At 69.5% G+C, this 57,671-nt stretch carries 39 protein-coding genes and 2 pseudogenes (1 of these 41 running past the window's edge); 19 read left to right on the forward strand and 22 right to left on the reverse strand.

Annotation, left to right across the window (positions count from 1 at the left end; translation table 11 throughout):
• Positions 1-702: 702 nt before the first annotated feature.
• From MFF07_RS19870 to MFF07_RS19890, 5 genes are all read left to right on the forward strand, one after another.
• Positions 703-14,013, forward strand: a complete 13,311-nt coding sequence (locus MFF07_RS19870; protein ID WP_238232763.1) for an autotransporter-associated beta strand repeat-containing protein — start codon at positions 703-705, stop codon at positions 14,011-14,013.
• Positions 14,014-14,136: 123 nt separating this feature from the next.
• Complete coding sequence (locus tag MFF07_RS19875) at positions 14,137-14,739, forward strand: invasion associated locus B family protein (RefSeq protein ID WP_238232764.1); 603 nt, start codon at positions 14,137-14,139, stop codon at positions 14,737-14,739.
• Between the two features lie 242 nt (positions 14,740-14,981).
• Positions 14,982-18,806: a glycosyltransferase gene (locus MFF07_RS19880; protein WP_147817434.1), complete on the forward strand. Its 3,825-nt coding sequence runs from the start codon at positions 14,982-14,984 to the stop codon at positions 18,804-18,806.
• A gap of 190 nt (positions 18,807-18,996) precedes the next feature.
• Positions 18,997-19,971, forward strand: a complete 975-nt coding sequence (dusA, locus tag MFF07_RS19885; RefSeq protein WP_238232794.1) for a tRNA dihydrouridine(20/20a) synthase DusA — start codon at positions 18,997-18,999, stop codon at positions 19,969-19,971.
• Positions 19,972-20,193: 222 nt separating this feature from the next.
• Positions 20,194-23,367 (forward strand): autotransporter family protein, encoded by a 3,174-nt coding sequence (locus tag MFF07_RS19890; RefSeq protein ID WP_147817436.1) that lies wholly within the window; start codon positions 20,194-20,196, stop codon positions 23,365-23,367.
• 67 nt (positions 23,368-23,434) lie between these two features.
• Here the strand turns inward: MFF07_RS19890 and MFF07_RS19895 are convergent, their stop codons facing one another.
• The 5 genes from MFF07_RS19895 to MFF07_RS19915 all read right to left on the reverse strand — a co-directional run bounded on the left by MFF07_RS19895 (position 23,435) and on the right by MFF07_RS19915 (position 28,307).
• Complete coding sequence (locus tag MFF07_RS19895) at positions 23,435-24,130, reverse strand: retropepsin-like aspartic protease family protein (RefSeq protein ID WP_147817437.1); 696 nt, start codon at positions 24,128-24,130, stop codon at positions 23,435-23,437.
• Complete coding sequence (locus tag MFF07_RS19900; protein ID WP_147817438.1) at positions 24,127-24,339, reverse strand: DUF1289 domain-containing protein; 213 nt, start codon at positions 24,337-24,339, stop codon at positions 24,127-24,129. The genes MFF07_RS19895 and MFF07_RS19900 overlap by 4 nt, the downstream gene beginning before the upstream one ends.
• Before the next feature lie 64 nt (positions 24,340-24,403).
• A complete protein-coding gene (locus tag MFF07_RS19905; RefSeq protein WP_147817439.1) occupies positions 24,404-26,611 on the reverse strand; it encodes a xanthine dehydrogenase family protein molybdopterin-binding subunit in 2,208 nt (735 codons plus the stop codon).
• Between the two features lie 50 nt (positions 26,612-26,661).
• Positions 26,662-27,117, reverse strand: coding sequence for a (2Fe-2S)-binding protein (locus MFF07_RS19910; protein ID WP_147817440.1), 456 nt, complete (start codon positions 27,115-27,117; stop codon positions 26,662-26,664).
• A 239-nt stretch (positions 27,118-27,356) separates the two neighbouring features.
• Entirely contained in the window at positions 27,357-28,307 is a 951-nt protein-coding gene (locus MFF07_RS19915; protein WP_147817441.1) for a restriction endonuclease, read from the reverse strand.
• A gap of 266 nt (positions 28,308-28,573) precedes the next feature.
• Between MFF07_RS19915 and MFF07_RS19920 the strand changes: the two genes are divergently transcribed.
• The gene (locus MFF07_RS19920; RefSeq protein WP_147817442.1) at positions 28,574-30,124 is read left to right on the forward strand and encodes a sensor histidine kinase; all 1,551 of its coding nucleotides are present in this window, start codon (positions 28,574-28,576) and stop codon (positions 30,122-30,124) included.
• Between the two features lie 118 nt (positions 30,125-30,242).
• Positions 30,243-30,623, forward strand: coding sequence for a nuclear transport factor 2 family protein (locus tag MFF07_RS19925; RefSeq protein ID WP_147817443.1), 381 nt, complete (start codon positions 30,243-30,245; stop codon positions 30,621-30,623).
• Positions 30,624-30,752: 129 nt separating this feature from the next.
• Here the strand turns inward: MFF07_RS19925 and MFF07_RS19930 are convergent, their stop codons facing one another.
• The 7 genes and pseudogenes from MFF07_RS19930 to MFF07_RS19960 all read right to left on the reverse strand — a co-directional run bounded on the left by MFF07_RS19930 (position 30,753) and on the right by MFF07_RS19960 (position 36,472).
• Positions 30,753-30,959, reverse strand: a complete 207-nt coding sequence (locus tag MFF07_RS19930) for a CsbD family protein (protein WP_147817444.1) — start codon at positions 30,957-30,959, stop codon at positions 30,753-30,755.
• A 101-nt stretch (positions 30,960-31,060) separates the two neighbouring features.
• Positions 31,061-31,957: a PhnA-like protein gene (locus MFF07_RS19935; protein ID WP_147817445.1), complete on the reverse strand. Its 897-nt coding sequence runs from the start codon at positions 31,955-31,957 to the stop codon at positions 31,061-31,063.
• A gap of 67 nt (positions 31,958-32,024) precedes the next feature.
• On the reverse strand, positions 32,025-32,372 hold the full coding sequence (locus MFF07_RS19940; RefSeq protein ID WP_147817446.1) for a CsbD family protein: 348 nt from the start codon (positions 32,370-32,372) through the stop codon (positions 32,025-32,027).
• 202 nt (positions 32,373-32,574) lie between these two features.
• Positions 32,575-33,757, reverse strand: a pseudogene (locus tag MFF07_RS19945) (PAS domain S-box protein).
• Positions 33,758-33,839: 82 nt separating this feature from the next.
• Positions 33,840-34,567: pseudogene (locus MFF07_RS19950) on the reverse strand (class I SAM-dependent methyltransferase).
• 254 nt (positions 34,568-34,821) lie between these two features.
• The gene (locus MFF07_RS19955; protein ID WP_147817448.1) at positions 34,822-35,598 is read right to left on the reverse strand and encodes an alpha/beta fold hydrolase; all 777 of its coding nucleotides are present in this window, start codon (positions 35,596-35,598) and stop codon (positions 34,822-34,824) included.
• A 196-nt stretch (positions 35,599-35,794) separates the two neighbouring features.
• Positions 35,795-36,472, reverse strand: coding sequence for an HD domain-containing protein (locus MFF07_RS19960; RefSeq protein ID WP_147817449.1), 678 nt, complete (start codon positions 36,470-36,472; stop codon positions 35,795-35,797).
• 117 nt (positions 36,473-36,589) lie between these two features.
• Between MFF07_RS19960 and MFF07_RS19965 the strand changes: the two genes are divergently transcribed.
• Positions 36,590-37,555, forward strand: coding sequence for a GlxA family transcriptional regulator (locus MFF07_RS19965; protein ID WP_147817450.1), 966 nt, complete (start codon positions 36,590-36,592; stop codon positions 37,553-37,555).
• Positions 37,556-37,789: 234 nt separating this feature from the next.
• Here the strand turns inward: MFF07_RS19965 and cobT are convergent, their stop codons facing one another.
• A complete protein-coding gene (gene cobT / locus MFF07_RS19970) occupies positions 37,790-38,815 on the reverse strand; it encodes a nicotinate-nucleotide--dimethylbenzimidazole phosphoribosyltransferase (protein ID WP_147817451.1) in 1,026 nt (341 codons plus the stop codon).
• Positions 38,816-38,962: 147 nt separating this feature from the next.
• On the opposite strand from cobT, the gene MFF07_RS19975 reads away from it, so the two are divergent.
• The gene (locus MFF07_RS19975) at positions 38,963-39,793 is read left to right on the forward strand and encodes an adenosylcobinamide-GDP ribazoletransferase (RefSeq protein ID WP_238232765.1); all 831 of its coding nucleotides are present in this window, start codon (positions 38,963-38,965) and stop codon (positions 39,791-39,793) included.
• Between the two features lie 52 nt (positions 39,794-39,845).
• Here the strand turns inward: MFF07_RS19975 and MFF07_RS19980 are convergent, their stop codons facing one another.
• The gene (locus tag MFF07_RS19980) at positions 39,846-40,076 is read right to left on the reverse strand and encodes a hypothetical protein (RefSeq protein ID WP_147816496.1); all 231 of its coding nucleotides are present in this window, start codon (positions 40,074-40,076) and stop codon (positions 39,846-39,848) included.
• Positions 40,077-40,467: 391 nt separating this feature from the next.
• Between MFF07_RS19980 and MFF07_RS19985 the strand changes: the two genes are divergently transcribed.
• The 3 genes from MFF07_RS19985 to MFF07_RS19995 are packed head-to-tail and all read left to right on the forward strand — an operon-like array spanning position 40,468 to position 42,201.
• On the forward strand, positions 40,468-41,136 hold the full coding sequence (locus MFF07_RS19985) for a uracil-DNA glycosylase family protein (protein WP_147816506.1): 669 nt from the start codon (positions 40,468-40,470) through the stop codon (positions 41,134-41,136).
• Positions 41,137-41,167: 31 nt separating this feature from the next.
• Positions 41,168-41,863, forward strand: a complete 696-nt coding sequence (pyrF, locus tag MFF07_RS19990; RefSeq protein WP_147816494.1) for an orotidine-5'-phosphate decarboxylase — start codon at positions 41,168-41,170, stop codon at positions 41,861-41,863.
• A 17-nt stretch (positions 41,864-41,880) separates the two neighbouring features.
• Positions 41,881-42,201 carry a DUF1330 domain-containing protein gene (locus tag MFF07_RS19995; RefSeq protein WP_147816492.1) on the forward strand — a complete coding sequence of 107 codons (321 nt, stop codon included), beginning with the start codon at positions 41,881-41,883 and terminating at the stop codon, positions 42,199-42,201.
• Here the strand turns inward: MFF07_RS19995 and MFF07_RS20000 are convergent.
• Positions 42,195-42,587: a PilZ domain-containing protein gene (locus tag MFF07_RS20000; protein ID WP_238232766.1), complete on the reverse strand. Its 393-nt coding sequence runs from the start codon at positions 42,585-42,587 to the stop codon at positions 42,195-42,197. The genes MFF07_RS19995 and MFF07_RS20000 overlap by 7 nt on opposite strands.
• Before the next feature lie 144 nt (positions 42,588-42,731).
• Here MFF07_RS20000 and MFF07_RS20005 point away from each other — a divergent pair, with 144 nt between their 5' ends.
• From MFF07_RS20005 to MFF07_RS20015, 3 genes are all read left to right on the forward strand, one after another.
• Positions 42,732-44,495: a serine hydrolase gene (locus tag MFF07_RS20005; protein ID WP_238232767.1), complete on the forward strand. Its 1,764-nt coding sequence runs from the start codon at positions 42,732-42,734 to the stop codon at positions 44,493-44,495.
• A 222-nt stretch (positions 44,496-44,717) separates the two neighbouring features.
• Positions 44,718-46,241 carry an aldehyde dehydrogenase gene (gene adh, locus MFF07_RS20010; RefSeq protein WP_147816488.1) on the forward strand — a complete coding sequence of 508 codons (1,524 nt, stop codon included), beginning with the start codon at positions 44,718-44,720 and terminating at the stop codon, positions 46,239-46,241.
• Between the two features lie 269 nt (positions 46,242-46,510).
• A complete protein-coding gene (locus MFF07_RS20015; protein ID WP_147816484.1) occupies positions 46,511-46,951 on the forward strand; it encodes a DUF779 domain-containing protein in 441 nt (146 codons plus the stop codon).
• 3 nt (positions 46,952-46,954) lie between these two features.
• On the opposite strand, the gene MFF07_RS20020 is transcribed toward MFF07_RS20015, so the two are convergent.
• The 3 genes from MFF07_RS20020 to MFF07_RS20030 all read right to left on the reverse strand — a co-directional run bounded on the left by MFF07_RS20020 (position 46,955) and on the right by MFF07_RS20030 (position 51,767).
• The gene (locus tag MFF07_RS20020; RefSeq protein ID WP_238232768.1) at positions 46,955-50,269 is read right to left on the reverse strand and encodes a hypothetical protein; all 3,315 of its coding nucleotides are present in this window, start codon (positions 50,267-50,269) and stop codon (positions 46,955-46,957) included.
• Between the two features lie 158 nt (positions 50,270-50,427).
• Positions 50,428-50,880 (reverse strand): hypothetical protein, encoded by a 453-nt coding sequence (locus tag MFF07_RS20025; protein WP_238232769.1) that lies wholly within the window; start codon positions 50,878-50,880, stop codon positions 50,428-50,430.
• Between the two features lie 122 nt (positions 50,881-51,002).
• Positions 51,003-51,767 (reverse strand): invasion associated locus B family protein, encoded by a 765-nt coding sequence (locus MFF07_RS20030; protein WP_147816482.1) that lies wholly within the window; start codon positions 51,765-51,767, stop codon positions 51,003-51,005.
• Positions 51,768-52,042: 275 nt separating this feature from the next.
• On the opposite strand from MFF07_RS20030, the gene MFF07_RS20035 reads away from it, so the two are divergent.
• Complete coding sequence (locus MFF07_RS20035) at positions 52,043-52,540, forward strand: glutathione peroxidase (protein WP_147816480.1); 498 nt, start codon at positions 52,043-52,045, stop codon at positions 52,538-52,540.
• Between the two features lie 156 nt (positions 52,541-52,696).
• Positions 52,697-53,044, forward strand: coding sequence for a hypothetical protein (locus tag MFF07_RS20040; protein ID WP_147816478.1), 348 nt, complete (start codon positions 52,697-52,699; stop codon positions 53,042-53,044).
• A 371-nt stretch (positions 53,045-53,415) separates the two neighbouring features.
• Here MFF07_RS20040 and MFF07_RS20045 read toward each other — a convergent pair whose 3' ends face one another.
• From MFF07_RS20045 to fliL, 4 genes are read right to left on the reverse strand one after another with little or no spacing between them, the layout of a single operon-like run.
• Positions 53,416-54,276 carry a MotE family protein gene (locus tag MFF07_RS20045; RefSeq protein ID WP_147816476.1) on the reverse strand — a complete coding sequence of 287 codons (861 nt, stop codon included), beginning with the start codon at positions 54,274-54,276 and terminating at the stop codon, positions 53,416-53,418.
• Entirely contained in the window at positions 54,273-54,761 is a 489-nt protein-coding gene (locus tag MFF07_RS20050; RefSeq protein WP_147816474.1) for a DUF6468 domain-containing protein, read from the reverse strand. The genes MFF07_RS20045 and MFF07_RS20050 overlap by 4 nt, the downstream gene beginning before the upstream one ends.
• Positions 54,762-54,767: 6 nt before the next feature.
• Complete coding sequence (gene fliM, locus MFF07_RS20055) at positions 54,768-55,994, reverse strand: flagellar motor switch protein FliM (protein WP_147816472.1); 1,227 nt, start codon at positions 55,992-55,994, stop codon at positions 54,768-54,770.
• A 37-nt stretch (positions 55,995-56,031) separates the two neighbouring features.
• Entirely contained in the window at positions 56,032-56,589 is a 558-nt protein-coding gene (gene fliL / locus MFF07_RS20060; RefSeq protein WP_147816470.1) for a flagellar basal body-associated protein FliL, read from the reverse strand.
• 273 nt (positions 56,590-56,862) lie between these two features.
• Between fliL and flgF the strand changes: the two genes are divergently transcribed.
• Both flgF and flgG read left to right on the forward strand, forming a co-directional pair.
• On the forward strand, positions 56,863-57,603 hold the full coding sequence (flgF, locus tag MFF07_RS20065) for a flagellar basal-body rod protein FlgF (RefSeq protein WP_147816468.1): 741 nt from the start codon (positions 56,863-56,865) through the stop codon (positions 57,601-57,603).
• A gap of 25 nt (positions 57,604-57,628) precedes the next feature.
• Positions 57,629-57,671 carry the 5' portion of a flagellar basal-body rod protein FlgG gene (gene flgG / locus MFF07_RS20070; protein ID WP_147816466.1) on the forward strand. 749 nt of this gene lie beyond the right edge of the window, so only the first 43 of its 792 coding nucleotides appear in the window; the start codon lies at positions 57,629-57,631; the stop codon falls past the right edge of the window.

The raw sequence follows: 57,671 nt of genomic DNA on the forward strand, positions 1-57,671 counted from the left end.
CCTCCCTCACATACCAGCGCAGCACCACAAGCCCGCAGGCGCACGCCCACGGGCATAAACGCGTTCGAAATACGCCAGGTAAACCGTCGGCGAAGCGAAGCGAACCGCGCCAAGCCCGACACGAACATACGACGCCGGCGCACGACCGAGGTCACAGGCCCCCGAGAGGGGAGGGCCCCGAGGCCACGGCAGGGCCGGGGCCAACACCCGCGCCCGCGCAAGGATGCGAAACGCGGCGAGCCGATTGCGCGTCGGCCCGATCCCAGCGCCCGGACGAACCCGCACGGCGCCCGCGCTCACGCCCCCTCGCGGATCGGCAGAGCGAACCGAGCCCCCGACGAGCCGTGCCGAGCCGCAGACCGCAACCATCCCCTCGCGGCAGCTCTTGCACGCCCAAGCGATCAAGACCGCCAAACCGTCGTCGACGCAGATCGCAAGCAAGGAATCCGGCGTCATTCGAAAGATCGGATCGAAGGGCCTTTGTCTAACAGCAGACGAAATTCAGCATAGGCGTGCGCTGGGTCTGTGTCTCGGAATCCTCACCATAGGGTTTTCAATCCAGCCGTCGGACTCGACCGTAGATTGGGACGCTCAGTCAATGCGCGAGATCCGGCTGTCCTCTATCAGCTACGGATGAGAGCGCGCCGACAATCCCTCAATGGGTGCGGCTGCGCCGTCGAATTTCGCCTCAGGGGGCAGAGTATGTCGAGCGTCAACAGCACGGCCGTGTCGGCGGTCAATCGGATGCGCAGCCTTTGGCTCGCCTCGACGGCCCTGGTCGGGATCCGGCTCCTGCCGCAGCCGGCTCCGAGCGTACTTCACCTCCCGTCGTCGCCCGCGCTGCTGCAGGCGCGGATGGCCCGGCTCCTGGCGCTGGCGATCGAGACGCCGGCCTCGCTGCTGGCGCGGCTGAACCCGCTGCGGTCGCGCAAGGTGCGGCCAGCGGCGCGGGTCGGGCGGCGGAAGTGGCAGCGCGCGGCGCTGGCGGCGGCTGCATCCCTCCTGCTGACGGCGGCCTTGCCCGCCCATGCGCAGACCTGGAACGGCACGACCAGCGACTACAACACCAATGGAAACTGGAACCCTGCCGGTGCGCCCATCGGAGCGGGGCAGTCGGCCACCTTCGCCAACACCGGCTCTGCGACTGTCAACGTATCGGCCCCGATCGCGCCGAACGCCTGGACGTTCAACGCGGATGCCCAGAGCTACGCGATCACCGGTTCGGGCGTGAATTTCGCCGGGACGGGCCTCATCAACAACGATGCGAGCGGGACCATCCGCATCGCCAACGTCATCGGCGGTGTCGGCAGTCTCCAGCAGTTCGGGACCGGAACGCTCGTCCTGACCAGCACCAACACCTACACGGGCGGCACCACAGTCTCGGCCGGGCGCGTGATCGCGCAGAACACCGGCAACGCCCTCGGCTCCAGCGGCACCGTGGCGATCGGCGCCGGCGCCACCGTCGAGCTGAACAACACGGGAACCAACGGGTACACGATAGCGCCGAACACCTTCAACGGGGCCGGCACGATCGAGAAGACCGGAACCGGGGCTATCACCTTCGGGGGCAACGGCGGCAACACCAACATCAGCCTGTCGCAGGGCGGCCTGATCAACGTCCGCGAAGGCACTCTGGGCGGCAGCAGCTCCGGCCAGGGCATCTGGACCAACAACAGGGGCAGCCTGAACGTCGCCGCGGGGGCCAGCGTCAACACCGTCGAAGCAGCGGTCTTCATCGATGCGCTGACCGGGGCCGGGACGTATGCCGGCGGCTTCCAGGGCACGCGAACGACAACCATCGGCGTCGCCGGTGGAATCGGCACCTTCTCCGGGACGCTCGAGGACAACGCCGGCACGGGTGGGTTGGCCATCGTCAAGACCGGTGCCGGCACGCAGACGTTCTCGGGCGCCAACACCTACACCGGCGGCACCAGGATCTCGGGCGGCGCACTGCAGATTGGCGATGGCGGCACCACCGGTTCGATCATCGGCAATGTCGCAAACAACGCCTCGCTGATCTTCGACCGCAACAACGCCTACACCTTCGCGGGCACGATCACTGGCTCCGGTAACCTCACCCAGGCCGGCACAGGCACGCTGACGCTGTCGGGGACCAATACCTATACCGGCGGCACCACCTTCGCGGCCGGCACCATCAATGCCGGCAGCGCGGGGGCGCTCGGCACCACCGGCGCGCTCAACTTCACCGGCGGTGCGCTGCAATACAGTGCAGCCAACGCCGTTGACTATTCCGGCCGACTCTCGACCGCCGCCGGGCAAATCTACCGCATCGACACCAATGGGCGGGATGTCACCTTCGCCAATGCGCTGACCTCGGCGAACGGCAGCCTGAACAAATTTGGCGCCGGCACGCTGACGCTCACCGGCGCCAACACCTACAACGGCACCTCGATCATCTCCGGCGGCACGCTGGCGATCGGCGTCGCCGGTGGGGCCACCGGTACCCTCATTACGTCCGGCACCACCATCGCGCCGACGGCGGGCACCACGCTCACCGTCAACGCCGGCAGCCTCATTCGCAGCACGGGCTCCGTCACGATCAGCAACGCCAATGGCGCGTTCACGATCAACAACGCCGGTACGATCGACAGCACGAGTAGCAACACGATCCAGAACGGCAGCACGACGCTGACTCTGAACAATACCGGCACGGTCTCGTCGACGAACTTCGTGTCGGTGCTGGCTGGTGCGAACTCGCGGATCACCAACAGCGGCACGATCACCGGCGGCAGCAGCACCAGCTTCGGTTACGGCATCGAGGCCAACGGCCTGGGCACGCAGATCACCAACCAGAACGGTGGCATCATCCAGTCGACGGCGACCAACCCGGTCCGCTTCGACAACGGCGGCACGCTCATCAACCAGCTCGGCGGCACGATCCGGCATACCGGTACGACCAACAATAACGCGGGCGCCGGCGTCTATTCCAACGGCAACCTGACGCTGATCAACGGCGGCCGCATTACCACGACGAGCACCGGCGCGAGCGACGGCGTGACCGTGCTGGGTGTCGGGAACATCACCAACACCGGCACGCGCGACGGCAACGGCACCCTCACCGGCGGCCTGATCCAGGCGGCCAACGCCTCCGGCCTCGCTCTAGTCGGGGCGGGCAGCAGCGTCACCAACAGCGGCACGATCCAGGGCGGCACCAGCTCCAACGGCGTCAACCTCAACAACGGCGGCACGATCACCAACCAGGCGGCCGGTCTCATCGCCGGATCAAACGGCGGTATCATCAGCGCCGGCTCCAGCGCCGCGATCATCACCAACGACGGCACGATCCGCGCAACGGCTCAATCCGATGGGATCATGCTCGGGGCTGGCGGGACGATCAACAACGGCAGCGCAACCAACACCGCTGCACTCATCGCGGCCGCATTCGGCAGCGCCATCAACAACACGGGCAGTGCCGCAACGATCGTCAACAACTACGGCCGCATCCAGGGGACGAGCTTCTCAGGCGCCGGGCAGGCGAGCGGCACCGGCGCGTTCACGCTGAACAACCTCGGCACCGCTTCGATCGTCTACGGCACCGGCAACTTCGGGACGTACAACGCCGGCACCGGCACTGGTAGCGGCTTGCTGACCGTCACCAACCAGGGTCTCATCGTTTCCGGCGGTACCACGGACGCGAATGCCGCTGTCTATGCCAACGGTGCGGCCACCATCACCAATAGCGGCAGGATCGGCATCGGCTCGGTAAGCAACACCGGCGTCTACACCGCCACCACGACCGGCGCTTCGAACGCGATGTTGCTCAACGCTGGCGGCGCGGTCCTCAACCAGGCCGGTGGAACGATCCAGGGCGGCGGGGCTCGGGGCATTACCTCGAACGCCGGGCTGACGCTGACCAACCTAGGCACCATCAGCGGGACCAACGACGGCCTCGGCGTCCTGGGCGGGGCTTCGAGCGTGCTGAACGTCGGCACGATCAGCAGCAGCACGAACTCCGGCATCGCGGTGGGCGGCGCTGGGGCGACGCTGAGCGTCACCAATGCCACGCGCGGCACGATCACCGGCGGCTCGGACGCCACTTTCGGCTACGGCCTCGGAGCCAACGGCCGATCGATGACCGTGAACAACTATGGTTCGATCGGCAGCGGGGCACGTGGGCTCACCGCCGTCAACGATGGGACAGTGACCGCGAACCTCTACGCCGGATCGGCGACTGGCTCGATCCTCGGCTCCGGCGGAAACGATACCGTCTCGCTCTACACCGGTGCGGTCAACGCGGCGGCAGTCACGACGCCCTACGCCGATGCGGTGACCGGCGCGCAATCGACGGTCACGCTGCAGAACAGCGGGGCGGTCGCGGCCGCGACGGTCGGCGGTATCAACCTTGGGGGCGGCTCGAACACGCTGAACCTGGGCGGCACCGGCACCTATGACGGCGTGACCGGCACCAACACGACCGGTGCCCGCGGCGCGCTGAACATGTCGACCGTGTCAGGCCTGACGACGCTGAACAAGCAGGATTCCGGCACCTTCGTGCTGACGGGCGGCTACGGCGGCGCGCTCACCACCAACGTGCAGGCCGGTCGCCTGATCGCGCAGAACACCGGCAACGCTTTCGGTACGGGCACCGTGACGATCAGCTCCGGCGCCGTGGTCGAGTTGAACAGCACGGGTGCGAACCGCGTCGGTCTGGCTGCCGGAACGTTCACAGGCGACGGCAGGATCCAGAAGACGGGCACCGGAAACATCGCCCTCGGTGACGCCGGCAACGTGAACATCAGCCTCCTGCAGGGCGGCCTGTTCGACGTGCAGGCCGGAAGCGTCAACGGCAGCTCCAGCGGTCAAGGCATCTGGACGGACAACAAGGGCAGCCTCAACATCGCCTCAGGTGCGACCTTCGACGGCGTCGAAGGCGCCATCGTCGTCGACCGGCTCACCGGCGCCGGGACGCTGCGGGGCGGGTTCAATGGCACGCGGACGACGACGGTCGGCATCGCCAACGGATCCGACACGTTCACCGGCACCATCCAGGATGGGAGCGGTCCGCTCGCCCTGACCAAGGCCGGCACCGGCACGCAGACGCTCGCCGGCACCAGCACCTATACCGGCGCGACCACCATCAACGGCGGCACCCTGCTGGCCGGCGCGAACAACGCCTTCGCGGCGGCCTCGGCCACGACGGTGAACACGGGCGGCACGCTGGACCTCGGCGGCTTCGCCGAGGCGGTCAACGCCGTCGCCCTGGCGGGCGGCACGATCACCAACGGCACGCTCACCGGCGCGATCGCCTCGACGGGCGGCACGGTCAGCACGATCGCCGGAGGCGCCACGCTGGCGACGACCGCCGGCACCACGATCTCCACCGGCAACACCTATACCGGCGCCACAACGGTCGGTACGGCTTCGATCCTGCGCGCGGGGGCGGCCAACGGCTTCTCGGCGGGTTCGGCCTACACCCTGAACGGCACCGGCACGCTCGACCTCGACGGAACCGGCAACGCGGTCGGCTCGCTGGCGAGCGCCGCGACGACATCGGTCGTGACCAGCGGCACGGCCGGCGCGGCGACGCTGACCGCGGGCGGCAACGGCGCCACGACGGCCTTCGCGGGCACGATCCGGAACGGCTCCGGCACGGTCGGCCTGACCAAGGCCGGCGCCGGCGCACTGACGCTGTCGGGCGCCAACACCTATTCGGGCGCCACGACGGTCTCGGCCGGCACGCTGCGGGCGGGCGCGGCCAACGTCATCAGCACCGCGAGCGCCGTCGCCGTGAACGGCGGCACGTTCGACCTGAACAACTTCAACCAGTCGATCGGCGCACTCAGCGGCAGTGCCGGCACCACGGTCTCGCTCGGCTCGGCCACGCTGACCACCCGCACGGGGGGCACGGGCTACGGCGGCGCCATCACCGGCACCGGCAATCTCGTCGTTCAGGGAACTGGCAACCAGTTCTCGCTCGGCGGCACCAATGCCTACACCGGCACGACCACCGTGCGTGACACCGCCTCCGGTTTCGCGATCCTGAGCATGAATGGGTCGATCCTGGGCTCGAACACCGTCAGCGTCGAGAGCGGGTTCAGCACCGCGATCCTCAATGTCGGCAATGGTGCCGGCATCGCAAACACAGCAGCGGTCACACTATCGGGCACGAGAACCCCTGAGCTTCGGCTGCAGCAATCGACCGAGGTCGGTTCGTTGAACAGCACCGCGGCAGGTTCGATCGTAACGTTCGCAGCCGGCACCGTTCTGACGACAGGGCGTAACGGCACCGCCGATACGTTCGCAGGCAACATCGGCCCTGGCGGCAACGGCGCCTTGACCAAGACCGGCACGGGCACGCTGACGCTCAGCGGCGCCAACACCTATACCGGCGCCACCACGGTCTCGGGCGGCACGCTCCAGATCGGCAACGGCGGCCGGATCGGCCAGAACGCGGACGGGACCGTCTTCAGCAACGTCGCCACCGCCGGCGGCACGCTCGCGATCGCCCGGAGTGACGCCTACACCTATGGCGGCCTCGTCACGGGCTCGGGCACACTCGCCCAGACCGGCAACGGCACGACCACGCTGACCGGCATCAACGGCACGGGGGCCCAATTCACCGGCACGGCCAACGTCACCGCGGGCACCCTGGCCGTCAACGGCACCTTCGGCGACACCGCCGGCAACACGGCGATCGTGAACGTCAACACCAACGGTACCTTACACGGTACCGGCACCATCGCCGGCTCGGTCGTCGTCGGCAGCGGCGGCACGGTCTCGGCCGGCAACTCGCCGGGCACGCTGACGGTGGGCGGCAACTACACGCTCGATGCCGGCTCGACCTCGCTGTTCGAGTTCGGCTCGGCGGGCGTCGTCGGCGGAGCGAACAACGACCTGATCAGAGTCGACGGCAACCTGCGGCTCGGCGGTACGCTCAGCCTCGTCTCCGCAACGAACGCCGCCAGCGCTCCGGTCTCCGGCGCCTACCGGCTCTACGATTACGGCGGCACGCTCGCCGGCACGTTCGGCACGGTGACGACGCCGAGCGCCGGGTCCACGGCGCTGGTCTACACCAACATCCCGACGCAGGTGAACGTGCTGCTCACCAACGGCAACCAGTCGGTGCAGTACTTCGACGGCGCCGACACCACCGGCGCCACCGCCGGCGGCCAGGGCGGCACCGGTACCTGGAATACCGCCAACACCAACTGGACCACGCTGCCCGGCGGTCAGGTCAACGATGTCTGGCGCTCGGGCGTCGGCATCTTCGGGGGCACGGTCGGCACCGTGACGGTGGCCGGCACGCAAGACATCCAGGGCCTGCAGTTCACCACGACCGGCTACGCCCTCACCGGCGGATCGCTCAACCTGGGCGGCAACCCCTTCAACGCCGACACCAACAGCTTCATCACCGTCGATGCCAACGTCGCCACGACGATCGGCAGCGCGCTGGTCGGTTCGGCGACGGTCGGGCTGACCAAGCTCGGCGCCGGCACGCTGACGCTCACCGGCAACAGCGGCTACAGCGGCGGCACCATCCTCGCCGCCGGCACGCTGAACGCGGGCGGCGCCAACGCGCTCGGCACCGCCGGCACGCTCGCCTTCACCGGCGGCACGCTGCAATACAGCGCGGCCAACGCCGCCGACTATTCCGGCCGCTTCTCGACGGCCGACGGCCAGGCTTACCGCGTCGACACCAACGGCCGGAACGTCACCTACGCCACCGGCCTAGCCTCGCAGGGCGGCAGCCTCGCCAAGCTCGGCGCCGGCACTCTGACCCTGACCGGCGCGAGCACCTATGCCGGCGCGACGGCGATCGATGCCGGCACGCTGCAGGTCGGCAACGGCGGCGCGACCGGCTCGCTCGCAGCGGCCTCGGCCGTCACCGTCGCAGGCGGCACCACCCTGGCGCTGAACCGCACCGGCACGCTGGCCTTCGGCAACGCCGTCTCGGGCGCCGGTGCGCTCACCGTAAACGGCGCGACCGGCGCCAACGACAGCATCACGCTGTTCGGCGCGCTGCGCCAGACCGGCGGCTTCACCGTCGCGGATGCCTCGAACGTCACGCTGAGCGGCAGCTATTCTGCCGCCCCTTCGGTCTCGCTCGCGGGCGGCGGCACGTTCACCAACCAGGGCTCCGTGAACGCCTCGAGCGACGCGATCCTGACGAGCACGAGCGCCGACACCGCCGTCGTCAACGCGGCGGGCGCGCAGATCGTGGGCGGCTTCAGCGGCGTCATACAGGTCCAGTCCGCCGTCCCGGCGGCGCTCGCCGTCACCAATTCCGGCCTGATCCGCGGCAACGGCTACGATGGCGTGACCCAGCACGGCACGGGTGCGCTCACCGTCACGAATAACGGTACCGGCGTGATCTACGGGCAGAACGGCACGATGTCCGGAAACGGCTACGGCGTCGGCAGCGATGGCGGCGGCGTGCTGACACTCGGCAACGCGTTGGGAGGCACGATCGTCGGCCAGTACGCTGTCGTCGGCTCGAACGTCGGCGACCAGGTTGCCAATGCGGGCACGATCGCTTCCGGCACGCTCAACGAAGACGGGACCATCGCACCGGGCGGCGTCGCAGGCGTCGATCTGCGGCAGGGCGGCACCGTCATCAACCAGACCGGCGGCCTGATCCAGGGAGGCGGCAATGCCCTGCGTTCCGCCGGAGCGCTCGTCCTGCGCAACGCCGGGACGATCGCCTCGCCGAGCAGCGACGGCATCGTGACGTCATCGACGTTCGACATCCGCAACGCCGGCATGATCTCCAGCAGCGTCAATTCGGGCATCGCCGCCGTCAGCGGCAGCGGGACGATCGTCAACGCCACGGGAGGCACCTTCACCGGTGGCTCGAGCGCGCAGTTCGGCTACGGCGTGCAGTTCGCCGGCGGCTCCGGCACCATCGAGAACTATGGAACGCTGAACTCGACCCGCACCACGAATGGCGGCTCCGGCGGCATCTATGCCTACGACCGTAGTGGAACCGATCTGGCCACGGTCACGGCCAACCTCTACGCCGGCTCGACCACCGGCGTCATCGCGCTGAGCGGCGGCGACGACACCGTCGCGCTCTATACCGGCACCGGTACGGCCGGTTCCGGCGTCGTGAACACCGACGGCGTGCGTCTCCAGAACGCCGGCACCCTCGCGGCGGCGGCCTTTGGCACGATCGACCTCGGCGGCGGCACCAACACGCTGACCCTGCGCGGCGCGGGCGACGGCACGGTGGCCAACGGCGCGGCCGGCACGCTCGCCCTCGGCTCCGTCAGCGGAGCCGGAACGTTCAACAAGCTGGATGCCGGCACCTGGACCCTCACCGGCCAGACGGCCGCGCCGCTCGCCGGCATGACCGCCACCATCGACGGCGGCATTCTCGCGATCGACGGCGTCTTCGGCGACACGGCCGGCAACACGGCGGTCGTGAACGTCAACGCCAACGGCACGCTGCACGGCACGGGCACCATCGCCGGCTCGGTCGTCGTCAACGGCGGCACGGTCTCGGCCGGCAACTCGCCGGGCACGCTCACGGTCAACGGCGACTACACGCTCAATGCCGGCGCGACCTCGCTGTTCGAGCTCGGCGCACGGGGCGTCGTCGGCGGCATTAGCAACGACCTGATCGCCGTCGGCGGCAACCTGCAGCTCGGCGGTACGCTCAGCCTCGTCGCTGCGACGAATGCCGCAACCGCCCCGGTCTCGGGCGCCTACCGGATCTACAATTACGACGGCGCGCTCTCCGGCACGTTCGGCACGGTGACGACGCCGACGGCGGGCTCCACGGCGCTGGTCTACACCAACATCCCGACGCAGGTGAACGTGCTGCTCACCAACGGCAACCAGTCGGTGCAGTACTTCGACGGCGCCGACAGCACCGGCGCCACCGCCGGCGGCCAGGGCGGCACCGGCACCTGGAGCGCGGCGGGCACCAACTGGACCACGCTGCCGGCCGGTCAGGTCAACGACGTCTGGCGCTCGGGCGTCGGCATCTTCGGCGGCAGCGCCGGTACGGTGACGGTCGCCGGTGCGCAGAACCTGCAGGGCCTGCAGTTCGTCACCGACGGCTACCGCCTCGGCGGGCCGGGCACGCTCAACCTGGCGGGTGACGTGCTCACGCCGACCCAGAGCTTCGTGAACGTCGACAGCGGCGTCGGCGTCACCATCGCCAACACGCTGACCGCAACCGGCGGCACGATCGGCCTGCGCAAGCTCGGCGACGGCAGCCTGACGCTCACCGGGGCCAGCACCTTTGCCGGCACCACCACGGTCTCGGCTGGCACGCTCGCCATCGCGGCCGGCGGTTCGGTCGCCTCCGCGGTCGTCAACGCGGCGACCTTCACCAACGCGGGCACCGTCGGCGGCGGCCTGACCAACACGGCCGGCACCAGCACCAACACCGGCACCATCAACGGCGGCGCCACGATCCTCGCCGGAACCTTCAACACCAACGCCGCAACGAGTGTCGTCAACGGCACGCTCGCAAACAACGCCACCGTCAACGCCCAGGGCCAGATCAACGGTGCGGTCAGCAACCATGCCGGCGCGAGGCTCAACGTCGTCGGCGGGCTCACCGGTGTCGGCCGCCTGACCAACGACGGCGCCGTCGATCTCGGCGGCAACGGCCTCGGCGTCGGCTCGCTCTCGGGCACGACGGCGGCGGCCAGCATCGTCGGTGGCGGCACGTTGTTGGCTGGATCGGACAACACCTCGTCGAGCTACGCCGGTACCATCCGTGGCGCCACTGCGCTGACCAAGGCCGGCACCGGCACCCTGACGCTCTCGGGCGCCAACAGCCATGCCGGCGCCACCACGGTCTCGGCCGGCACCCTGCAGGCGGGGGCGGTGAACGCCCTCTCGGCAGCCTCCGCCGTGACCGTCGCCAGCACCGGCCGGATGGACCTGAACGGGTTCAACCAGACCGTGGCCTCGCTGGCCGGCGCCGGCAGCGTCACGCTGGGTTCGGCCACCCTCACCACCGGCGGCAGCAACGCCACGACGAGCTATGCCGGTACGATCTCCGGCACGGGCGGTGTGGTGAAGACCGGCAGCGGCGGCTTCACTCTGTCGGGCGCCAACGGCTTCACCGGTTTGACCGCGATCCAGGCTGGCACGCTGACGGTCGCATCCGGGGGCAGCCTCGCCGGATCGGTCAACAACGCGGCGGGCTTCACCAACGCCGGCAGCGTCGCTGGCAGCCTGACCAACAGCGGCAGCGCCACCAACACCGGCACCGTCAGTGGCGGCGTCTCGAACAGCGGCAGCCTCGCCACCTCCGGCGCGATCAACGGTGGCCTGACCAACACCGGCACGGTGACGGCCTCAGCCGGCCGCATCGACGGCGCCATCGCCAACAACGCCGGAACCGTCTCCATCTCCGGCACTGTGGCGAGCAACGGCACCTTCGCCAATGCGGGCGGCGCGACCCTCGCGGTGACCGGCACGGGCGCCTACGGCCTCGGTGGCCTGCTCACCAATGCCGGCAGCCTGACGGTGGCCTCGGGCGGCAGCCTCACGGCGCCGGCCGGGATCGTGAACTCGGGCTCGATCCGGGTGGCGCAGGGCGGCACCATCACCGACGCGCTGGCCAACACCGGCAGCGTGGTCAACGACGGCGCCTACAACGCCGACGTGAGTAACGCGGCGTCGGGCAGCATCTCCAACAGCGCCACCGGAATCTGGACAGGCAACCTCACCGCCAACACCGGCGGCGTGAGCAATGCCGGCCAGTGGCGCGGCGACAGCCGCAACGATGCCGGCGGCAGCGTCGCCAACACCGGCACCTGGACCACGACCACCGGCCCGTTCGCCAATGCCGGGACGCTCGCCACCTCCGGCGTGCTCAACGGCGGCGTCGCCAACACCGGCAGCGTCCAGGCCTCGGGCCAGATCGTCGGCGCGGTCTCGAACGGAATGGGCGCGAGCTTCGCCCTCACCGGCGCTCTCACCGGTGTCACGACATTCGTCAACGACGGCACGCTCAATCTCGGCGGCACGGCCTTCACCGTCGGCTCGCTCTCGGGCACGAACGCTGCGGCGACCCTGCGCAACGGCGCCCTGACCACGAACGGCGACAACAGCTCGACGGCTTACGCCGGCATGATCGCCGACGGGGCGGCGGCGACCTCGCTCACCAAGAACGGCACGGGCAGCCTGACGCTGACCGGCACCAACACCTACACCGGCGGCACCATCGTCAACGCCGGCACGATCGTCGCCGCCGCGGCCGGCCTCGGCAACGGCCCGGTGACCAACAACAGCGACCTGATCGTCGATCAGGCCAACGACGCCACCCTCGGCAGCGCCATCGACGGCACCGGCCGCTTCGTGAAGCGCGGCGCAGGCGCCCTGACCTATACCGGGACCGGCACCCTCTCGGGCGCCACCACGGTCGCGACCGGGCGGCTCAGCGTCAACGGGGGCCTCGCCAACTCCGTCGTCACCGTGGCGAATGCCGCGACGCTCGGCGGTACCGGCACGGTCGGCGGGATCGTGGCGAATGCCGGCAGTGCGGTCGCACCGGGCGCTGCTCCCGGCGCGGTCGGCACCCTGCGTGTCGCGGGCAACGTGCTGTTCGCGGCCCAGTCGCTCTACCAGGTCGACGCCACGGCGGCCGGCCAGTCCGACCGCATCGCCGCCACCGGCACCGCCACGCTCCAGGGCGGCACGGTGCAGGTCACGGCGCAGGCAGGGCTCTACAACCCGACCACGAGCTACACGATCCTCAGCGCGGCCGGCGGCCTCACCGGGCGGTTCGCGGGCGTCACCTCGAACTTCGCCTACCTGACGCCGTTCCTGACCTACGACGCCAACGACGCCTACCTCCGCCTCGCCCGCAACGACCTGCAGTTCGGCACGACGGCGCAGTCGCGCAACCAGGGCAACGTCGCGAATGCGGCGCAGGCGACGGGGGTCGGTGCGCGGCTCTACGACGCCATCGCCGTGCTCTCGGCGCCGCAATCGCGGGTCGCCTTCGACGCGCTGTCCGGCGAGATCCACGCGAGTGCGGTCACGGCGCAGTTCGAGAACGCCTTCCTCGTCCGCGAGGCGGTGCTCGACCGGCTGCGCTGGGGCGATGCCGGCGGCTTCGGCGGCAACAACCTGGGCATCGGCCAGCGCTTCGCGCCGGGCACTACCCTGCCGGGAGCCTACACGGCCGACGTCCCGGGCCGGACTCCGACGCTCGCGGCGATCCCGACCCGTCTCGTCGATCCGAACCCGGTCGCGGTCTGGGGCCAGGGCTTCGGCTCCTTCGGCTCGACGGCCACCGACGGCAACGCCGCCCGGCTCGCCCGCCAGACCAGCGGTTTCGTCCTCGGTGCCGACGCGCGGGTGGAGAATGACTGGCGGGTGGGCGCTGCCGGCGGCTACAGCTTCACCAACCTCGACATCACCGGGCGGCTCTCGTCCGGCACGGTGGAGAGCGGCTACGGTGCGCTCTATGCCGGCGGCCCGCTCGGAGCCCAGAGCCCGCTGCAGCTGCGCCTCGGCGCGACCTATGGCGGCAACAGCCTGACGACGCGCCGCGCTGTCACCTTCGCCGGCTTCTCCGAGAACGCGGGCGCCCGCTACGGCGGCACCACCGCCCAGGGCTTCGCGGAGGTCGGCTACCGTGTCGGGACGGCGGCGAGCTACTTCGAGCCCTTCATCGGCGGCGCCGCGATCCGCCTCGGCCGCGACGGCTTCAGCGAGACCGGCGGCGCTTCGGCGCTGACGGCACAGGGCCGTGACTACGACCTCGCGACCTCGACCGTCGGCCTGCGCGCCGAGGGCCGCCTCTCGGAGGTGTTCGCCACCGACATGCCGATCATGGTCCGGGCGCTCGTCGGCTACCGTCGCGCCTACGGCGACGTGGTGCCCTCGGCGCTCCTCGCCTTCGCGGGCGGCCAGCAATTCGTCTCGGCCGGCATCCCGATCGACCGCGACGCGCTGGTGGCGCAGGCCGGAATCGACTGGCAGATGGCCCCGAGCACGACGCTCGGCGTGAACTATACCGGCCAGGTCGGCCAGCGCGCACAGGACCACGGCGTGAAGGGTAACTTCACCTACCGGTTCTGAGACCGCGGCGACCGACACCACGGCCACGCACGGCAAGCGGAATCCCCGGATCCTGCTTGCCGTGTGTGGCCGTTCGACCCACACCCTTCGCGATCTCACATCCCTGCCGAAAGGCCTGCCGTCATGATCCGTCCCGTCACGATGCCCTGGAAGGCCGGCCTCGGCCTCGCCGCCACGGCCGCGGTCATCGCCGCCCTCCTGTCGGGACCGGTCGCCGGAGAGACGGCCAAGCCGGCCGCTGCGCCGCCGGCCAAGCCCGTCCCGAACGAGCCCGGCGCGACCACGGCGAGCTTCGGCGACTGGGTCCTGCGCTGCCAGCGCGGCGGGTCGGCCGAGAAGCCGGTGCGGGTCTGCGAGGTCGCCCAGTCCATGCAGGTCCAGGGACAGAACCAGCCCATCGCCCAGATCGCCATCGGCCGCGCCGGCGCCGGCGAGCCGCTTCAGATCACGGTGCTGCTGCCCCCGAACGTCGCCTTCCCGAGCAGCGTGCGCCTGCTCTCCGACGAGAAGGACACCGGCGGCTACGAACTGGTCTGGCGCCGCTGCCTTCCCGGCGCCTGCGTCGCCGACGCCGCCGCCAAGGACGACGCCCTCAAGCGCTGGCGCGCCGCGAACGAGCCCGGCCGCATCGTCTTCAAGAATGCCGGCGGACAGGACGTCGCCATTCCCCTGTCCTGGCGCGGCCTGCCCCAGGCCCTCGACGCGCTGGTCAAGGAGCCGGTCTAGAGCATTTTCGAGCGAAGTGGCTTCCGGTTCGCGTGAAGAAAATGCGACCACTCATAGAGATAGAGCAGCTTCCGTGGATCGGAGATCACGAAAACTGCTCTATCGGCTTCCCCCGCCGGCTTCGGGCAGGGGGCCATCCCCGGCTATGCAGGCCGGCCGGGTTCGTCTACGCGATTCCGGCCATGTGATCCGTATCGATCGAACGGGTTGCGGGCGGCCGACGCAGGAGATCGCACATCGGGATGATCGGCAGGCTGCTCCCGTTCGGTGCCGGGCGACGCAGGCGTCGTGAGCGGTTGCGGGCGCGGCGCATCATCGAGTGCTCGGGGCTGTTCGATGCCGCCTGGTATCTGGACCGCCATCCGGACGTCGCCGCCTCGGGGCAGGACCCGCTCGATCATTTCCTGAGATCCGGCGCAGGCGAGGGGCGGCCTGCTGGCCCGGACTTCGACACGCGGCTCTATCTCGCTGCCCATCCCAGCCTCGCCGACGGCCGGGGCAACGCCCTACTGCACTACCTCGAACACGGCGCGAAGGCGGGGCCCTTCGTCGGTCCGGCCCTGCCTGCCTCCGGCCCGCCGGGCGGAGCGGCTCTCGAATCCGTCAGCTTCAGCGTCATCCTGTTCGACGGCCCGCAGGCCGCGCGCGACCGGACCCTGCAGAGCCTGACGCGCCAGGGCGATGCCGTCGTCGAGGTCATCGCCGGGCGCAGCGATACGCAGCTCCTCCCGGTCCGCACGGTGTCGGCCGTGCCGGATGCGGCCTTCCTCGGCGTCGCGCTCGATGCGGCGGCCAACGCCTACGTCGTCCTGCTCGATCCGGGCGACATCGTGCTGGACGGCGCGCTCGCCACGCTCGCTGGTCATCTCGCCCGCGAGGGATCCGACATCGTCTACGGCGACGAGACCTCGGGCGAGGCCGATGCGGCGACGCCGCAATTGAAGCCCGGCTGGTCGCCGGACCTGCTCCGGGCCTACAATTACTTCGGGCGCCTCACGGCCATCCGGCGCGACATCGCGCGCGCGGCCCGCCCCGATCCGTCGGCGGGCGCTGCAGCGGAATGGAGACTCAACCTCGCCGCCGCGGCCCGCGCCGGCCGGATCGACCGGGTGCCCGTCGTTCTTTGCCGGCGAACCGAACCGGACAGATTCGACCGCGTTCGCGCCCTGAGCCATCGCGCCGACTACGAACGCGTTCTTGCAGCGCATCTGGCGGACCGGGCGGACGCACCGCGGATCGCGTCGCGCGGCGACGGCACGTTCCACGCCGCCTGGACGCTGCCGGTCCGTCCGCTCGTCTCCGTCGTGATCGCGCATGCCGCCGCCGCCGACACCCTGCAAAACCGTATCGACAGCCTCCTGCACGGGACCGATTACCCAGACATCGAGATCGTCGTCGTCGGCCACCGATCGGCGGCATCGGAGACCGAAGCGCCCTGCGAACGCCCGGCCGACCGGCCGATCCGGTTCGTCCCCCTCGACGGAAGCCTCACCCCTGCGAGGGCGTGCAACCTCGGCGCCTCGGTCGCGCGAGGGCAGTTCCTTCTCTTCCTCGGCTCGAATCTCACGGTCGTCGCGAGCGGCTGGCTGGACGAACTGGTGCGGCATGGCCTCGGTGCGGGCGTCGGCGTGGTCGGTCCGAAGCTGCTCGCGTCCGACGGCGGGATCCGGGAGGCGGGCATCGGCCTCGGCTTGCGGGAGCTCTGCGCGCCCGTCTTCGAAGGCGCCGCGCCGGGCGAATGGGGCGTCTTCGGCTCGCCCGACATCGAGCGGAATGTCGCCGCGGTGTCGGGGGCCTGCCAGCTCGTGTCCCGGGCGGTGTTCGACCGCGTCGGCGGATACGACGAGCGGTTTCTGACCGTCTGCGCCGCGATCCCGTTCTGTCTCGACGCCGCCCGAGCCGGCTTCCGAACCGTCTATGCCGCCGGGGCCGTCCTCATCCAGGCGGAGGCTTCGCCGGATGATGCCGAAGCCGCGGCCGATCGGGTGCTTCTGGCGGAACGCCTGCGCGCCCTCGGGATCGCGGAGGATCCGTTCCTGCATCCCGCCCTGGACGCCCGGAGCGCCGCGCCGCGCCTGCGCGAGCACTGGCCGGAACTCGGAACGCTCGACCTGCCGCGCGGCATCGCGCGGCTGGCGCGTCCGCCCGATGTCGCCCAGCCGCTCGACCTGTTCGACGACGGGGCCGTGGCGGCGGCCGCGGGCTTGCCCTGGAGCGCAGTGGCGTGGGGCGGCACGCAGGATGGCGCATCCGGCGCCCGGATCCTCATCGAACTCCTGCGGCGGCGGCCGGATCTTCGCGCCCGCTTTCCGCGCGCGCTCGGCGCGGGGAGGGGAGGCGGGTTCGCCGAGTGGGTCGGGACGGAGGGGATCGCGATCCTGCGCCTGTCGGACACCCAGGCCGCCGGCATTGCGGCGGCCTTCGCGACGGATCCCGGCGCCCGCGCTCGCCAGTACCTCACCTACGACGCCGCGTTTCGCGCCGAGGAACCGCTCTTCCTCCTGCCGAACGGCCGGCCGGCTACCTGCCGGCGGCTCTTCGAGGCGGTCGCGGCCCGGCTCCTCACGCTGGAGGAGGTCTGGTGGTTCCTGCTCGCCTGCGCCGAGACGCCGCTCGACGAACTCCAGGAGACCTGGGCGATCACGCCGCTCTGGCAGGCGGCGGTCCCCGACGGCGGCAGCGTCTTCGGCATCGTCGATCTCGTGCAATGGGTTAGCGCGACCTACGGCATCACCTCGGATTGGCTGTTCGCGCCCTGCGAGCCCGCGACGGCGAGCGATGCGGAGCAGGTCCGGTTGGGCCTCGCCACGCATCCGGACTGGCGCGCCGCCTTTCCCGATGCGCTGACCGACGGATCGCAGGCGCAGGCCCTGTTGCAGTATCTGTCGACACGCCGGTCGGGCCTGCCGTTCGTCGCGCGCGAATGGGCGCGGACGCGGGACGTCTCCGCCCTCGCGCCGGAGCTTCGCAAGGGCGGTGTCAACGTCCTCGGCCATTTCTCCTACCCGTCCGGGTTGCGAATCTCGGCCGAGAGCATGGTCGCGGGTCTGCGCCTCAACGGCGTGCCGCTGAGCCTGCGCGACGTGCCGATCCGCTTCGCCACGGACGAGCCGATCACGCCGCGGCTCACGGGCTCCGAGGTCTTCGAGACGACCATCGTCCACGTGCAGCCGCAGCCGCTGTTCAGCGAGGCCTATGCCCGCGCGGGGCTGCGGCCGCGCGAGGCGCGGACCTACCGGATCGGCTACTGGTACTGGGAGTTCGACGCCCTGCCGCCGGACTGGAATCGCGCGGCGCTCGATTGCGACGAGTTCTGGACCGCAACCGAATTCGTCGCCGAGGGCCTGAGACGGACGTTCCGTCAGCCCGTGCGGGTGCTGAGCCCAGGCGTCGAGCTCCCGGAGTTTCAACCCTTGCCGCGCGCGCATTTCGGCCTGCCCGAGGGCGACTGCCTGTTCCTGTTCACGTTCCACATGACGAGCGTCATGGAGCGCAAGAATCCGCTCGGCCTGATCGCGGCCTTCCGGCAGGCGTTTCGCCCGGACGATCGGGCGAAGCTCGTAATCAAGACCGCGTTCGGCCGCGAGCATCCGGAGGCGTTCGCCCGGTTGCTCCAGGCCGCGCAGGAGGCGGGCGTGATCCTGATCGACGCGACTTTTACGCGGCACGAGACGCTTGCCCTGATGGCGGCCTGCGACGCCTACGTCTCACTGCATCGCAGCGAGGGCCTCGGCCTGTCGATGGCGGAGGCGATGCTGCTGGGCAAGCCCACGATCGCGACGCGCTACTCGGGAAACCTCGACTTCATGGACGACGGCAACGCCCTGCTCGTCGAGTCCCGTCTCGTGACGCTCGACCGGGATCTGCCGCCCTATCCGCGCGGGCTGCGCTGGGCCGAGCCATCGCGCGACCATGCCGCCGCGCAGATGCGCCGTCTCTACGAGGACCGGGCGTTCGGGCAGGCGCTGGGCGCGGCGGCCCGCGCCGACCTCGCGACGCGGATGAGCCATCGCGCCAGCGGCCGGCGCATGGCGGACCGGCTCGACGAGATCGCGGCGATGCCCTGAACCGCCGGCCGGCGCACGACCCTCCGGCGAGCCCGTCCCTTTTGGCGGCCGCCCGCGCGTGGTACGCGACCGGCCGTTCCCGACGACGCGCCCAAGGCCGCAGGTGGCTCAGCCCGGATCCATGACCGACGTGACCGACAGCCTCGCAACCGGCGGCGCCCTCGACGGCTGGCGCTTTTCCGTCGCCCCGATGATGGACTGGACCGACCGGAACTGCCGGTCGTTCCACCGGGTCCTCTCGGCGCGCGCCCGGCTGTACAGCGAGATGGTCACCACCGGTGCCGTGCTGCACGGCGACCGCGAGCGGCTGCTCGGTTTTTCGGGGGCCGAGCACCCCGTCGCGCTGCAGCTCGGCGGGTCGGATCCGGCGGCGCTGGCGGCCTCGGCCCGGATCGGCGCGGATTTCGGCTACGACGAGATCAACCTCAATGTCGGCTGCCCGTCCGACCGGGTGCAGGAGGGCCGCTTCGGCGCCTGCCTGATGCGCGAGCCGGCCCTCGTCGGCGATTGCGTCGCCGCGATGAAGGCGGCGGTGTCGGTGCCGGTCACGGTGAAATGCCGCATCGGCGTCGACGACCAGGACCCGGAAGCCGCCCTCGACGCCCTCGTCGCGGCCGTCACCGCGGCCGGCGTCGACGGCCTCGTCGTGCATGCGCGAAAAGCCTGGCTGAAGGGCCTGTCGCCGAAGGAGAACCGCGACGTCCCGCCGCTCGATTACGGACGCGTGGCCCGGCTGAAGGCGGGGCGCCCCGACCTGCCGATCGCCCTCAACGGCGGCGTCGCAGACGTCGCTCAGGCGCTCGGTCTGCTGGATGGGGTCGACGGCGTCATGGTCGGCCGGGCCGCCTATGCCGACCCGGCGATCCTGCTCGACGTAGACCCGCTGATCTTCGGCCAGCCGGCCCCGGCCGCCGACCCGTTTGCCGCCATCGACCTGTTCGCGCCGACCATCGCCGAGGGTCTCGAAGCGGGCCTGCGGCTGCACGCCTTCACCCGGCACATGCTCGGCCTGTTCAACGGCCGCCCCGGCGCCCGCGCCTTCCGCCGCCACCTCGCCACCGCCGGCGTCGCCGCCGATGCCGGCCTCGCGACGCTGCACGAGGCGGTGGGCAAGGTCTCGCGCGAGTGGCAGTTCGCGCCGCCGGCGGCGGGGGAGGCGGCCTGAATCTGCCGGCCATTCGAGGTCATGCTTCCCCGTGACGCGAACGATGGGAGCTTAGGTTATCTTTTGTCGCCTAAAAATGTCGCGGCTAATCAACAGTTGCAAGCATACAACGGGCCGAGGCAAGAAAAATCATGACTGGATTATGACGAGGCGCAGGACGTGATTCTCCCTTAACCGCATCGGCGACGGCCAAGCTCCGATCGATCGAGGGGGAACCGACCGATGCTCTTCAAGACCAGCGTTTCGATTGCGGCGATCCTCGCCGGCACGATGGGTGCGGGCGCAGCCCGGGCGCAGACCGCCAACACCACCGCCTCCAACGTCAACGTGCTGAACCTGCTCTCGCCGTTCCTGTCGCTCAACGCCGACGCGACGGGCCGGGCCACGCTGCAGGGCAACCTCGCGCAGGTGATCGCGATCAACGCCGGCGCGAGTCTCGCCCAGCAGCAGCTTGCGATCAGCGACAAGAACCTGCCTGGCTCGGCCGCGAACAACCTCTCGTCGGTTGGCCTCGGAACCTACGGCGTCGCGGCGAACCTCGCCGGCGGGTTGCCGGCGCAGACCCCGATCAACGGCATCACCCCGATCCAAGCGGTGGGCGGCCTCGGCACGCAGCTCGGCCCGATCTACCAGCGTGGCGTCGCGGCCGGCACCGGTGGCCCGCTCGGCGGCGTCGTGAACCTGCTGGCCAGCACCTACAACGTCACCGGCGGCGATCTCGGCGTAGCCAAGAACTACTTCGCCAACGGCGCGGCGACGAACCCGAGCACGACGCCGGCCGGCTACGTGCCTGTGCCGGCCGTCGCGCCCGCCGGCTACACGCTGCCGACGGCGAACGGTCTGCCGAACACCCGCAACAGCGTCTACGACACGGCCTACGGCGTCTCGAACACGCAGGCCGGCCAGAACGTCTACGGCGATTCGCGGCCGGTGCAAGTCGCGCCCGACCGCCTCAACAAGTTCGATCCGACGGCCCTGAGCGGACTGTCGACCAACCCGTCCTTCCCGAGCGGCCACACCACCTACGCCTATACGGACTCGATCCTGATCGGCATGCTGGTGCCGCAGCAATACCAGAGCATGGTGCTGCGCGCCTCCGAGTACGGCAACAGCCGCATCGTGCTCGGCGTCCACTACCCGCTCGACATCATCGGCGGCCGGGCGCTGGCGACCTACGACCTCGCCCAGGCCTTCACCAACCCGCTCTACGTCAACAACGCGGCCGCCACCGGCACGGCGGTGAACCTGCCGGGCACCTTCGCCAACGCGCAAAGCCAGATCCAGGGCTACCTCGCCGCGCAATGCGGCGCCTCGGTCACGGCCTGCGCGGCGAGCGCGGCCAACACCGCCGGCAACCCCTACGTTCCGTCGGCTGCGAACCAGGCCCTCTACCAGCAACGCCTCACCTACGGTCTGCCGACGCTGAGCTTCGCACAGGCCCCGCGCGAGGGGGCACCCACGGGCGGCCCCGACGCCTCGATCCTGCTCGCTCCGCTCTATGGGGGCTCGAGCACGGCTTCCGCGGCGGTCGCGCCGGGCGGCGGCCTCTACGGCACGCTGCAATCGAGCACGATCAACCAGATCCTGGTGAACACCGAGACCAATGCGCTCGCCGCCTTCTACGGCTCGGCCCTGAGCTACTGGGCACGCCTCGATCTCTACTCGGCCGCCGGCTATTTCGACGGCGTCACCGGCACACTCGCAATGGATGCGCGGGACCGGCTGACGCGGGACGTCACGGTGGCCGATGGCGGCGCGCTCTACGCCAACGGCACCATCGCCGGCACGGCGACGGTGGCCTCGGGTGGCCTGCTCGGCGGCACGGGCACGGTCGGCGGCCTCGCCGCGCTGAGCGGCGCGACGGTGGCGCCGGGCAACTCGATCGGCACGCTGAACGTCGCCGGCAACGCACGCTTCGCGGCCGGGTCGACCTATCAGGTCGAGGTGAACGGGGCCGGGCTTTCCGACAGTCTCGCCGTTGCCGGCACCACGACGCTGAACGGCGGCACGGTGCAGGTCCTGGCGCAGTTCGGCAGCTACGATCCGCGCCGGCAATACGCCATCCTGACCTCGGCCGGCGGCGTCAGCGGACAGTTCTCGGGCGTGTCGGCAAACTTCGCCTTCCTGACCCCGACGCTGCGCTACGGTGCCAACGCGGTCGACCTGACCCTGACCCGCAACGACATCGCCTTCTCGACCATCGCCCGGACCCGCAACCAAGCCTCCGCGGCCGATGCCGTGCAGGGTGCGGGTCCGAATTCAGGCGTCTACGGCCGCACGGTCGGGCTGACGACGCCGGAGGCGCAGGGCGCCTTCCAGGCCCTCTCGGGCGACGTCCATGCCAGCGCCGCCGGGGCCGCCTTCGAGAGCGCCTTCTTCGTGCGCGAGGCGATCCTCGACCGCCTCCGCCGCGGCGGCACGGCCGAGGGCGCGGATTACGGCAGCCTGCCGGCGACCTACACGGCGGACCTGCCCGGCCGTATCGTTGCGCCGACCATGGTCCCGGCGCGGGTCCTCGACCCGCGGGTGTTCGGCCTGTGGGCCCAGGGCTTCGGCGCCTTCGGCAAGACCGACACCGACGGGAACGCCGCGGGCTTCCGCCGCCAGACGGCGGGCTTCGTGGCCGGCGCCGACGTCCGCCTCGACAACGGTTTTCGCATCGGCGTCGCCGGCGGCTATTCGCGCACGACGCTCGATACGTCCGGCCGGCTTCAGTCGGGCGAGATCGAGAGCGGCTTCGGGGCCGTCTACGGCGGCACCGAGTTCGGTCCGGTAGCGCTGCGCCTCGGCGCGGTCTATTCGGGCAACGACCTGCGCACCCGCCGCTCCGTCGTCTTCCCGGGCGTGTCCGAGACCGACACGGCCCGTTACGGCGGCGCGACCACGCAGGGCTTCGGCGAGCTCGGCTACCGGATCGCGCTCGGCCAAGACGGCCTGATCGCCAAGGGCGCGGCTCCGGTCGCGTCGTCCGCGACCTACATCGAACCCTTCGTCGGCGGCGCCTACGTCAACATCGGCAACGACCGCTTCACCGAGACCGGCGGCGTCGCGGCCTTGCGCGGCTTTGCCCGCGACAACGACATCGGCACGGCGACGGTCGGCCTGCGCGCGCAGACCACGTTCGATCTCGGCCTCGGCCTGCCGGTCCAGGCCTATGGGCTCGTCGGCTACCGCCGCGCCTTCGGCGACGTGGTGCCCACCGCGCTCCTCGCCTTCGACACGGGGCCGAGCTTCGTCACGGCCGGCCTGCCGATCGACCGCGACGCGCTCGTGGCCAATGCCGGCCTCGACCTCCGGGTCTCGGCCAACGCCACCATCGGCGTCGCCTATACCGGACAGATCGGGGCCCGGGCCGAGAACCATGCCGCGAAGGGCAACTTTACCATCCGCTGGTAGGGTCTCCGCCGATGGGAAAGGGGCGTCGCCGTCGCGGCGGCGCCCTTCCTGTGTTCGAAAAGGCCTGTCAGCGGCTGCGCAGGATCAGCCGGTCGCCGCGCACCTCGTAGGACGGCAGCCGCGTCAGAAAACTCTGACCCAGGAGGTTGGTGGAGAGCGCGCCGGGCTGGCTCACCATGGCGTCGACGTTCCGCTCGGTGATCGGGCCGATGGTGATCGAATCGAGCCGGATCGGCGCGGTCATCGCGGTGCCGTTGGCGGTGGAGACCTTCGTGCGGAAGGCGCTCTCGGCGGGCTTGATGCCCAGCGCCGCGGCGCTCTCCATCGTCAGCACCACCGAACTCGCCCCGGTATCGAAGGCGAAGCGCTGCTCGGTGCGGCCGTTGACCTCGGCGAACACCGAGAAGTCGCCGTCGGCGCGCCGCGTGATCGTGACTTCGCCGCCGGGGCCGATGACGGCCGTGCCGGGCCGCAGGGCGCCGAGCAGGCCGCCGCCGATTTCCCGCGCCTGCTCCTTGTAGGCGTAGCCGGCGACGACGACGGCGCCGATCCCGACCCAGATCAGCAGCGCACGCAGATTCTCGCCCATGCGGTCGCGGAAGCGGTGCCAGAAGCCGGCGGAGAGCAGCACGATTACGGCGCCGAGATAGGCCATGTGGCCGAACTGGTCGGTCGCGAGCCCGGCGACCTGGCCGTCGTCGCCCGTGGCGATCAGCACGACCAGCGCCGCACCGAGGATGCCGAGACCGATCCAGAGCCTCATGCCGTGCGCGCTTTCCGGTTGGGGAAGGCCCGGCTCAGGCGTTCGTCGAGCACCGCCATCACCGCGAGCCGCTGCGGCTCGCTCATCGAGCCCCACAGCCCGATCTCGTCCCGCGAGCGCCCGCAGCCCTCGCACAGGCCCGTGGCGGCATCGAGGATGCAGAGCTTGGTGCAGGGGCTGGACGGCTTCGGGCGGGGTGCGATGGTCATGAGACGCGCAGATGAGCCATCCCGGGTGGCGGAATCAAGGAGTCCTGCGCCGTCCGGTCCGGGTTCAGGCCCCCTTCAACCCCGCCAGATCCAGCGGCAGCGAGCGCAGGCGCTGGCCGGTGGCGGAGAAGATGGCGTTGGAGATCGCCGGGGCGATCACCGGGACGCCGGGCTCGCCGATGCCGGTGGGCGCGGCGGACGACGGCATGATGTGGACCTCGACCCGGGGCATCTCCGACATCCGGGTCGGCCCGTAGCTGTCGAAGTTCTTTTCCTGCACCACGCCGTCCTTCAGCGTGATCCGGTTGCGCAGCACCGAGGACAGGGCGAAGCCGACCGCGCCCTCGACCTGGGCGCGGATCACGTCCGGGTTCACGGCGACGCCGACATCGACGGCCGCGACGATGCGGTTGACCTTCACGGAGGAGTCGCCGGCCGTCACGTCGGCCACCATGGCGACGTAGGAGCCGAAGGATTCGTGCACGGCGACGCCGTAGCCCCGTCCCTTCTCCGACGGCTTCTTGTCCCAGCCGGCCTGTTCGGCCGCGAGCTTGAGCACGGCGGAGAGGCGCGGCGCGCGGCCGAGCAGGCCGAGACGGTAGGCGACAGGATCGACACCGGCGGAATGCGCCAGCTCGTCGATGAACACCTCCATGACATGCGCCGTGTGGGTGTGGCCGACCGAGCGCCACCACAGCACCGGCACGCCCTCGCGCCCGTTATGCACGTCGAAGCGGTAGGCCGGGATCTGGTAGGGCGTGTCCGAGGCGCCCTCGACGGTGGTGGCGTCGATCCCGTTCTTGACGATCATCGCCTCGAAGGGCGAGCCGATCATGATCGACTTGCCGACGATGACGTGTCGCCAGCCGGTGATCGCCCCCTTGTCGTCGAGGCCGGCCCGGACCTTGTGGAACACGGTCGGGCGGTAATAGCCGCCGGCCATGTCGTCCTCGCGGGTCCAGACGAGATGGACCGGGGCCTTGCCGTCCCAGGCGGCGACGATGCTGGCGGCCTCGGCGAAATAGTCGGCGCCCGGCGTCGCGCGCCGGCCGAAGGAGCCGCCGGCCCATTGCGTGTGCAGCCGGACCTTGTTCGGGGTCACGCCCAGGGTCGCAGCCACCACCGCCTGCTCGACGGTCTGGAGCTGGCAGCCGGCATAGACGTCGAAGGTGCCGTCCGAGGCGCGCTCGATCGTGCAGTTCAGCGGCTCCATCGCGGCATGCGCGAGGTAGGGGAAGCTGAACTCGCCCTCCAGCACCTTGGCCGAGCCGGCGATCGCCTTGTCAGGATCGCCCGCCTGCGAGGCGACGAGGCCGGGTTTTTTGGCGGTTTCGCGGTACTCCGCCAGGATCTGATCCGACGAGCGCGACTCGGCGGCGCTGTCGTCCCACTCGACCTTCAGGGCCTCGCGGCCCTTCATTGCCGTCCAGGTGTCGCGGGCGATCACGGCGACGCCCGCCGGGATTTTGACGACCGCGACGACGCCCGGCACCGCCTTCGCCGCCTTGTCGTCGACACGCCTCACCATGCCGCCGAACTTCGGCGGATGCGCGACCACCGCCGTGACCTGGCCGGGGCGGCGGATGTCGAGGGAGTAGATCGCGGTTCCGTCGGTCTTGGCGACGGAGTCGAGGCGATGCGCCTGCTTGCCGATCAGCGTCCAGGCGCCCGGCTCCTTGAGCTTCGGCTCCTGCGGTACCGGCAGGCTGGCGGCGGACTCCGCGAGCTCTCCGAACCGGGCCTCGCGGTTCGAGGCGGCGTGGCGCACGACGCCCTTCGCCACGGTGATCTCGGAGGCCGGCACCTTCCACTGGAAGGCGGCCGCCGCCACCAGCATCTCGCGGGCGGCGGCGCCGGCCTTGCGCAGCTGGAACCAGGAATTGGCGATGGCCGTCGAGCCGCCGGTGCCCTGCACCGGGCCCATCAGCAGGTTGTTGTAGAGCGCGGCGTCGGCCGGCGCGAAGCTGGTGCGCACCTGCGCCCAGTCGGCGTCGAGCTCGTCGGCGAGGATGGTGGCGAGGCCGGTGGTGTTGCCCTGCCCCATGTCGAGATGCTTGATCATCACCGTGACGGTGTCGTCGGCGGCGATGCGCACGAAGGCGTTGGGCTGGGCCGCGCCCTGCGAGAGGTCCGGGCCGCCGGCCGCGCGCGCGGGGCTGCGCAGGTCGAGCCTGAAGCCGATCAGGATGGCGCCGGCGGCGGCACCGCCGAGGAAGGCGCGGCGGGAGGGCACGCGCGAAGGCGTCGTGTGAGGCCGGGCAGTCTTGAGCATGGGGGGCTCCGCTTCGGCGATGAGGGTTCGGGACAGGTAGCGAGAAGGAATCAGCCGAGGGTGCGGGCCGCCTCGTGGATGGCGGCGCGGATGCGCTGGTAGGTGCCGCAGCGGCAGATGTTGCCCTCCATGGCGCCGTCGATGTCGGCATCCGTCGGCTTCGGGTTGTCGGAGAGCAGGCCGATCGCCGACATGATCTGCCCCGACTGGCAGTAGCCGCACTGCACGACGTCGAGGCCGCGCCAGGCCCCCTGCACCGCCTCGGCCACCCGGCCGTCGATGCCCTCGATGGTGGTGATCTTGCCTTCGCCGACATCGCCGAGCCTGGTCTGACAGGAGCGCACCGGCTGGCCGTCCATGTGCACGGTGCAGGCGCCGCATTGGGCGATGCCGCAGCCGTACTTGGTGCCGGTCATGTCGAGACGGTCGCGGATCACCCAGAGCAGCGGCATCTCGGGATCGGCATCGACGTCGTGCACGACGCCGTTGACGGTGAGCTTGAGCATCGCGATTCTCCGGATAATTGGCGAACGTGGGCCTGCGGCGTACCCGTGTGATGTGCGCCGTCACACATGGAGTTGGAATCGTTCCGAGAAGCCGGTTCTGCCATCATCGGCACAAGCGACACCGCGCCTCAAGGCCTGTCACCGTCACAGGGCCGCGTAACGGGTGCTCGGCATGAGGGCTCTGGCAGGTGCCGGGAGCGGATTCCTCGGGACGACGATACCGGGATACGCCGCACCGCCTATCCGATGTCCAAGTCTTCTGCATGCCACGCCAACAGCGCGTCCATGCCGATCAGCACCATCCCCGGTGCCTCGGCCGCATAGGCGACGGCGTCGATCGAGAACGACGACGTCGTCACGACATAGCCGCGGAACGCCGCGGCATCGGCCATCACGGTCTTGAACTGCTGCAGGGCCGGGCGGCCGACCTTGTGGTCGCTCGCGTAGCGCTTGCACTGCACGACGATCAGCCTGTCGCCGTCGCGGGCGTAGCCGTCCATGCCGTAATCGTTGGATTTCGGCGTCACCACTGCCTCGAGCCCGGCCTTCTCGAAGAACGACATCACGTGACGCTCGAAGTCGTACGGGTTCATCGCGAGCAGCGTGGCGCGGATCGCCGCCGTGTCCTCCGGCACCGGCTGGGCCAACGGCGAGGCCGCTTCTTCGGCCATGCGCTGGCGGAACGCGGCGCTCGCGCGCCGGGTGGCCTCAGAGTTTACGATGCCCGCGACGATGATGGCGACGCCGGTCCGCGAATGCGGATTCGTCACCACCGCTTCGAGCACCGAGGTGATGCCGGCCGTGCCGAGGAAGACGAGGAGGAGCACCGGCAGCCCGATGGCGCCGCCGAATGCGGCGATGCCAGCCCCCTGCACGCCGAGAAGCGGGATCGCCGCCAGTGTGACCGGCAGCGCGATCTTCATCGGCCAGGGCAGCGACGAGGTGCGATAGCTCTGCACGGCCTCGACGACGGTGCTCGCGATCGCCGATGCGGCGGCCCGTGCGCTCAGTTGCGCGTTGAGCGCACCGAGCTTGTCCTGCCAGCCGAGGTCCCCGGCAAGGATGTCGCGCGAACGAAGAAGCCACTGGATGGCCGCGTGCCTGTCCTCCGGCCGCGCCGTGCCCTCGATCGCGGCGGCGAAGAGGCCGACGATCCATCGCCGGATTCCATCGGTGGCTGTCTCGAACATGGTCTCCCCGGCGCATGGCGATGCGAGGATTCCGTCGGCTGCAACCATGGCCCGAAATGGGCGGGCCACTGAAAAGAACCGTCGCGTCGTCGCGGAGCATCGCCGGGCACGGTTTCGAGGCTCCGGGCCTGCCCTGCGTGATCGATTCCGCGAAAATGCCGTCGTTTCCGGCAGCCGCTTCTTAACACATCCGGGGCACCCTGGCGGTTCTCGTATCCCGGTCCCGCATCGGCGGGTCCGACCCTGCGTAACCGCCCCCCGCCCGCATGTCAGACCTCACCGCGGAGATGGTTCAACGCGGCCGCGGCCCGTCCTCCGAGGAGGTGGCCCGGCGCCGCAGCATGTCGCGCGACCTGCGCTCGGCCCGTGAGCGGCTGACCTCGACGAGCGGCCTGGAGCGGGCCTTCGATTTCGAACTGATGCGGCTCTACGCGCAGTATCGCGCCGACGCCGCGATCCCCCTGGTGCTGTTCGCGATCACCCTGGCGGCCGCCTCGACCATCTGGATCGATCCGGTGACGGCGGGGCTCGGCTGCGGCGGCGTGCTCATCGCGCTCACCGTCACCACGGCGGCGTGCCAGCGCTTCCTGCGCCGGGAGGCCTCAAGCGTCTCGCTCAAGCGCTGGCGCCGGATCTTCGTGCTCGGCGAAATTCTGCAGAGCACGACCTGGGCGCTGATGATCCCGCTCACCGTCGAGGACGCGCGCACCTTCGCGCTGTTCGGGCTCGTCGTGGTGGCGGCGGTAGTGACGATGCTCGCCGCGACCGTGCCGCTCGCCGCGATCTGCGCGCTGGTCCCGCTGACGCTGGCCGCGCTCTCGCTGCTCGTCGACGCGCAGGGCAGCCACACGATCCCGCTCGTGCTGATGGCGGTGGGCAGCCAGGTCTTCTTCGCCGGGCTCGGCCGGCGGCTCTACGCCTCGGCGGTCGCGGCGCTCCAGTCGCGCGCGGAGAAGGACGCGATCTTCGCCGAGCTCGAACAGGCCAAGGCGAATTCGGACGAGGCGCGGCGCAGGGCCGAGGAAGCGAACCTCGCGAAGTCGAGCTTCCTCGCCACCATGAGCCACGAGCTGCGCACGCCGCTCAACGCCATCCTCGGCTTCTCCGAGGTGATGAAGAACGAGATTTTCGGGACCCACGCCGCGCCGGCCTACCAGGAATACTCCACCGACATCCACGACAGCGGGATGCACCTGCTGAACCTGATCAACGAGATTCTCGACCTCTCCCGCGTCGAGGCCGGGCGCTACGACCTCAATGAGGAGGCGGTGACGCTGGCCTCGGCCGTCGAGGAGGCGCAGCACATGATGGCCCTGCGCGCCCGGGGAAAAAGCCAGACCATCCGCGTCCATGTCGACGATTCGATGCCACGGCTCTGGGCCGACGAGCGGGCGCTCCGCCAGATCGTGCTCAACGTGCTCTCGAACGCCGTGAAGTTCACGCCGCAGGGCGGCGAGATCACCGTCAAGGTCGGCTGGACCTCGTCGGGCGGGCAATATCTCAGCGTGAAGGATTCTGGACCCGGCATTCCCGAGGACGAGATCGGCACCGTGTTGACCTCGTTCGGCCGCGGCTCGCTGGCGATCAAGACTGCCGAGCAGGGCTCGGGCCTCGGCCTGCCGATCGTGAAGGGGCTGGTCGACCTGCATGGCGGCGGCTTCCAGCTCAAGTCGAAGCCGCGCGAGGGCACCGAGGTGATCGTGACCTTCCCGGCCTCCCGCGTGATGGACACCCTGGCCGCGGTCGACCTCAACCCGGCCAAGTTCGCCTCGGAGGCCAAGCCGGCCCAGAAACGCGAGCGGCGCGAGGCGGCCTGAGCGCCGTCCCACGGGCGATCCATGCGTAGTCGGCTCTCTCGTCTCGCCTGAAAGGCCGTTTTCGGCCGGCGCGTGTTATGAAGTCTCGGATCGACTGCACTGGTCGTGGAGACCTGCTATGGACGATTGTGAGATACGGGAAGCATTGGATCGCCATTGGGTCGCATCCGATGCGGACGACTTCGAGGCGGAGCACGCGATCTACCGCGAGGACGCGGTGCTGGACTATCCGCAATCGGGCGAGCGGATCCGTGGGCGGCATCGAATTCAGTCGTCTCGGGCGGCGCAGCCCAATCGGAAACGTTTCGAGATCCGGCGGATCAGCGGCGGAGGCGACCTCTGGGTCACCGAATATGTCCTGACCTACGACGGGCGGCCGTCTTACACCGTGAGCATCATGGAATTCCGCGACGGACAGGTGGCGCGCGAGACCCAATATTTCTGCGACGCCTTCGAGCCGGGTCCCTCGCGCGCGCAATGGGTCGAGCGCATGACCTGAAATCGAGCGGTCGTCGAGGACGACTGCCGTCACCTTTGTAACGCCCCTGACGCGGACATCGGCGACCGGCCCCAAACGAAAACGGGGCGGCCTCTCGGCCACCCCGCGTGTCGTCGTCGTTACCGAAGGTCAGATCTTGCTCTTGACCTTGTCGGCGAGGTTCGAGGCGCCGTCCTTGACGTCGCCGACGGTCTTCTGGGCTTCGCCCTTCAGCTCCTGCGCCTTGCCTTCGGCCTGGAGCTTGTCGTTGTCGGTGGCCTTGCCGATGCCCTGCTTGACGTTGCCGACGGCTTCGTTGGCGAGACCCTTGATCTTGTCGGTGGTGCTGCTGCTCATCGGATGATCTCCTGTCTGGGTTGGGCTGGGGGTGACGGGCCGGCCAATCGGGGCCGGCCCGGGGTGGAAGGTCCGGCTCGCGGGGAGCCGGACCGATGGTCTCAGGCGCGGCGGACCGTGTCGTAGGCGACGGGACGGACCTTGCCGAGCAGGCCGCCGAGGAAGCCGGCGAGGGCGCCGAGGATCAGGGCGATCGCACCGTAGAAGGCACCCTGGGTCGCGGCCGACTTGGTGGCGATGGCGGCGGCCTCGGCCTTCTGCTTCGCGGTGGCGACGGCCTCCTGGTACTGCTTCTGGTAGTCCTGGATCTGCGTCCGGGCCTGCTCGACCGGGATGCCCTGGGCCTTGGCGAGGGCGTCGGCGGCGCGGGTCTCGGCCTGCTGCTTCTCGGCCGGGTCGCCGGTCAGCACGGCGCGGATGGCGCTGACGGCGGCGTCGCGGGCAGCCTGCGGGTCCTGGCCGGCAGCCTGCTGGCGGACCGAGTTCTCGATGCCGTCGAGCGGGTTCGAGATCTTGGCGAGCGAGGGGGCCGCGGCTTGCGCCGCCGTCTGCACGGTTCCGCCGATGGCCGAGCCGGCGCCGGAGAGCACGCTCGACACGGAGCCGAGGGCGCCGCCGAGGATGCCGCCGACCGCCGAGGTCAGCAGGTAGATCACGACGAGGGTCGTGACGGCCCAGGAGACGAGGCCGTGGAAGCCGGCGGTGGAGCCGACCGGACGGCCGCTCAGCCGGCCGGCGAGGAAGCCGCCGATCAGCGCGGCGACGATGCCGGAGATGACCCACCACAGGCCGGCGCCGAGAGAGAACGACGAGACGGCCGGGTTGTCGGCGGCGACGGGGCCGAGGCTGGCGAGGCCGACGCCGACGCCGACCATGTTGAGGACGAGCTGTGCCACCAGCGCCGTGACGGCACCGGCGAAGATCGCACCCCACGAGACCTGATGAAGATGGGCGGCGCGGGCTTCCGTGCCGACCACAGGGGAGAGGGTGCTGGACATGGGCTTGGGGTGAACTCCGGATCGACGCTGGTGATGCTGGTCGTGGGTTGAAGAAGCCGAGACAAGCTCAGCGGCGGGACGTGTTGAGAAGAAGCGCGAGGCCGAAACCCACGGCTCCGGCGATCAGCAGCGAGACGATCGGTGCGTCCTCGACGCGCTGGGCGACGGCGCGCTGCCCCTGGCGGGCATAGTCGCCGGCATGCTCGTAGGCATCCTCGGCATAGTCGGCGACCTGGTCTGCGGCGTTGCGCACGCCGTCCTTGGCCTCGCCGTAGAGCGATTCCCCGCGGCCCTGCGCCTGGCGGGCGCGGCCCTCGGCGGAGTCGCGGCGCGATCCGACGATGTCGCCGACGGCGCTCTGGATCCGGCCGCCCGCTTCGCGTGCAGCCCCGGTGATGCGATCGGTGTCGACCATGATGGCTCCGTCGTTCGTTTGTGAGGGGCGTCTTGCCCCTGGAAGGAAAGGGATGGGGTTCGTCTGCGAAAGACCCGGCGGCGGTGCCGGTTCCGCTCGGTCGGTCATCGCGGCGTTGCGAGACCGGTTGCGCCGGATTGAGGTGTCGAGGCTATCGGGTGGACCAATAGTGCAGATGTACCACTTGCCTAAATTCTCAGCATCATAACGGCAGCGGGAAGCCGTTGTTCCGCCCCCAGCTGACGACATCCGTCCGTTTATGGACGCCACGCTTGCGGTACAGCGCCGCGGTATGATTTCGTACGGTGTTGCGCGAGAGCGCGAGGCGCTTTCCAATAGCCTCGTCGCCGAGACCCGAGCAGATCAGGCCGAGCACCTGCCGCTCGCGCAAGGTGAGGTTCAGGGCGGCCTCGCCGTGGCTCTCGCGGCCGGGATGGCACAGGTTGGCCAGATTCTCGATGAGGCCGAGTGCGCGGCCGAGCACCTCGGCCTCCCCAAAACCGAAGACCCGCGAAAACGCCTCGTTGAGGCCCCGGTGACGGCGAGGCCTTCGGCCCGCAACAGCAGTGTCGGCACCGGCGTCAGGCGAAACGCCTTGGCGAAGCGCTCCGCGCTCTGGCGCAGCGCCGTCTCGGCCTTCTTGCGCAGTTCCAGGTCGGCGAAGGTGAACAGCATGCAGGGCTCGTCGCCCATCGCGATGGTCTGGCCGGCGACGAGGACGAAGCGGGTGCCGCCGTCCGGCAGCACCAGGCAGGCCTCCATCTGCGGGATGGTGGCGCCCTCCTTCAGCCGCGAGATCGCGAGGTCGCGGTTGCGGGCGCCGGCCAGCACGTCGACCTCGTGACGCTGCGCCCGACGACGGCGTCGCGGGTGTAGCCGGTCATCTCCAGGAAGCCGATATTCACCTTCACGTGGCGCAGGTCCGACAGCCGGCAGATCACCGCCGGGGCGGGGTTGGCGGCAAAGGTCTTCTCGAAGCGCTCCTCGGCCTCGAATTGCGGGGTCACGTCCCGCAGCACCAGGGCGAGGCAGGTCGGCGCACCCGCCGCATCCGCGATCACGATGCTGCGCGCGGCGTGGACGAAGGCGATCTCGGGCCGGTCGGTGCGCGCGACCTCGACGATCACGTCCTCGAACCGCTCGCCGGCCGCGAGCCGCTCGATCGGGTAGCGCTCGGGCGCGCGGTTGTTGCGGTAGCGCAGGCCGAACCGATGCCGGTACTCCGCGACGGTGTCGCCGAGTTCATTGAGGGAGGCCGCACCGTGCATCTGCAGGGCCGCGTCGTTCGCCCAGGCGATGCGCTGGTCCGGCTCGACGAGGACGACGCCCGCGGACAGGCCGGCCACGATCTGCCTGAGTTCCGACCTGTCGACGCCCTCGGTCACGAAACCCATTGCCGCGCGTCGCCGTGCGGCAGGCAACACGGCTCGGCGTGCACGGTTCCGTCCGCGGGGCAGGCCGTGTGTATCAGGCGACTGGTACGCGGGCTGGTAGGGCCGGGCGGGCCGCGCAATACGGCGCGGGTGATGTCAGGCCCAAGGCGACCCAGCCACGGAATGCGAACCCGGCGTAGAAGAGGCCGACCCCGTCGAACCCAGCCTCGCGCAAAAGATTCTCGTCTTCCTCGGGTGTGAGGATCGGCAGCCGTTCCGCGATCCCGGCGCGCGCCGTCTCGGCCTGCGCGCCCGCGATGCCGGAGGCGGTGGCGAAGGCGGCATACCGCGACAGCCAGAGATCGCGTTCGCCCTGCGGAATGCTGAAATGCGCCACGACGAAGGGCGCGCCCGGCCTTAGGCGGCGCCGGACCTGTTCGAGCGTGCGCAGCCGCTCCGCGCGTTCGATGAAGTGCAGCGTCAGGATGCAGGTCGCCGCGTCGAACGGCCCCTGCGGCGCGCCGTCGATGAGCCCATGATGGAGGTGCACCCGGGCGGAAAGGTCGCCGAGGGTCGCCCGAGCGAGGTCGAGCATCGCGGCGGACGGGTCGACGCCGACGAAGGACCAGCCGGGCTGCCTCTCGGCGAACATCCTGAGTTCGAGGCCGCCGCCCGCGCCCAGGACGAGGACCCGAGCATCATGCGGGGCGCGTTCTGCGAGCAGAAGTCTCGCCATGGTTTGCATGTCGCCGATCCGGGCACCATGCGCGGTGGATTCTCGGCGTAGCGGGCGACGGCCTGCGGGTCTGAGAATGCGTCCATGTCTCCGGATATCATGTGTGGTGACTGGGCGGACGTCCGAGAAAGGTGGTCGGGAGCCGGTCGGCTTTCGAGCGGCAAGAGCATTGAAGCGGACGTCGCCATCGCGCACCCGCTCCCCAAACCTGTCATTGGGCCTGCACGCGAGTGCGGGCATGAACTGCCCAAGCAAGGTGACCGCATCCGTGCAGGCGAAGTACTGCGTCTTATTCATTCTCGGGCGACTTCGTCGTGCGTCTGCATACGAAGGCATGAAGTCAGGGATGTCCCGATTCGCCGGCAGCCTCGAGAATGAGGTCGGCGATGGCCTGCGGCTGGGAGAGCAGCGACAGGTGGCTCGCCTTGAGCTCCACGGTCCTCGCGTTCATCCGCTTGGCCATGAAGCGTTCGAGGTCCGGGTTGATGGTGCGGTCCTCGGTCGACACCGCGTAAAAGCTCGGCTTCGACCGCCAGGCCGCCTGCGTGGTCTTTCCCGCAAGCAGAGCCTTGTGGAAGGGCTGCTGGACTGCGAACAGAACCCTGGCCTTCTCCGCCGGCAGATCGCCCGCGAAATCCTTCAGGAAGGCCGCCTCGCTCAAGCGCCCCTCGTCGCCATCGAACACGATCCCGGCCGAGGCGGGCGGGGTCGGATAGGTCTTGGCCAGCGCCGTGTAGTCCTCCCCTGCATCGGGCGCCCGTGCAGCGACGTAGACCAGCGCGCTGACCTTAGGGTCGACACCTGCCTCGGTCACGATCATCCCCGAGAACGAGTGGCCAACCAGCACGGTCGGCCCCTCCTGCCGCGCCAGCACGCGCCGCGCGGAGGCGACCGCCTCCTCGAAGCTCGTGAGCGGGTTCTGCACCGAGGTGACGTTGAGGCCCGCTGCCTGCAGCCGTGGGATCACCTCCGACCAGCACGAACCGTCGGCGAAGAGGCCGTGCACGAGCACGACGTTGCGTGCCCGCGGCAGATCTTGGGCCGACGCGGTTCCGGACAGCAATCCTGCTGCCGCGCCGGCGACGAGCGTACGGTTCAGTGTTCTCCTGGTCATCATGGCAGGCGACCCCGTTCGAGAAGAGTTGAGTGCAGGACGTGTCGTCCATGTTCGTCGTCGACGCGGCGAGGATACGTTTAATGCCCGCTGGCGCTTGTCCACGAGCGTGATCCGGCGGGCATGATCCTACATCGGAAGACAGATCCCGCGCAGTGCCGGACGGCGAAAGCATTGCTCCGTCGAGCGAGCAGGCGGCTCAGTCGTGGTGCCCGCAACCGCAGCCCGTGGCATGCGCGCCACCGCCCCAACGAGACGCGCGGATCACGCTGCAGAAGTTCCCCTTGCGGAAACTCGGCTCCTTGTCGGCAATCACGTCGGCCTTGACGTTGCCGAAGGTCGTATCCGGCTTGTGTCGGATGCCGTCGTAGAAAGCCTGGATGATGTCCTCCTTGAAGTCCGCCGTGCGGGGGAAGCCGGCGACGACCGATTCCCGCTCGGCCTCGGAAAACTGGCCGTAGGTCAGGCCGAGCACGTCCATCTCGACGCCGGCAGTGACCAGCGCGACCACCGGATGCATGTGGACCGGGATGCCGGGCGTGGTGTGGAGCGCGATGGCGGTCCACACGGTGTAGACGTCCGCCTCCGGCACCCCGTGCATCTTCAGGAAGTCGCGGGCGGCGTTGGCGCCGTCCACCTCGAAGCGCTCGTCGGCGCTGCTGTGGTCCGGCATCAGGCCAACATCGTGGAACATGGCGCCCGCGTAGAGCAGCTCGCGGTCGAAGCTCAGGCCGCGATGGACGCCGGCGAGCGCGCCGAACTGATAGACGCGGCTCGAGTGATTGAAGAGCAGCTCGGTCTCGGTGTCGCGCACGAACTCGGTGATTGCGCGGGAAAGGGCACTGTCGGGGACGGCGGCTTCGGACGGGATGCTCATGGCGGATCTCCTTTGCGCTGCGTGTCCGGAACAGCTACGGAGCTTCACGAATGGCTGCAATCGTCCTATAACGACGATTTATGCCATAACACATGCATCGTCAGCCACGGAGCCCGCATGGCATCCCGATCCATCGCGGTCCTCGCCCTTCCCGGCGTCCAACTCCTGGATGTCGCCGGACCGCTTGACGTCTTCGCCGAGGCGAACGCGCAGAGCGGCCAAGACGTCTACGACCTCGCCATCGTCGGCATGGAGCCTGGTCCGGTCATCACGTCGTCGGGGCGTGGGCTGGTCGTGGATCTGGTTGCGCCCGGGGCTGCGCCGACATGCTTCGACACCCTTCTGGTCGCCGGCGCACCACGGATTCAGGATCTGGAGGTTCGGCCCGATCTGCTGGCGTGGCTCGGACGGACCGCGCTGCACTGCCGGCGCTACGGCTCGGTCTGCAGCGGAGCGTTCCTCCTCGGGCAGGCGGGCCTGCTGAACGGCCGTCGGGTGACGACGCACTGGGCGGTGGCGGAGGCCCTGGCGGAGCGATATCCCGAAGCCATCGTCCAGCCTGACGCGATCTGCCTGTTCGACGGGGCGCTGCGGACCGCGGCAGGAGTCACGGCCGGGCTCGATCTCGCGCTGGCGCTCGTGGAGGAGGACCTGGGCGCCGAGATCGCGCGTCGGGTCGCGGCCCAGCTCGTGATGTTCTTCAAGCGCGGGGGCGGTCAGATGCAATTCAGCCGTCGCGGGGTCAGCGCCCCGGTCGGACGCTCGGCCCTGCAGGAGGTCCAGCGCTGGGTGGCCGCCCGTCCGGCCGAGGATCACGGCGTCGATCGCCTCGCCGAACGGGCGGGGATGAGCCCACGCCATTTCGCGCGCCTGTTCCGGGCCGAGACGGGTCTGACGCCCGCCGCCTATGTCGAGAACGTGCGGATCGAGGCCGTCCGCCGCCTTTTGGAAGCGGAGGGGGCCGCCCTGAAGCAGGTGGCTGGTGCCTGTGGCTTCCGCGACGCCGACACGCTCCGGCGCGCCTTCGTCCGCCGGGTTGGTACGACGCCGGCCGAGTACCGGCGCCGGCAAGCGCGGACCTGATACATCCGACGGACCGCGACGCGGTCGCGAGCCGGCATCCGGAGCGTCCAATGTGCAGGTGTCGCCCAATCCATCGCAACGGCGGGAGAAGCGTACAGCTATCAGAACGGTAGCAACACGGATGACCGTTTCAGGCGTACGGCGTGAGTCACGTTCGAGGGCGAAGTTGGGTCGCAAGCACCCGCGGCCGAGAGCCGCCGAGCGTCCGATCCTCCCCCCACGAACAGCACCGCCTCAGCCGGGCATCCTCTCCGAAACCCCCGCCTGCGCGAACGTTGCCATGTCCCGGTGGCAGGCGAGGGCGCCCTTGATCAGCCCCAGCGCCAGGGCTGCCCCGGAGGCCTCCCCCAGCCGCATTCCCAGCGACAGGATCGGCGCGAGGCCGAGGCGGTGCAGCACCTCGGCGTGGGCGCCCTCGACGGAGAGGTGGCCGGCGACGCAATGGTCGAGGGCGCTCGGGTCGAGGGCGTGCAGGATGGCGGCAGCAGAGGTGGAGACGTAGCCGTCGAGCACCACCGGGATGCGCTGCAGCCGCGCGGCCAGGATCGCGCCGGCCATCGCCGCGATCTCGCGGCCGCCGAGCCGGGCGAGCACGGCGAGCGGGTCGTCGAGATGGCCGGCATGGGTCTTCAGCGCCAGCGCGATCGCGTCGGCCTTGCGTGCGAGGCCGGCTTCGTCGACGCCGGTGCCGCGGCCGACCCAGTGGGCCGGCTCGCCGCCCCAGAGCGCGCAGTAGATCGCGGCGGCGATGGTGGTGTTGCCGATGCCCATCTCGCCGATGGCGAGGCAGTCGGTGCCCGCGGCCACCGCCTCCATGCCGAAGGCCATGGTGGCGACGGTGGCCTTCTCGTCGAGGGCCGGGCGCTCGCAGATGTCGCCGGTGGGCAGGTCGATGGCGAGGTCGAACACCTTGAAGCCGAGGCCGTAGGCCGCGCAGATCTGGTTGATCGCAGCGCCGCCGGCCGAAAAGTTGTCGAGCATCTGGCGGTTCACCGCGTCGGGAAACGCCGAGACGCCCCGCGCGGTGACGCCGTGGCTGCCGGCGAAGACGCAGACCAGCGGCCGGTCGAGGGTCGGCTTGGCCTTGCCCTGCCAGGCGGCGAGCCATTCGACGAGGGTTTCGAGCCGGCCCAGCGCCCCGGCCGGCTTCGTCAGCACGGCGTCGCGGGCGCGGACCATGGCGAGGGCGTCCTCGTCGGGGCCCGGCATCTCGGAGACGAGGCGGCGGATGTCGGCGAAGGGCGCGGATTCGGCTGTCATCGCGGGGCGCTCGCAGAATCGTTGAGGGGCCGGCCTCGCCGCGGAATGGCGAGAGGTTTGCCTGGGGGACTATACCGGGGGCTATAGAAGCCGCAGACCCCGCGGTGAAGGCGTGCGGACGATCCGACGCGGCGCGACAGGCGAGCGATGAACGACGACCGGACGACGCCTTCCACCCCGTTCTTCCCCGGCGCGGGCGTGCTCTACGACATCGCCGCCTGCCTCCGCTTCTTTTCGCGCGTGAACGTGCCGCCGCTGCCGGACGAGCCGTCGCCCTATGCCGCGCCGGATTTCACCACCGTGCCCCGCGTCCTGCCGCTCGCCGGCCTGCTGCTGGCGCTGCCGGCGGCGCTGGTGCTGGTCGCGGGCTGGGAATTGCGGCTCGGCCCCTTCGTCGCCTCGGCGCTGGCGCTGGCGCTGCTGGCGCTGATCACCGGCGCGATGCACGAGGACGGGCTCGCCGACGTCGCCGACGGCTTCGGCGGCGGCAGCACCTGGATGCGCCGCCTCGAAATCATGCGCGACAGCCGCATCGGCGCCTATGGCGGCACCGCTTTGGTGCTCGCCTATTCCCTGCGGCTCGGCGCGCTGGCGACCCTGCTCGACCGCTCCGGCGCCCACGCGGCCCTGGCGCTGCTGCTCGCCGCCGCCGTCTCGCGCACCGCCGCCCTCGTGCCGCTGGTCTTGCTCGAACCGGCCCGGCCCGGCGGCGCCGGGGCCTCGGTCGGCCGCCCCACCGGCGCCACCCTCGCCATCGCCGCCGGGCTCTGCCTCGCCCTCGGCCTGATCGCCTGGGGCCTCGGCCTGCCGCTCCTCGGCGTCGCGCTGGTGCTGGTGCTCGCGCCTGCCGCCGCCTGCGGCCTGACGACCCTCGCCAAGCGCCAGATCGGCGGCCAGACCGGCGACGTCGTCGGCGCCTGCCAGCAGGTCGCGGAGATCGCCGCGCTGATCGGTCTGCTCGCGGCGACGCCGGTGTGAGGCCGCGGACGGGCGGCGTTTTTCCGTTCGTCCGCGACCGCTTTCGACGAACTCAGCGCATGCGCTTGCCGGACTTCTTCCGCTGCGGCGCCGCGCGCTTGCTCGGCCGGCCGTTGCCCTCCGAGGCGGCCTCCTTGTCGAGCCCGTCGCCGGGGCTGTTCAGCTGGGCGTAGCGGATCGTGCCGGCCTGGCCCGAGGCGTCGGCGGCTTGGCCGGCGATCACGCCAGCGCCGGTCAGAGCGACCGCGAGGGCCGCGACCTGTATAGACTTCATCATTGCCATGCGCCTTCTTGCAGAGAACCCGATTGTTTGCGGTCACGGGGCCGTGACCACGGCATGAGGGTCGGTGTGTCCAGCTCTTCGCGGAGCAAATTCCCGACGAGAACTGGCCGATTCTTCGTGATGCCAACGGCGATCAAACCGCCGGTGGAGCCGCCGGTTCCGCTGGGGCCGCAGGCCGGGCCGTCGCGGACGTTTGGGCGGCCGGGCGATGCGGCCCGCTGCCAAGGCCGGAATCGCGACGCTCATGCTGCACCCGGTACGCATCCTGGCAAGTACCGGGATTATCCACGGCATCAACGCCGGGCCGGGCCATCTCGCCGGGGCCGGATGCGGCATCGGCAACCTCAGAGAAACCGTCGCCGGTCGCGGCCGCACGCCCCATCTCCCGCCCATGCCCGCCTTCGAAGACACCGCCGCCCACTTGCGCGCCTGCCGGATCTGCCGAGACGCGCCGCTCTACGGCGCCCCCCTGCCGCAGGAGCCGCGCCCCATCGTGCAGGGCTCGGGCACGGCGCGGCTCTGCATCGCGAGCCAGGCGCCGGGCAACCGGGCGCATCGTTCTGGCGTGCCGTTCATGGACCCGTCGGGCGTACGCCTGCGCGACTGGCTCGGCCTCGGCGAGCCGGATTTCTACGATGCCCGGCGCGTCGCCATCGTGCCGATGGGCTCGTGTTTCCCCGGCCTCGACGCCAAGGGCGGCGACCGGCCGCCACGGCGGGAATGCGCAGAGCGTTGGCGCAAGACGCTTTTTTCCGGGCTGCCGCGGCTGGAACTGATCCTGGTGATCGGCCAGTACGCGCAGGGCTGGCATCTCGGCCGCCTCGAGGGCGGGCTGACCGAGACCGTGCGGCGCTGGCGCGACATCCTGGCGGAACCGCGCACGCCGCGCATCCTGCCGCTGCCCCATCCCTCCTGGCGCAACAACGGCTGGCTCAAGCGCGAGCCCTGGTTCGAGACCGAGCTGCTGCCGGTGCTCAAGGCCGAGGTGGCGCGGGTGATGGAGGCCCCCGAGACACCGGCCAGGTCACGGCCGGCATTGACAGACTCGGCCTGCCGGTGATGGTGCCGCCACCTTCCAACCGGGACCGCCGATGCCGGAGCAGACCGACCCCCGCGACCGCCTGATCGTCGCCCTCGACCTCGCCGAGGTGGCGCAGGCCGAGGCGTTGGTCGCGCGCATCGGCGATGCCGCGACGTTCTACAAGATCGGCTACCGGCTCGGGTACAATGGCGGCCTCGCCTTCGCCGCGCGTCTGGCCCGGCGCGGCCTCAAGACGTTCCTGGATCTCAAGCTGCACGACATCGGCAACACCGTGGAGGAGGGCGTCCGCGCGCTCGGCGGTCTCGGCGCGACCTTCCTCACGGTTCATGCCTATCCGCAGACCATGCGCGCCGCCGTCCGCGGCGCCGCCGGCAGCGGCCTCAAGATCCTCGCCGTGACCGTGCTGACCTCCTACGACGAGGCCGATGCGCGCGAGGCCGGCTACGCCCTGCCGGTGGCCGATCTCGTGGCTTTACGCGCTCGGCAGGCGGCAGACGCGGGGATCGACGGCATCGTCTGCAGCGCGGTCGAGGCGGCTTCGGTGCGCTCCGTAATCGGCCCGGACCGGCTCATCGTGACGCCCGGCATCCGGCCGGCCGGGGCCGATCTCGGCGACCAGAAGCGGGTGATGACGCCGGGACAGGCGCGGGCGGCCGGCATCGACCACGTCGTGGTCGGACGTCCGATCACGGCCGCCGACGACCCGCGCGCCGTGGCGAAGGCGATCGTCGCCGAGATGGCGTGACAGAGGAGTCTTTTGGAATGGCGCGCGGCTACTGGATCGTTCGGGTCGATGTCCACGACCCCGAGGCCTACAAGGACTACGCGGCTGCGAACGGCGCCGCCTTCGAGGAGTTCGGCGGCCGTTTCCTGGTACGGGGCGGCCCGTTCGAGGCGGTGTCCGGCTCCTCGCGGGCGCGCAACGTCGTGATCGAGTTCGCGAGCTACGCCCAGGCGCTCGCCTGCTGGAATTCCAGGACCTACCAGGGCGCCCGCGCCAAGCAGCGCGGCGCGGAATCCGATATCGTCATCATCGAGGGCTATGACGGCCCGCAGCCCGCATCGGCGGGGCCGGCTCAGTAGCCCGAGAAGCGGCTGCGGCGGGCTTGGAGCACCTTGTTGCCGTCCGGCGTCGCCTGCGGAGGCGCTGCGGCGGGCTCCTGGACGGCCGGCGGCTTGAGCTTTCCGACCTGCTCGATCACGACGCCGGCATATTCCCCCCGGCGCCAGGCCAGCTTGACCGAGCAGACGAAGTCCCGGCCGAGTACCCTGAACCGGAACGTCTCGGGAAGGAGGCAGTTGCTGGGCCCGCCGAGCTTGGCGCCCGACTTCGACACATCCTTGACCGTGCAGGGAATTTCGGTCCCGTCGTCGAGGCGGATCATGGCGATCCAGGTGGTGTCCCGACGTTCTTCCGCGCGTGTGATCATGGCGTTCGAACCGTTGCCGCGTTCCAGCGACTTTTCCATTCCGATCCTAGGATTGCGTAAACGTGAGATTGCATAGTGCACGTTGTGCGCAACGCCCGTGCCTGCCGTGCGATTTCATGCGACAAAATGTCGTGCCGCCGCCGCGGGATCGCGTGGCGCCCCGGCGCTGGGCAGCGGTAATTCGTGTATCGGGCAGAGGAGGTCGCCATCGGTGACGGACTTGCGTTGCGGCTCATCGCGCTCGTCATGGCCGGCCTTCTCGCGGGGCTCACGGCCATCTCACCTCTGTCGGCGCGCGCCCGTGTGACCGAGACGACCTACGCGGCGGCCGCCGAAGCGCTGGTCGAGCCCTATCTCCAGTCGGGCCTGTTCTCGGGCACGATCCTGGTGGCGAAGAACGGCAAGCCGGTGTTTCGCCGGGCCTACGGTCTGGCCAACCGCGAATGGAGCGTCGCGAACACCCTCGACACGCATTTTCGCATCGGCTCGCTCACCAAGTCCTTCACCGCGGCCGCGATCCTGAAACTCGCTGAAGCCGGCAAGCTCGGCCTCGACGACCGCATCCGCCAGTTCGTCCCCGGCGCGCCGGCCTCCTGGGACCGTGTGACCCTGCGGCACCTGCTCGGCCACACCTCGGGCATCATCAACTATACGGCGCTGCCCGACTATTATGCGAAGCTCTCGCGGCTGGAGCGCACGCCCCAGGAGATCGTGGCGCTCGTCGAGGCCGAGCCGCTGCTGTTCGAGCCGGGCACGCGGATGGAGTACAGCAACACCGGCTACGTGCTGCTCGGGATGGCGATCGAGGCGGCCTCGGGCCAGCCCTATGCAGGTTACCTGCGGGAAGCGATCCTCACGCCTCTGGGGCTGAAGGAGACCGGCTACGACGAGGCGAGTGCCGTGCTGCCGCGGCGTGCCTCCGGCTACCGCTTCGGCCAGGCGCAGTGGCGCAATGCGCCGCCGATGGCTTCCAGCATCGCCTATGCCGCCGGCGGGCTGTATTCGACCGTCGACGACCTGCTCGCCTGGAGCCGCGCCCTGTTCGGCGGGAGGGTCGTCTCCACCACCTCGCTCGCCGCGACGGTCGACGACGGCGGCCGAGGCTACGGGCTCGGCTGGTATGTCGGCCGGGCGCATGAGCGACGACTGTGGTCGCATGGCGGCGCCGTCTCAGGCTTCCTGTCGATGATCGATCACTATCCCGACGATGGGCTCGACGTGATCGTGCTCGCGAACAACGAGAACGCCCCGGTCCAGAAGATTTCGCGCGAGCTGTCCGCGCTCTGGTTCGGCGTGCTGGATCCGCCGGACTCGATCGTGCTGGAGGACATCATCCTCGACCGCTACGCCGGGACCTACCAGCTCGGCCCGCGCCACTTCCTGACGCTCACACGCGAGCACGGCCGGCTCCTCTCGAAAGGGACGGCGGGGCCCCCGATCCTCTTCCTGCCCGAGAGCGACCGCACCTTCGTCTCGCCTGCGATCGATGCGCGCATCACGATCGACACCGAGCCGGACGGGCGTCCCAACGGCCTCGTCTATCATCAGGCCGGCCGCGACCGCATCGCGCCGCGGACCACCCCGGAGGAGGCTGTCCGCATCCTCGCGGAGCCGCGCCCGCTCCGCCGCGAGGTCTCCATCGACCGCGCCCGCCTGCGCCGGCTGACCGGCCGCTACGACCTCGGCCCGAGCTTCATCGTGAGCGTGACCCTGGAGAACGGGCGTCTCTACGCCCAGGCGACCGGCCAACCGCGCAACGAGCTGTTTCCGGAGGGCGAGCGCGCGTTCTTCCTCAAGAGCGTGGACGCGCAGCTCAGCTTCGATCTCGACGGCAACGGGCGCGCCACGGGGCTCGTGCTGCATCAGAACGGGCTCGACACGCCCGGTCCCCGCATCGAAGGCGATCTGGCCTCGACGAAGAAGCCGGCCCGGCCACAGGCCCGCTGACGGACGAACCGGATCGCCGGGTGTCGCCATCGTTCCAAAACGGGACTACAACGGCGTGCCGCGAGCGGCACCCGGGCGGACGAAGCCTTGCGAAAAACGCGTTATCGCAGAACGGCTTGCCGTAGGCTGCGACAGGTTGGCCTAAAGTCCACCTTGATTTGACGCACCGGCTGGCCTTGTCTCCCGCCGAATGCTGCCGAAGAGCATCATGGAGGAACACCGATGAACAAGCCGGAATTTTTGGCTGACGCCAGGACCAAGTCGCCCTTCTCGGCGCGCTACGAGAACTTCATCGGCGGTCAGTGGGTCGCCCCCGTCGCCGGACGCTACTTCGAGAATACTTCGCCGATCACCGGCAAGGTGATCTGCGAGATCGCCCGCTCCGACGCACAGGACGTCGACAAGGCGCTCGACGCCGCGCACGCCGCCAAGGACTCCTGGGGCCGCACCGCCCCGGCCCAGCGCGCCCGCATCCTCAACCTGATCGCCGACCGGATGGAGGAGAACCTCGATCTGATCGCGCTGGCCGAGACCTGGGACAACGGCAAGCCGATCCGCGAGACCGTCAACGCCGACATCCCATTGGCCATCGACCATTGGCGCTACTTCGCCGGGTGTCTGCGCGCCCAGGAAGGCTCGATTTCCGAGATCGACCACGACACGGTCGCCTACCATTTCCACGAGCCGCTCGGCGTCGTCGGCCAGATCATCCCGTGGAACTTCCCGATCCTGATGGCGGTGTGGAAGCTCGCCCCGGCGATCGCCGCCGGCAACTGTGTCGTGATCAAGCCCGCCGAGCAGACCCCGGCCTCGCTCCTCGTCGTCATGGAGCTGATCGCCGACATCCTGCCGCCGGGCGTCATCAACGTCGTCAATGGCTTTGGTCTGGAATGCGGCAAGCCGCTGGCCTCTTCGCCGCGCATCGCCAAGATCGCCTTCACCGGTGAGACGACCACCGGTCGCCTCATCATGCAGTACGCCTCGCAGAACCTGATCCCGGTGACGCTCGAGCTCGGCGGCAAGTCGCCGAACATCTTCTTCGCAGACGTCGCGAACGAGGACGACGACTTCTTCGACAAGGCGCTCGAAGGCTTCACGATGTTCGCCCTCAACCAGGGCGAAGTCTGTACCTGCCCGAGCCGCGCGCTCGTGCACGAGTCGATCTACGACCGCTTCATCGAGCGCGCCATCAAGCGCGTCGAGGCGATCACCCAGGGCTCGCCGCTCGATCCGACGACCATGATCGGCGCGCAGGCCTCTTCGGAGCAGCTCGAGAAGATCCTCAGCTACGTCGACATCGGCAAGCAAGAAGGCGCCGAGTGCCTCACCGGCGGTGCCCGCGGCAACCGTGACGGCGAGTTGGCCGACGGCTTCTACATGCAGCCGACGGTGTTCAAGGGCCACAACAAGATGCGGATCTTCCAAGAGGAGATCTTCGGGCCCGTGCTCTCGGTCGCGACCTTCAAGGACGACGCCGACGCTCTTGCGATCGCCAACGACACCCTCTACGGCCTCGGCGCCGGCGTCTGGACCCGCGACGGGACCCGCGCCTACCGCTTCGGCCGCGAGATCCAGGCCGGCCGCGTCTGGACCAACTGCTACCACGCCTACCCGGCCCACGCGGCCTTCGGCGGCTACAAGCAGTCCGGCATCGGCCGCGAGACCCACAAGATGATGCTCGACCATTACCAGCAGACGAAGAACATGCTGGTCAGCTACTCCGCGAAGAAGCTCGGCTTCTTCTAAGAGGCGTTTCCTCCCGACACGTTCAGACCCCGGCCGAGAGGCTGGGGTTTTTTGTTTGAGCGCCGGTCCCTCTCCCCTCTGCGGGAGAGGGTGGCCCTCGCGTCAGCGAGGGTCGGGAGAGGGGAGCGACAGGTCCGGACGTGGCGCGCCCCTCTCCCGACCCGCTTCGCGCGCCACCCTCCCCGCAAAGGGGGGAGGGGTCGGCACAGTCATGGAATTCCGCGCCAAGAACCTCACATAACATCGGAAGACATACGGGAGATCACGCCATGACCGAGACGGTCGCGACCGCCGCCGAGACCATCGAGCCCGTCACTGCCGAGCAGGCCGACAACGCCGGCGCACCGCTGCGTGTCACGGCGACGCCGGCCGCGCTCGAACTCATCGAAGAGCTCAAAGCCGATTACGGGCCGGTGATGTTCCATCAGTCCGGCGGCTGTTGCGATGGCTCGTCGCCGATGTGCTATCCCGTCGGCGACTTCATCACCGGCGACGGCGACGTGCATCTCGGCCAAGTCGGCGGGGCCGACTTCTTCATTTCGCGCTCGCAGTTCGGGGTCTGGCAGCACACGCACATCATGCTCGACGTGGTGCCGGGCCGCGGCGGCATGTTTTCCCTCGAGAACGGCCGCGAGAAGCGCTTCCACATCCGCTCGCGCCTGTTCAGCCAAGCCGAGAACGACGCGCTCGCCGGCACCTGCCTCATCTGACCCTCAGCCCGGAGGCGTCGTCGCCTTCTCCGCGTCGGCGCGCGGCGCGGCACCGTCCGAGCCGCGCTCGGGCACGGCACTGTCGGGATAGCGCTTGCGGTACTCCGTGAGAAACGCACCGAGCGTTTCGGCCGAGGTGGCGCGGCGCGCGGCTTCGCGGAAGGCCGACGTGCGGGGCGCATCGTTTCGGGTCAGCAGCGCGAAGGTGCGCGCGTCCGGGCTCTCCGCCATCGGGGCGGAGAATTTCGCCTTCAGACGCTCCAGCCCGAGGCCCTCTCCGGCCAGCCCGTAGGCGATGCCGGCACGGATGACATCTCCGCGGGCCGCCTCGTCGAGCGGCTTTCGGCCGCGCCAGACCTCGCCGAGCAGGGCTTCGTGCGCCTCGCCGGCCTCGCGCCACCGCCGCGCTCCCCAGAGGATGTCGGCGCGCAAGCGCTCTGCGTCGGCACCGCTTTCGCCCTCGATCGTCTCCAGGGCGAGGTCTGTGCGGGTGAGATCGGAGAGCGCACGGGCGCGCAGGAGCGCTCTCGCACGGCGCAGGTCGTCTCCGAGCGCCGGCAGATGTGTCTCCTCCAGAACCTTGAGTGCGTCGAGCGGCTTACCCTCCATCAGCCGGATCGTCGCGAGGCGCGCGGCCACGCTGGCGCGGGCCGGCCCGGTCAGGCGATGCGCGACCTGATGTTCCAGAAGATCGTCAGCGGATTCGAGCAGATCGAGGGCCACGAGCCGGTCAGCCAAACGCCGCACGATCTCGTCGGCGCGCCGTCCGGCGGGCGCGAAATCCTTGAAGTCGAAATAGAGCGCCAGCGCCTCGACCCCACCGATGGTCGATGCGCGCTCGCCCAGATACAGATCCTCGAACAGGGCCTGTGTGGATTCGTGCATGGCGCGCGAGGCCGGAGCGTCCGGCGCCAGGATGTTGGCGCGCCTGGCCGTCACGAAGACCTGCCGCCAGCGCCCGGCTTCGATGTTGAGCCGGCCGAGTGCGGCGAGCGTTTCGCTCTCGATGGCGCCGCCATGCCAAGTCAGCAGCAGCGTTTCCAGCCGGTCGATCGCATCCTTGAGGGCGAGCTTGTGCAGCGTCTGTGCAAGCATGACGGCTCGCAAGGTCGCCGCGGCGGCAACGGGACGTTCGGCTTTGGCCGCGAGCGTTTCATAGGCGTCGAGGGCGGCTGCGACGCCGCCCTTGGCCTCGTCGATGCGGGCGTGCATCAAAGAGACCCGGTCGCGGGTGAGGGCGTTGGCACCTTGTGAAGCGGCCCGGCTGGCACGTAGTGCGCCGTCCCAATCGCCGAGCTCGACCGAGGCTTCCGAGGCGGAGGCGTAGAAGGCGGCTGCCACATCTTCGGGATAGCGATCCAGCACCGATTGGCTCGCGTTCAGGCTTGCATCCGCCGCGCCCCAGCGCCCCTGCCTGGCGGCGATATAGCCACGCCAGAGCCGCGCCTCGGGATTGCGGGCGAACCGCTCGGCAGCGAGCAGTTTTTCGGCTTCGTCGTAGCGACCGATGCGGGCCGTCATGATGCCGCGCATCAGCGCCGGCTGCACCTCGCCGTCGAGAACCGGATCGTCGGCCGACGCGACGGCCAGAACGCCCAGGGCCTCAATGTCGAGACCATTGGCCATGAGAGCCTTGGCGAGGGCGAAGCGTGCGGCGCCGCGCCCCGAATGCGAAGCTGCCGCGGCCGCGGCGTATCGTTCACGCAGCATGGCGCCGACGTCGCCGCGCCGCTCCACCATCCAGATTTCGCGGTCGATGGCGAGGTCGCCGGCTTCGGCGACCGGTGGCTCGGCTGCACGCGCGACGCCCGAGACGGCGACGCCGCCCTCGCGCTCTATCGCGACGCCGTCGAGGTCGGGGCGCACGGCGAGGTCGTCGGCGTATGCCAGTACCGCGAGGCCGACACGGCTCGGCAGCAGCTCGAAATCGACGAAGCGCTGAGGTTTCGACACGCCGGCGCGCCGCACGCCGCCCGCCGTAACCACGGCGACCCGCTCGCCGTCGAGGTCGAGCCAGGTCGCGGAGCCCGGATCCGGCAAGCCGACGCCGATCCCGACGCGGCCCTGGCCACCGGGAATGCGCTTCGCCAGCAGGCTCTCGCTCGGCGCGGCCCCGTCGCCGGCCACGAGTTCCCAGCCGCGCGGTTCGGTGATCGGCAGCAGATCGACGAGGCTGCCGGACGGAATGGCGAAACGCAGCATCGTCACGGGTCCGACCCGCTGCGCCGGGCCCAGCGGCACGAGGCCGCTGCCGCCCGGAGGCGGCGGCGTCACGGGATCCGTGGTCTCGAAGACGAGCGTCGCTATGCCGGCCCGTTCGAACAGGGCGGCCGGCACCATCTTCGCGAAGGGGAAGACCAGGCCGGAGCCGGCACGCCGCGGCGGCACCTCGGCGGCGCGGATTTCCGGCTTCGCCGGCTCGGCCGCCGGAGCCTTCGCAGGCGCGGTGGGCTCGACGGCTTTTGCTACGTCCGTATGGTCGTTCTTGGCGGCCGGATCGGCGGCCGGGTCGGCGGAAGGGGCGGCCTTAGCCACTGCCGGCGGCTTCGACAGGAAGTCGATGACGGCTTCCTCCGCGTCCCGGCCGGTCTCGACGGTGACGCCATCGGCGGGGATTGCGGTCAGGCGCGCGCCGGCACCGTCGTTCTCGATGCGGATGCTGCCGATCTCCGGCTTGAGGCGCCCTCGCGCCGCTCGGTCGTCGATCCGCCAAGCGCCTGCCAAGGTCAGGCGGGTGCCCTCGTCGGCATCGTCGAAGGTCGGCTGCGCGTCGTGGGGCAGCCTGAGGCTCACGCGGGTGCGGCCGGGCGCGTGCGATACGTCGATGATGACAGGCTTCGGTGCGGCTGCGGGCTTGCTGGCCCGCAATGCGGCTTCGGCCTCGCGAGCCCGTCGGGCGAGTTCGGCCACGATCTCGGGTGGCAGGGGCGGCGGCAGCCCGACCCAGGTGTCGGGCAAGAGGTCCACGAAGACCTGCTCGCCGGCTTCCTGCAGGTTGACGCGGTAGCCCCGCTGCAGAGCGAGGCGTAGAGCCGTGCCGTCGGGATCCCGCCGCACGACACTGACGAAATCGGGCATGCCCGCCGCGATCCGCTCCGATCCCGCTGCGACGGCTTCGCCGAAGTTAAGGGCTACCACGGTACCGGACACGCGCGCCTTGACTGCCACGGGCGTATCGAAGGTCAGGACGATGCGGCCGTAGCCGCCGGGCTGGCTCCCCTTGGCGGACACGAGGCGGGCAGCTTCTGCCGAGGCGTAGGGAAGACAGGCAGCGAGCAAGGCCGTCAGCGCGACGAGCCGCAGGGCAGGGCGCGTCATGCCGAGCCGCCTCTCGCCATCGGCTCGCCACCTCATCGCGTCCGTCCGAATTTCCGGCCGTCCCCGATGGAGACCGCCATACGCCACACTCGCCGATGAGTGTCGCCGAACGGGGTGAACGCGTGCTTAAACCTGCTGGCTCAGGGAATCCCGAGCACTCAGGGCGTTTTGGCGTCAGGCGCCTTGCGGGTGACGAGGCCGGGAATGGTCGTGCCGCTCTCGCCGAAATGCTCGAAGGCGCGCTTGCAGCTTCCGGCCGTGTCCTTCTTGTAGGCTTCGCTGTAGCCCAGCGACTCGACCATCAAAGGACCCTGTTCCAAATCCTTGATGTCGACGCCCATGGCGGCGATGACCTTCTTGAAGCGGTCGTAGTCCGGCTCTGCGTCCGGGCACCCGACGGCGACGAAGCGGATCATGCCGGCGACCTTCGCGGCCCCGTTGCGCTGGCGCTCGACGCGGGGATCGCCCTTGGCCTCGGGAGCTGGAACGGCCTGCGGCGGTGCGGCGGGGGCGGGCTCCGGCGTGCTCGGCGTCTCTGCCGCGAGCGGTCCGGCCTGCGCGACAGCGAGCGCCACCACGAGGCATGCGGCGGTCAGGGCATGCTTCATCATGTTCCTCCAGAACGGTTTTTTTCGCGCGAGCATGGCTGCGCGTTGCTTCTCCGTTGCGGGAGGAGGCCGCCGTGGTCAACCCAAAGCGGGTTGCCTGTTCTGCCCGATGGTCCCTGTCGCCGTCAGCCGCCGAAGGCGGCCGCCCGCGCGAAAGCGGCGGCAAAGCCCGCCAGCGGGATGCTGATCACCGTCGGCTCCTTCGCATCGGGCTTCATCGCCGAGACCGTCAGGGCCTGTGCGGTCTTCATGGTGTCGGTGGCGAGCGCCGGCAGGCTGATGGGCACGAGGCAGCCATCGGCGACGCAGAACGAGTAGGGCGCACCCTTGCCGAGCGTCCGGTCGTCGAGCTTGAACGTCACTCCGGACTCGATCTGGAGACCGAACGGCATCAGGATCAGACCCTCCGCACGGCCATCCTTCGGCGCGCGCAGTTCGACGCTGAACTGGCGCTTCCCGGTGCGGCGGTCGCCTTGGGACTGGATCACGACGCAATCGGTCTGCGTGCCTTCGCGATTGCAGTTCATGGTCCAGTCGCCATAGGCCTCGCTCACCGAGCGTGCGCCATTCGGCCACTGAACCTTCGCATCGGAGGGAGCGGGCTCCAGCAACGTGCCGTCGGTTGCGGGCATGGCCGTCACCGGCTTTTCGCCTTCGGCCGGCCTCGTCTCGACTGCCTTTGGCTCGATCGGCTTGACCTTAGGGGGCGTCGGTTTTTTCGGGCGGGGCTTCGGCTTAACGGTTTCTTCGGCGGCTGCCGACCCTTCCGACGCGGCCGGTACCTCGGGCTCCTGCGCCCATGCCGACGGCGCGAGATGGGCAGAGGCGGCGAGCGTCCCGATCGCGATCAGCAGAATCGCCTTGAGCGTGCGGGGGCGGATCGGAGTCATGGAACGACCTTCAGCGAAAGCGTTCGCGCCGCCTAGCGTCGCCCGGCGCCTGATGCAATCGTACCCGGATCGAAAGTTCGGCAACGGTGCAGGAATGACGCGCTGAGCTTGGAGTTATTCAAGACTGAGCTTGCGTAATGATCCCGGTGCCGAGCTGGGCTCACGCAGAGTGTTGCCGATGCTGCCGCTCGACGTCGTGCAAGCATCTTCGTCGTGCAAGCATTTTCCGCGAGCTCGCTGTATCGATGCGACGGAACAGATACGAGGCGACCGGCATGAGTGGCATCCACGTGTTTTCACCGAACGACGCGACCGGTACGCCTCATCCGCTCGCGCAGTATCGCGGCCGGGTGCTGCTCGTCGTGAACACGGCCTCGAAATGCGGATTCACATCGCAATACGAGGGGCTGGAGACCCTCTGGCGGCGTCATCGCGAGGCTGGATTCGTCGTACTCGCACTGCCCTGTAACCAGTTCGGTGCGCAGGAGCCCGGTGATGCCGCGGAGATCGCACGATTTTGCTCGCTGACCTATGATGTAACGTTCCCGGTTCTGGCGAAGATCGAGGTCAACGGGGCCGGGACCGATCCGCTCTTCGTGCAGCTCAAGCGCGAGCGACCCGGCTTGCTCGGATCGCAGGCGATCAAGTGGAATTTCACGAAATTCCTGGTCGGGCGCGACGGGCGTGTGATCGCGCGATTCGCGCCTAAGACGAAGCCGGCCGAACTGGAACGAGCGGTGACCGAGGCGCTGGCCGAGCCGGAGCCGGCCTGAACGATCGAAGCCGGTATGGCTGGCGACCGAAAACAACTTCTGTTAGAGTCATGTCTGTCTTGATTGCAATGCGGCGGTGACATCAGGTCTGTAAATCTGACGCATTTTCTTCGGTGATCGGATGCCGGCATCGTGGTGAAGTGATTTAGCCTATCGATGAGCATCCCAGAAGAATGTTCATTTCAGGCGGCCGGAAGAGGGGCATGGGAGGTGACTGCGTACAGTATCTTCCTTGCGGGCATTGCCCTGGCGCTACACAGGCAAGACGACCTTTTTCGAGGCTCTATCGAAGAGTGGGACGATCGCCTGACGAACGAATGGCGGCACCGCGCCGCAGTCACGATCGCCATCGTCCTGTGGCTGCTCACGTGGCTCGGTGGATGGTGGCTCGGTCGAGCGCTCTCCTCGGGGTCTATCATCCTGACGATGACCGGCGCCTTCTTCGGATGGTTGCTTGGCCTCGGGCTCGCAACGTTGATCCTCTATATGGATGAGCGTCTTTAGAGCCCTCTCCGACCAAGGAGATACCTGTTGGTCGGAAGGCGCTCCAGCAGCAGGGTCGGCGATAGGATGGTCGGCTGAATCGCTGCCATGAACCGTGCCATGCCCGAAATGTGGCGACCGACAGTGCCTTCCGATCGCCGGACCTGTCGAGTTGTCTGCCGGTGTCCGTCAGACAGTCTGACGAGCATCCGTGCGAGCCGCGATTCTCGCCGGCCAAGTCAGATCCTATCATCATCGACTGGTTGCCGTGATCGAGTGCCGTGGAGCCGGGCGTGATCACGCGCCCTTGGGCTGTTGCGATCCAAGACCACCGTTCGCACAACGCCGAGCAAGGGTTCACGAAGGGCGGCAACACGCGCCGCGACCGCGTATCAGGGGACAGAGGTGCGTGTCGGCGGGCCGGGGTCGATCGCCGGCAGTTCGTTCGCCGGCAAGCCGCCGACGCTGACCTGCTGGGTTGGACCGGGATCGACGCCGCGGGCACGGTTGGCCAGAGCGATCGTCAACTTCTCGGCGGGCTCCGAGCCCATGACCGCCAGAATCTCCGCCATCTTGCGGGGATTCATGCCGAGGACGAGCGGCACCAGCACTTCGAGACCGAGGCGGTCGAACACACGGGCGGCGTCCTTCGGCTTCATCGTCTCGTACATCGTCACGATGCTCTTCAGGCCGGCACGCTCGGCCTCCGCCTTCCTCGTCCCGTTGAGATCGGCCTTGTCTTCGGCTTGACGCAGGTCGCCGACGCCGCTCTCGAGCTTCTTCTCGACCTCGCCAAGCATCTTTTCGCGCAGGTCGAGTTCGTCGGAGCGCTGCTTGAGAGCGTCTCGGCGTGTGGCGAGCTTTTCCAGGATGGCGCGCTCCGTCGGCGAGACCGGCTCCTTGACGGCCGGCTGGTAGACAGGCGGCTCGGGAGCGTTGGCCGGCTCGGCGGACTTTTCCTTCGGAGTGACCGATCCCGTGGTCGTCGGGTCCTGCGGTTCGTAGCCGGTGCGTGCGCCGGCGAGCGCCCGCGCGAAATCGGGCAACGGCGTTCCCGGCGGCGTTGGACCGGAGGGCGCGCCGTCGGCCACCAAAGCCGTCAGCTTCAACACGAGAAGCCCGATCGCTGCCAGGGTCACGGCGTCGATCATGCGCAGCCGGATCGGCCGTACCGGCAGTTTCGCGAGCTGTGCGAGGCGCCGAACCGGGAGCTTTCCGGGTGGAGTCGACGCCGGGGGCTTCGCTGCGGTCATGCGGCCCTGGCCCGAAGCCGATCGAGGGCGCGCTCCGACATGGCCTGGGCGGCGGCAAGCGCCACGTCGAGGCGTTCACTCGTGGAGACCGTTCGCACCGCGATGGGCTTCGGCACGACCGCCACCACGGGCTCGGCCTCACGCCGCGGGGCCGGACGACCGGCCTGGGTCACGATGGCTCCGATGCGCGCGATCACGCCTTCGCCTGCCGCCACATGGGCATCGAGCTGCAGCGCCGAGCGCTCCGCCGATTCGAGGCGTTCAGTCAGACCGCGGTCACATTCGTCGAGGGCGGCGCGCAGGCCGGCGATGGCGCGTTCGGCTGTAGCGCTCGCCGTAATGAGATCGCCGATGGTCCGGCGCATCGCCGATTCGTCGGCCTTCATGCCGGTGATCCGGCGCGACAGCTTCACCGACGTGAGGATGGTGGCGACGAGCAGGACGGCGACCAGGGCGTCGGCGGCGAGGGTGACGAAGAGGGACATGCCGGGTTACCCGTCCGAACGGCTGGAGGTCGCGGCCTCGAAGGCCTGGAGCGTGGTGCGGGAGCGGCGCAGCGGCCGGGCGATCTGCACGGCGATGTTGTCGTCGATCCGCCCGATCCGTCCCTGCGTCAGCGCCCAGTCGCCGCATCGGACCGTGATCAGGTCTGAGGCTTTCTGCTCGAACATGATGGTGTCGCCGACCTTCAGCCCCATGACGCGCCGCAGCGGCAGGGTCATCTCGTGCAGCACGGCCTCCATGGCGACGTCGGCCTGCCAGATCTCGGTGGCGAGGTGGCTTTCCCAGACGTGGTCGCGGCCGAGCTTCTCGCCCATGAAGCTCTGCATGAGCAGTTCACGGATCGGCTCGATCGTCGCGTAGGGAAACAGGATCTGAAGGCCGCCGCCGCGACCGTCCATGTCGAGCTTCAGATTGATCAGGATAGCCGCGTTGGCCGGCCGCGTGATCGTGGCGAAGCGCGGGTTGGTCTCGATTCGGTCGATGGCGAAGCGCACCGGCGAGAGCGGCTGGAACGACTGTTCCAGGTCCGTCAGGATGATCTCGACGAGACGCCGCACGAGGTTCATCTCGATCGTCGTGAACGGCCGGCCGTCGAGGCGGGTCGAGGTACCGCCGCGCTTGCCGCCGAGCAGCAGGTCGAGGGTCGAGTAGGCGAGCGTCTGCTCGACGGTGACGAGACCCGAGTTCTCCCAGGCATCGGCCTTGAATACGCCGAGCAGCGTCGGCAGCGGGATCGCGTTGAGGTAATCGCCGAACCGGACCGAGGTGATCCCGTCGAGGCTGACCTCGACGTTGTCCTGGAAGAAATTGCGCAGCGACGTCGACAGCAACCGGATCATCCGATCGAAGACGATCTCGAGCATCGGCAGGCGTTCGTACTGGACGACGCCCGAATCGACGATGGCGCGGACGCCGCCCGCACCCGAGGCCGACAGCTCGCGCAGCGAGAAGCCGAGGACCGCGTCGATCTCGTCCTGGACGAGGATGCGATCGTTGCCGGCGAGTTCGGGGAGGTTTTCGGTCTCCCCGTCCTCGATCATCGTCGCCCATTCGGCGGCGACGTCACCCGTGGCGTTGGTGGTACCCTGCTCTGCGAGCGCAGCGCCCCACTCCTCGGCGAGCGAGGTGTCGCCGCCGCCGGTGCCGGCGCCGTCGGCGTTCTGCTCGATTAGAGCGGCAGCCCAATCGTCTTCGGGGTCGTCGGGTCCGGCCATCGTCGTCTCGATCGCTCTCTGCGAATGTCGGGCCGGGCTACTGGACTACCACGTCCTTGAAGAGCACCGCTTCGGCCTTTGCCGGATGGATCGCGATGTTGACGCGCCGCAGCAGCTCTTCACGGAGGCGGTAGAGGCCGGCCGAGCCGGCGATATCGGAGGCGCGCAGTTCGCGCATGTAGGTCTGGAAGGTGTCCTCGACCCGCGGCAGCAGCGGCTTCACCTCCGCCTCGACGCGGCCGTCCTTCAGTTCGAGCGCCACCTTGAGCTTGAGGTAGCCGCCCTTCTGCTGGCCGGGCTCGGGAGTCAGGTTCATGATGAGGTCGCGGACTTCGAGAAAGGTCACGCCCGTCTTCGGCGCGGCTTCGCCATGACCGCCTCCGCCGCCATGGGCGTCGGCGGCCGGTGTGGCGTGGGCGTCGCCATGCGCATCACTGGCTGCAGCCGGCTTCTTCATCATGACGTAGCCGCCCCCGCCGCCACCGAGGAGCAGAACGGCGGCTGCGATGATGATGATGAGCTTCTTCTTGGACTTCGGAGCCTCGGTCGAAGCGCCTTCCTCTCCTTCGGGACGTTTTTTTGGCTTCTTGGCCATGTCGAACGCTCCTGACCCGCACCACGCGACGAGACATGGATCGCGCGAGACGCGACCTCTGGCGTTAAGCTTTTCCCGATGGTGGTTAATACCTGATTAAGTACGGCAAAATCTGCCGAGTCGGACTTGCCGACGGCGCGGTGCGCACAACGTCGACGAATGACTGATTTTCAGTCAAATATCTGATTTCCAAAGAGAAACCGGAAAATTTGCGTCTGGCACGAGCCCTGCGGAGACGACATCCAGTACCGTTCGTCGGTTGGGGCTGGAACCATGCAGAACGCGCTCTTCGTCGGGGTTTCGTCCCAGGTGGCGCTCGCCCGTGAGCTCGATGTCATCGCCAACAACATGGCGAACGTCTCGACCACGGGCTTCAAGGCCCGCAACGCCCGCTTCGAGGAATACCTGATGCCGACGGCCTCGGCCGACAGCTTTTCGGGTGTCGACCGCCGCGTCTCCTACGTCATCGACTCGGGCACGCCCCTCGACCTCTCGCAGGGGCCGGTCGAGCCCGACGGCAACCCGATGCACGTCGCCGTCAAGGGCGATGCCTTCCTGGCAGTGAGGACGCCGTCCGGCGATCGCTTCACCCGCAACGGCGCTTTCGAGATCAATGCGCGGGGCACTCTCGTCACCTCGGACGGCTACCCCGTTCAGGGCGACAACGGCCCGATCACCGTCAGCCAGCAGGAGACCGGTCTGAGCATCGCCCCGGACGGCACCGTCTCGACCAATCTCGGCGTCCGCGGACGCATCCGCCTCGTCACCTTCAAGAACGCGCAGGGCCTCAAGAACGAGGGCGCCAACCTGTTCTCGTCGACGCAGCCGCCCCAGGCCGCCGGAATCGATGGCCGCCTGGAGTCCGGCGCGCTGGAGCGCTCCAACGTCAAGCCGGTCCTCGAAATGACCCGGCTGATGGACGTCAACCGCACCTATTCCATGGTCTCGAGCGTGATTTCGCGGCTCGACGATCTGCGCGGGACGGCTATCCGCCGTCTCGCCGACGTCGCCTGATCCGTAGCGTCAAGGAACTCCAGCGATGCGCGCCCTCTACGCTGCCGCCACCGGCATGGCGGCCCAGG

The sequence above is a fragment of the Methylobacterium thuringiense genome, from assembly GCF_022179645.1.
In the GTDB taxonomy this organism is placed as follows: domain Bacteria; phylum Pseudomonadota; class Alphaproteobacteria; order Rhizobiales; family Beijerinckiaceae; genus Methylobacterium; species Methylobacterium thuringiense.

Coding starts and splice junctions, on each gene's coding strand:
- fliL (WP_147816470.1), bottom strand. CDS start 56,589: ATGGCCAAGAAGCCAAAAAAACGTCCCGAAGGAGAGGAAGGCGCTTCG.
- fliM (WP_147816472.1), bottom strand. CDS start 55,994: ATGGCCGGACCCGACGACCCCGAAGACGATTGGGCTGCCGCTCTAATC.
- MFF07_RS20000 (WP_238232766.1), bottom strand. CDS start 42,587: ATGGAAAAGTCGCTGGAACGCGGCAACGGTTCGAACGCCATGATCACA.
- MFF07_RS19920 (WP_147817442.1), top strand. CDS start 28,574: ATGTCAGACCTCACCGCGGAGATGGTTCAACGCGGCCGCGGCCCGTCC.
- MFF07_RS20025 (WP_238232769.1), bottom strand. CDS start 50,880: ATGATGAAGCATGCCCTGACCGCCGCATGCCTCGTGGTGGCGCTCGCT.
- MFF07_RS20045 (WP_147816476.1), bottom strand. CDS start 54,276: ATGACCGCAGCGAAGCCCCCGGCGTCGACTCCACCCGGAAAGCTCCCG.
- MFF07_RS19900 (WP_147817438.1), bottom strand. CDS start 24,339: ATGACCATCGCACCCCGCCCGAAGCCGTCCAGCCCCTGCACCAAGCTC.
- pyrF (WP_147816494.1), top strand. CDS start 41,168: ATGCCGGAGCAGACCGACCCCCGCGACCGCCTGATCGTCGCCCTCGAC.
- MFF07_RS19915 (WP_147817441.1), bottom strand. CDS start 28,307: ATGTTCGAGACAGCCACCGATGGAATCCGGCGATGGATCGTCGGCCTC.
- MFF07_RS19870 (WP_238232763.1), top strand. CDS start 703: ATGTCGAGCGTCAACAGCACGGCCGTGTCGGCGGTCAATCGGATGCGC.
- MFF07_RS19940 (WP_147817446.1), bottom strand. CDS start 32,372: ATGGTCGACACCGATCGCATCACCGGGGCTGCACGCGAAGCGGGCGGC.
- MFF07_RS20050 (WP_147816474.1), bottom strand. CDS start 54,761: ATGTCCCTCTTCGTCACCCTCGCCGCCGACGCCCTGGTCGCCGTCCTG.
- MFF07_RS19880 (WP_147817434.1), top strand. CDS start 14,982: ATGATCGGCAGGCTGCTCCCGTTCGGTGCCGGGCGACGCAGGCGTCGT.
- MFF07_RS19965 (WP_147817450.1), top strand. CDS start 36,590: ATGGCATCCCGATCCATCGCGGTCCTCGCCCTTCCCGGCGTCCAACTC.
- MFF07_RS19905 (WP_147817439.1), bottom strand. CDS start 26,611: ATGCTCAAGACTGCCCGGCCTCACACGACGCCTTCGCGCGTGCCCTCC.
- MFF07_RS19890 (WP_147817436.1), top strand. CDS start 20,194: ATGCTCTTCAAGACCAGCGTTTCGATTGCGGCGATCCTCGCCGGCACG.
- MFF07_RS19995 (WP_147816492.1), top strand. CDS start 41,881: ATGGCGCGCGGCTACTGGATCGTTCGGGTCGATGTCCACGACCCCGAG.
- MFF07_RS19930 (WP_147817444.1), bottom strand. CDS start 30,959: ATGAGCAGCAGCACCACCGACAAGATCAAGGGTCTCGCCAACGAAGCC.
- MFF07_RS19955 (WP_147817448.1), bottom strand. CDS start 35,598: ATGATGACCAGGAGAACACTGAACCGTACGCTCGTCGCCGGCGCGGCA.
- MFF07_RS20040 (WP_147816478.1), top strand. CDS start 52,697: ATGAGCATCCCAGAAGAATGTTCATTTCAGGCGGCCGGAAGAGGGGCA.
- MFF07_RS19910 (WP_147817440.1), bottom strand. CDS start 27,117: ATGCTCAAGCTCACCGTCAACGGCGTCGTGCACGACGTCGATGCCGAT.
- MFF07_RS20035 (WP_147816480.1), top strand. CDS start 52,043: ATGAGTGGCATCCACGTGTTTTCACCGAACGACGCGACCGGTACGCCT.
- MFF07_RS20030 (WP_147816482.1), bottom strand. CDS start 51,767: ATGACTCCGATCCGCCCCCGCACGCTCAAGGCGATTCTGCTGATCGCG.
- adh (WP_147816488.1), top strand. CDS start 44,718: ATGAACAAGCCGGAATTTTTGGCTGACGCCAGGACCAAGTCGCCCTTC.
- MFF07_RS19980 (WP_147816496.1), bottom strand. CDS start 40,076: ATGGCAATGATGAAGTCTATACAGGTCGCGGCCCTCGCGGTCGCTCTG.
- MFF07_RS20020 (WP_238232768.1), bottom strand. CDS start 50,269: ATGACGCGCCCTGCCCTGCGGCTCGTCGCGCTGACGGCCTTGCTCGCT.
- MFF07_RS19935 (WP_147817445.1), bottom strand. CDS start 31,957: ATGTCCAGCACCCTCTCCCCTGTGGTCGGCACGGAAGCCCGCGCCGCC.
- MFF07_RS19975 (WP_238232765.1), top strand. CDS start 38,963: ATGAACGACGACCGGACGACGCCTTCCACCCCGTTCTTCCCCGGCGCG.
- MFF07_RS19925 (WP_147817443.1), top strand. CDS start 30,243: ATGGACGATTGTGAGATACGGGAAGCATTGGATCGCCATTGGGTCGCA.
- cobT (WP_147817451.1), bottom strand. CDS start 38,815: ATGACAGCCGAATCCGCGCCCTTCGCCGACATCCGCCGCCTCGTCTCC.
- dusA (WP_238232794.1), top strand. CDS start 18,997: ATGATGGACTGGACCGACCGGAACTGCCGGTCGTTCCACCGGGTCCTC.
- flgF (WP_147816468.1), top strand. CDS start 56,863: ATGCAGAACGCGCTCTTCGTCGGGGTTTCGTCCCAGGTGGCGCTCGCC.
- MFF07_RS20015 (WP_147816484.1), top strand. CDS start 46,511: ATGACCGAGACGGTCGCGACCGCCGCCGAGACCATCGAGCCCGTCACT.
- MFF07_RS19895 (WP_147817437.1), bottom strand. CDS start 24,130: ATGAGGCTCTGGATCGGTCTCGGCATCCTCGGTGCGGCGCTGGTCGTG.
- MFF07_RS19960 (WP_147817449.1), bottom strand. CDS start 36,472: ATGAGCATCCCGTCCGAAGCCGCCGTCCCCGACAGTGCCCTTTCCCGC.
- MFF07_RS19985 (WP_147816506.1), top strand. CDS start 40,468: ATGCCCGCCTTCGAAGACACCGCCGCCCACTTGCGCGCCTGCCGGATC.
- MFF07_RS19875 (WP_238232764.1), top strand. CDS start 14,137: ATGATCCGTCCCGTCACGATGCCCTGGAAGGCCGGCCTCGGCCTCGCC.